Origin of the sequence: Pseudomonas sp. L13, assembly GCF_009935965.1 — a bacterium.
Classification (GTDB): domain Bacteria; phylum Pseudomonadota; class Gammaproteobacteria; order Pseudomonadales; family Pseudomonadaceae; genus Aquipseudomonas; species Aquipseudomonas lactis.
The window spans coordinates 1-48077 of sequence record NZ_QODJ01000050.1 but is presented as its reverse complement, the minus strand read 5'-3'; the positions used below and the strand labels follow the sequence as shown (position 1 = coordinate 48077).

39 protein-coding genes and 4 tRNA genes are annotated in these 48077 nt (G+C 60.2%); 22 read left to right on the top strand and 21 right to left on the bottom strand.

The annotated features are described in order from the left end of the window. Positions 1-305: 305 nt before the first annotated feature. Positions 306-1097, bottom strand: coding sequence for a DUF2242 domain-containing protein (locus DK871_RS21745; RefSeq protein WP_056787966.1), 792 nt, complete (start codon positions 1095-1097; stop codon positions 306-308). 282 nt (positions 1098-1379) lie between these two features. On the opposite strand from DK871_RS21745, the gene nhaA reads away from it, so the two are divergent. Beyond that, positions 1380-2723 (top strand): Na+/H+ antiporter NhaA, encoded by a 1344-nt coding sequence (gene nhaA, locus DK871_RS21740; protein WP_161906580.1) that lies wholly within the window; start codon positions 1380-1382, stop codon positions 2721-2723. Between the two features lie 81 nt (positions 2724-2804). On the opposite strand, the gene DK871_RS21735 is transcribed toward nhaA, so the two are convergent. The 10 genes from DK871_RS21735 to DK871_RS21690 all read right to left on the bottom strand — a co-directional run bounded on the left by DK871_RS21735 (position 2805) and on the right by DK871_RS21690 (position 12229). Next, entirely contained in the window at positions 2805-4679 is a 1875-nt protein-coding gene (locus DK871_RS21735; RefSeq protein WP_161906579.1) for a SurA N-terminal domain-containing protein, read from the bottom strand. A 228-nt stretch (positions 4680-4907) separates the two neighbouring features. After that, positions 4908-5180: an HU family DNA-binding protein gene (locus DK871_RS21730; protein ID WP_003174819.1), complete on the bottom strand. Its 273-nt coding sequence runs from the start codon at positions 5178-5180 to the stop codon at positions 4908-4910. A 149-nt stretch (positions 5181-5329) separates the two neighbouring features. Then, positions 5330-7726 (bottom strand): endopeptidase La, encoded by a 2397-nt coding sequence (lon, locus tag DK871_RS21725; protein ID WP_161906578.1) that lies wholly within the window; start codon positions 7724-7726, stop codon positions 5330-5332. 188 nt (positions 7727-7914) lie between these two features. Continuing rightward, the gene (gene clpX, locus DK871_RS21720; protein ID WP_003192254.1) at positions 7915-9198 is read right to left on the bottom strand and encodes an ATP-dependent Clp protease ATP-binding subunit ClpX; all 1284 of its coding nucleotides are present in this window, start codon (positions 9196-9198) and stop codon (positions 7915-7917) included. Between the two features lie 112 nt (positions 9199-9310). Continuing rightward, positions 9311-9946, bottom strand: coding sequence for an ATP-dependent Clp endopeptidase proteolytic subunit ClpP (clpP, locus tag DK871_RS21715; RefSeq protein WP_003192255.1), 636 nt, complete (start codon positions 9944-9946; stop codon positions 9311-9313). A 91-nt stretch (positions 9947-10037) separates the two neighbouring features. Beyond that, positions 10038-11348, bottom strand: a complete 1311-nt coding sequence (tig, locus tag DK871_RS21710) for a trigger factor (protein ID WP_014718988.1) — start codon at positions 11346-11348, stop codon at positions 10038-10040. A 401-nt stretch (positions 11349-11749) separates the two neighbouring features. Then, positions 11750-11825 (bottom strand) — tRNA-His (locus tag DK871_RS21705). A 77-nt stretch (positions 11826-11902) separates the two neighbouring features. Next, positions 11903-11987, bottom strand: a tRNA-Leu gene (locus DK871_RS21700). Positions 11988-12044: 57 nt separating this feature from the next. Continuing rightward, a tRNA-His gene (locus DK871_RS21695) sits at positions 12045-12120 on the bottom strand. A gap of 32 nt (positions 12121-12152) precedes the next feature. Then, positions 12153-12229: transfer RNA gene (locus DK871_RS21690), tRNA-Arg, on the bottom strand. 275 nt (positions 12230-12504) lie between these two features. Here DK871_RS21690 and folD point away from each other — a divergent pair. The 4 genes from folD (at position 12505) to pbpG (ending at position 15793) form a co-directional block, all read left to right on the top strand. Further along, entirely contained in the window at positions 12505-13359 is an 855-nt protein-coding gene (gene folD, locus DK871_RS21685) for a bifunctional methylenetetrahydrofolate dehydrogenase/methenyltetrahydrofolate cyclohydrolase FolD (protein ID WP_003192259.1), read from the top strand. A 127-nt stretch (positions 13360-13486) separates the two neighbouring features. Beyond that, the gene (locus DK871_RS21680) at positions 13487-14044 is read left to right on the top strand and encodes a helix-turn-helix transcriptional regulator (protein ID WP_161906577.1); all 558 of its coding nucleotides are present in this window, start codon (positions 13487-13489) and stop codon (positions 14042-14044) included. Positions 14045-14144: 100 nt separating this feature from the next. Continuing rightward, positions 14145-14714, top strand: coding sequence for an HD domain-containing protein (locus DK871_RS21675; protein ID WP_161906576.1), 570 nt, complete (start codon positions 14145-14147; stop codon positions 14712-14714). Between the two features lie 155 nt (positions 14715-14869). Next, positions 14870-15793: a D-alanyl-D-alanine endopeptidase gene (gene pbpG / locus DK871_RS21670; RefSeq protein ID WP_044274651.1), complete on the top strand. Its 924-nt coding sequence runs from the start codon at positions 14870-14872 to the stop codon at positions 15791-15793. 61 nt (positions 15794-15854) lie between these two features. Here pbpG and DK871_RS21665 read toward each other — a convergent pair whose 3' ends face one another. Next, positions 15855-16520, bottom strand: coding sequence for a cysteine peptidase family C39 domain-containing protein (locus tag DK871_RS21665; protein ID WP_161906582.1), 666 nt, complete (start codon positions 16518-16520; stop codon positions 15855-15857). A gap of 402 nt (positions 16521-16922) precedes the next feature. Here DK871_RS21665 and DK871_RS28675 point away from each other — a divergent pair, with 402 nt between their 5' ends. Further along, positions 16923-17084 (top strand): hypothetical protein, encoded by a 162-nt coding sequence (locus DK871_RS28675; protein ID WP_178116072.1) that lies wholly within the window; start codon positions 16923-16925, stop codon positions 17082-17084. Here DK871_RS28675 and DK871_RS21660 read toward each other — a convergent pair. Continuing rightward, complete coding sequence (locus tag DK871_RS21660; RefSeq protein WP_003192269.1) at positions 17081-17491, bottom strand: hypothetical protein; 411 nt, start codon at positions 17489-17491, stop codon at positions 17081-17083. The genes DK871_RS28675 and DK871_RS21660 overlap by 4 nt on opposite strands. A 206-nt stretch (positions 17492-17697) precedes the next feature. Between DK871_RS21660 and DK871_RS21655 the strand changes: the two genes are divergently transcribed. The 3 genes from DK871_RS21655 to DK871_RS21645 are packed head-to-tail and all read left to right on the top strand — an operon-like array spanning position 17698 to position 23477. Next, positions 17698-20919 (top strand): efflux RND transporter permease subunit, encoded by a 3222-nt coding sequence (locus tag DK871_RS21655; protein WP_161906575.1) that lies wholly within the window; start codon positions 17698-17700, stop codon positions 20917-20919. Next, positions 20909-22078: an efflux RND transporter periplasmic adaptor subunit gene (locus DK871_RS21650; protein ID WP_161906574.1), complete on the top strand. Its 1170-nt coding sequence runs from the start codon at positions 20909-20911 to the stop codon at positions 22076-22078. The genes DK871_RS21655 and DK871_RS21650 overlap by 11 nt, the downstream gene beginning before the upstream one ends. Continuing rightward, entirely contained in the window at positions 22062-23477 is a 1416-nt protein-coding gene (locus tag DK871_RS21645; protein WP_161906573.1) for an efflux transporter outer membrane subunit, read from the top strand. Before DK871_RS21650 ends, DK871_RS21645 begins: the two co-directional genes overlap by 17 nt. A 118-nt stretch (positions 23478-23595) precedes the next feature. Here the strand turns inward: DK871_RS21645 and DK871_RS21640 are convergent, their stop codons facing one another. Beyond that, positions 23596-24879, bottom strand: coding sequence for a Zn-dependent hydrolase (locus tag DK871_RS21640; protein WP_161906572.1), 1284 nt, complete (start codon positions 24877-24879; stop codon positions 23596-23598). Positions 24880-25024: 145 nt separating this feature from the next. After that, positions 25025-26512, bottom strand: coding sequence for an NCS1 family nucleobase:cation symporter-1 (locus tag DK871_RS21635; RefSeq protein ID WP_032896500.1), 1488 nt, complete (start codon positions 26510-26512; stop codon positions 25025-25027). A gap of 593 nt (positions 26513-27105) precedes the next feature. On the opposite strand from DK871_RS21635, the gene hydA reads away from it, so the two are divergent. The 3 genes from hydA (at position 27106) to preA (ending at position 31326) form a co-directional block, all read left to right on the top strand. Beyond that, entirely contained in the window at positions 27106-28545 is a 1440-nt protein-coding gene (gene hydA, locus DK871_RS21630) for a dihydropyrimidinase (protein WP_161906571.1), read from the top strand. A 139-nt stretch (positions 28546-28684) separates the two neighbouring features. Then, positions 28685-30052 carry an NAD(P)-dependent oxidoreductase gene (locus DK871_RS21625; protein ID WP_161906581.1) on the top strand — a complete coding sequence of 456 codons (1368 nt, stop codon included), beginning with the start codon at positions 28685-28687 and terminating at the stop codon, positions 30050-30052. After that, positions 30052-31326: an NAD-dependent dihydropyrimidine dehydrogenase subunit PreA gene (preA, locus tag DK871_RS21620; protein ID WP_161906570.1), complete on the top strand. Its 1275-nt coding sequence runs from the start codon at positions 30052-30054 to the stop codon at positions 31324-31326. Before DK871_RS21625 ends, preA begins: the two co-directional genes overlap by 1 nt. Before the next feature lie 579 nt (positions 31327-31905). On the opposite strand, the gene DK871_RS21615 is transcribed toward preA, so the two are convergent. Further along, positions 31906-32526 carry a TetR/AcrR family transcriptional regulator gene (locus tag DK871_RS21615; RefSeq protein ID WP_014719000.1) on the bottom strand — a complete coding sequence of 207 codons (621 nt, stop codon included), beginning with the start codon at positions 32524-32526 and terminating at the stop codon, positions 31906-31908. Between the two features lie 116 nt (positions 32527-32642). Between DK871_RS21615 and copC the strand changes: the two genes are divergently transcribed. The 9 genes from copC (at position 32643) to DK871_RS21570 (ending at position 41309) form a co-directional block, all read left to right on the top strand. Then, entirely contained in the window at positions 32643-33008 is a 366-nt protein-coding gene (gene copC, locus DK871_RS21610; RefSeq protein ID WP_161906569.1) for a copper homeostasis periplasmic binding protein CopC, read from the top strand. A 3-nt stretch (positions 33009-33011) separates the two neighbouring features. Then, complete coding sequence (copD, locus tag DK871_RS21605; protein WP_161906568.1) at positions 33012-33869, top strand: copper homeostasis membrane protein CopD; 858 nt, start codon at positions 33012-33014, stop codon at positions 33867-33869. 318 nt (positions 33870-34187) lie between these two features. Next, a complete protein-coding gene (locus tag DK871_RS21600) occupies positions 34188-35450 on the top strand; it encodes an OprD family porin (RefSeq protein WP_161906567.1) in 1263 nt (420 codons plus the stop codon). A 232-nt stretch (positions 35451-35682) separates the two neighbouring features. Further along, entirely contained in the window at positions 35683-36501 is an 819-nt protein-coding gene (locus DK871_RS21595) for an NAD(P)-dependent oxidoreductase (RefSeq protein ID WP_161906566.1), read from the top strand. A 26-nt stretch (positions 36502-36527) separates the two neighbouring features. Continuing rightward, positions 36528-37403, top strand: a complete 876-nt coding sequence (locus DK871_RS21590; protein WP_161906565.1) for an SMP-30/gluconolactonase/LRE family protein — start codon at positions 36528-36530, stop codon at positions 37401-37403. A gap of 45 nt (positions 37404-37448) precedes the next feature. Further along, positions 37449-38411 carry a TRAP transporter substrate-binding protein gene (locus DK871_RS21585; protein WP_161906564.1) on the top strand — a complete coding sequence of 321 codons (963 nt, stop codon included), beginning with the start codon at positions 37449-37451 and terminating at the stop codon, positions 38409-38411. Between the two features lie 64 nt (positions 38412-38475). After that, positions 38476-39003, top strand: coding sequence for a TRAP transporter small permease (locus tag DK871_RS21580; RefSeq protein ID WP_161906563.1), 528 nt, complete (start codon positions 38476-38478; stop codon positions 39001-39003). A 1-nt stretch (position 39004) separates the two neighbouring features. Then, on the top strand, positions 39005-40285 hold the full coding sequence (locus DK871_RS21575) for a TRAP transporter large permease (protein WP_161906562.1): 1281 nt from the start codon (positions 39005-39007) through the stop codon (positions 40283-40285). 163 nt (positions 40286-40448) lie between these two features. Continuing rightward, the gene (locus DK871_RS21570; RefSeq protein WP_161906561.1) at positions 40449-41309 is read left to right on the top strand and encodes an aldose 1-epimerase; all 861 of its coding nucleotides are present in this window, start codon (positions 40449-40451) and stop codon (positions 41307-41309) included. Between the two features lie 135 nt (positions 41310-41444). Here DK871_RS21570 and DK871_RS21565 read toward each other — a convergent pair whose 3' ends face one another. From DK871_RS21565 to DK871_RS21545, 5 genes are all read right to left on the bottom strand, one after another. After that, a complete protein-coding gene (locus DK871_RS21565; protein ID WP_003192298.1) occupies positions 41445-42590 on the bottom strand; it encodes an HlyD family secretion protein in 1146 nt (381 codons plus the stop codon). Then, complete coding sequence (locus tag DK871_RS21560) at positions 42587-44230, bottom strand: MFS transporter (RefSeq protein WP_161906560.1); 1644 nt, start codon at positions 44228-44230, stop codon at positions 42587-42589. Before DK871_RS21560 ends, DK871_RS21565 begins: the two co-directional genes overlap by 4 nt. Positions 44231-44460: 230 nt before the next feature. After that, positions 44461-45267, bottom strand: coding sequence for a sulfite exporter TauE/SafE family protein (locus tag DK871_RS21555; RefSeq protein ID WP_161906559.1), 807 nt, complete (start codon positions 45265-45267; stop codon positions 44461-44463). Next, complete coding sequence (locus DK871_RS21550) at positions 45268-46512, bottom strand: FAD/NAD(P)-binding oxidoreductase (protein WP_161906558.1); 1245 nt, start codon at positions 46510-46512, stop codon at positions 45268-45270. A 51-nt stretch (positions 46513-46563) separates the two neighbouring features. Beyond that, positions 46564-46899 (bottom strand): helix-turn-helix transcriptional regulator, encoded by a 336-nt coding sequence (locus tag DK871_RS21545; protein WP_003174875.1) that lies wholly within the window; start codon positions 46897-46899, stop codon positions 46564-46566. A gap of 107 nt (positions 46900-47006) precedes the next feature. On the opposite strand from DK871_RS21545, the gene DK871_RS21540 reads away from it, so the two are divergent. Beyond that, on the top strand, positions 47007-47870 hold the full coding sequence (locus tag DK871_RS21540; RefSeq protein ID WP_161906557.1) for an MBL fold metallo-hydrolase: 864 nt from the start codon (positions 47007-47009) through the stop codon (positions 47868-47870). Positions 47871-48077: the final 207 nt, after the last annotated feature.

The following is a 48077-nucleotide window of genomic DNA, read 5'->3' as shown; positions in this document are numbered from 1 at the left end:
TTTGCGCTTTTCAAAAGTGAGCCGCTGTCAGAGCGGAACCCTAAGTGGCCGTTACCGCAGGAATGGATATGTACACGATCCAACTGTGTTGACTGTCAGGCCGCCTTCGCAGGCAAGCCAGCTCCCACATTTGGACTGCGGCGCGTCAGGTAGATAAGCGTCGGCTGTCAGGCCGTCACGGGAGCAAGCTCCCTCGCCACAGGGTCAGCGTCGTACCGAAGTTGTGTAGATACCTATGCTGCGATAGCGACCTGTCAGCCGACGCTTCTCTACCTGACACCCCGCTCCCACATTCGAGCATTGCGTTATTGCGCAGGCATCGGCAGCGGTGGAATCGCTTCTGTCGGCGCAGGCAAGGCCGGATCAGTCGGCGCCGGTGCAACGGGAGCAGGCTCTGTCACCGGTGCAATCGGTGCAGCCTCAGGTGGCGGCGCGAGCGGCTCTGCAGCGGCGGGCGCTACAGGCACCTCCTTCGGCGCCTCGACCTTCTCGGCTGCCGGAGCGGCCTTGGGCTCGGGAACGCCCAGGTCGGCCTTGGGCTGCTCGGGGATATGCTCGGCCTGCTTCACTTCCTGCGGCAGGAACACGTCCACCAGCGCGAAGTAACGCTCGTAGAACTTGGGTGCCGAGACGGTCTCGCTGGCCACTTTCACCATCGAGTCGTCGGTGGAGCCAATCGGCATCGACACCGAACCCAGCACGCCCACACCGAGGCTCGCGGAGTTGTTGACCTTCTTCAGCGCATAACGGTCCTGCAAGGCGTTGGCAAACATCGTCGAGTGATTGCTGCCCTTGCCATCAGCGGCGCACACAACATTGAAACTGATCTGCAGGTGGGTCTCGCCGGTCTGCTGGAAGCTCTTGTTGCCGGCCACCAACTTCGGATCGCTACTGGTAATGATGTAGCCCTGACTCAGCAGGGCACGGCGCGCCGCTTCACAGGCCGCCACATCGCTGACCGGGTAATCGCGGGAAAACGTACCGGAGTCGTCGAAATTCTCATGTTCATAGATAGCGGTCTTGGGTGACGAGCAGCCCGCAGCGCCCGCCAGCACCAGCGCCAACCCGAGAGTGCGCAAGTGAAATGATGTCGACATTGAAAATCCTGAAGAAAACGGTCCGGACGGTATTGTGCAACAGAACGCGACATTGAAGCGCGATTCCCGTCGGTAAAACATCTCAGGCTTAGACAGCAGCGTCAGTAGGAAAAAGCCCGGCGCACATAGGATCGATAAAGATCCGCAATGTGCGCGGTTCTATGACAAGTTTGTTTACAACTTATTCCTCACCTTTCTATCATCGTCCCTGGGTGCGTTGCTGCATAAAGTACGGCGCAGGTTAAAGCCAAGCATTGGTCGGGCCGCCAATGGAGATTTGTCGTGCCTGATAAACACCCCGCCATCCCCCGCCCCCAGCGTTTGACTGAGGGCGCGCTGTCCGCCCTTGAGCGCTTTTCACATATCGAAGCCGTCAGCGGTATTGTGCTGCTGCTGGCTGCCATCGTTGCGCTGGTGTGGGCCAACAGCCCCGCCGCCGCGACCTACGAGCATTTCTGGAACACGCCCATCACCCTCGGGCTGGGCGACTACAGCGTGTCGCGCTCCCTGCATTTTCTGGTCAATGACGGGCTGATGACCATCTTCTTCCTGGTGGTGGGTGCCGAGATCCGCCAGGAAATCAAAGACGGCGCCCTCGCCAACCTGAAGCTGGCCACGCTGCCGCTGGGCGCGGCGTTGGGCGGTGTGCTGATGCCGGCACTCATCTACACCCTGCTCAACCACGGCACTGGCGCCGCGAGTGGCTGGGCGGTGCCCACCGCGACCGATATCGCCTTTGCCGTGGGCGTGCTCGCGCTGCTGGGCAAGTCGATCCCCAATGGCGTGCGTATCCTGCTGCTGGCCTTGGCGATCATCGATGACATCGTGGCGATCCTGATCATCGCGATCTTCTTCACCGCCAGCCTCGACTACATGGGCTTGGTGATTGCCGCCGGCGGGCTGGCCCTGGTGCTGGTGTTCCAACGCATGGGTATCAGCAAGGCGGCGATCTACCTGCTGCCAGGCGCTATCGTGTGGTTTGGCCTGCTCAAGACCGGCGTGCACCCAACGCTCGCCGGGGTGATCCTTGGCTTGATGACCCCGGTCAATTCCAAGCCCACCCGGGAGCGCCCGCTGGAAACCATCGAACGTACCTTCAACGAGCTGATGGACCGGTTCTCGCAGCCAGCCGAAGGAGCCCAGCAAGTCGCCACGCCCCTCAAGCAATTGCGCGAAGCCCAGCGGGAAATACTGCCGCCGGTGCAGCGGGTTCAATCGGCGCTGCACCCGTGGGTAGCCTTCGGCGTGATGCCACTGTTTGCCTTGGCCAACGCCGGTGTGAGCCTGGACGGCTTCAATCTGGATGACCCACTGGCCCACGGTGTATTCATGGGCGTCATCTTCGCCCTGGTGCTCGGCAAGCCTCTGGGCGTAATGCTGGCGAGCCTGGCGCTGGTCAAGCTGAACATCTGCAAGCTGCCGGACGGTGTGACGTGGACGGGCGTTGGCCTGGTCGGCCTGTTGGCGGGGATCGGTTTCACCATGTCGATCTTTATTTCGTCCCTGGCATTCTCTGACCCGGCCCTGTTGTCGGCTGCCAAGCTGAGCGTGTTGGCGGCTTCAACCCTGGCGGCGGTGATCGGGTTGACGTGGGGCAAGCTCAAGTTTGCAGCCAAGAGCGCCTAAAGCGCATTCAGCACTCACTTTATCAAGGGCAAAAAAAGACCCCGGCCTTTTCAGGTCGGGGTCTTTTGATTCAGGCCGGCATCAATACTTCTTGATGTCTGCCTGGGTTTCCAACTGCTTGCGGTAGGCCGCGAAATCCTGCTGGCCAATACGGGAAGCGAGGAAGCGGCGGTATTGCGCCTTTTCTTCGTCCGTAGGGGCCGCCGCTTCGTTCACGCCGTTCAAGCGCACGATCATCAGGCTGCCATCGCGCAGGGTCACGGTGGTGAAGGTCGGCTTGTCCTTGGCCGCAGGCTTGGGCATGCGGAACAAGGCTTGCAGCACGGCCGGGTCGATAGACTCCTGGCCACGGGTAGCCGCCTCAGTCACCTTCCAGGCCTGGCCGTCAACCGGCTGGTCCAGCGCGGTCTTGCCATCACGCAGGCTGGCGATCAACTCGTCGGCACGGGCTTTGGCGGCAGCGCTCGCGCGCTCTTTGGTCATCTGGGTGCGAATGGCCGCAGCGACGTTCTCCAGCGGCAATTGGGCCGGCTTGAGATGCTCTTTGGCACGCAGCACGATGATGGTTTCCGGGTCCAGCTCGATAGCGCTGCTGTTGGCACCTTCATCCAGCACTTCCGGGCTGAAGGCAGCAGTGACGACGGCACGGTTGGCCGCAACACCTTCGCCACCCTCACGGCCAAACGGCGCGGAGGTATGGACGGTCAGCTTCAGGTCAGACGCCGGCTGGGCTAGGTCAGAGGCTTCGAATGCCGCATCTTCCAATTGCTTGGTCGCTTCGACAAAACGCTGTTCAACCTGCTGGGCCTTGAGCTCGCGGGTCAGCTTGTCTTTCAGGCTGGCGAACGATGGCACTTCAGGCGCTTCAACGCCCAGCAACTTGATCAGGTGCCAACCGAAGGTGGTGCGCACCGGCGCCGACACCTGGTCTTGCTTCAAGCCGTACAAGGCGGTTTCGAAGTCCGGGTCGTAAACACCAGGGCCCGCAAAACCGAGGTCGCCGCCATTGTTGGCCGAACCTGGATCCTGGGAGAACTCCTTGGCCAGGGCTTCGAACTTCTCACCCTTGGCCAGGCGCGCCTGGATGTCTTCGATCTTGGCCTTGGCTTGCGCCTCGGTGACCTTGTCGTTGACTTCAATCAGGATGTGCGCGGCACGACGCTGTTCAGCGAGGTTGGCGGTTTCCTTCTCGTAGGCAGCCTGCAGCTCATCGTCCTTGACGGTAACCTGGTCGAAGAAGGACGACTTCTTCAATTCCAGATAGTCGATGACCACCTGGTCCGGGGTCATGAACTCTTTGGCGTGCTGGTCGTAGTAGGCCTTGACCTCATCGTCGGTGAGTTTCACCGCCGCAGGGTCAGCCTTGATGTTGACGGTGGCGAAATCGCGGGTCTGTTTTTCCAGGCGGGCGAATGCCAGCACCTCGGCGTCAGTCACGAAACCACTGCCAGCGATGCCCGCGCGAACCTGGCCGATCAGCATTTCCTGGGTCAGCATCTGACGGAATTGCATGCGGCTGTAGCCCAACTGACGGACCACCTGGTCAAAGCGTTCGGCGTTGAACTTGCCGTCCACCTGGAATTCCGGCGTTTGCAGGATCACCTGGTCCAGCGCAGCTTCCGAGAAGCCGAACTTGGAATCAGCAGCGCCTTGCAGCAGCAGCTTACGGTCGATCAGGCCCTTGAGGGCAGCATCGCGCAGCAGCTTTTCGTCCAGCAGGGAAGCGTCGAAATCCTTGCCCAACTGTTGCATCAGCTGGCGCCGTTGCATGTCGACAGCCTGGCTCAGTTCGGTCTGGGTGATTTCTTCACCGTTGACCTTGGCCACGTCCTGCTTGTTATTACCCGAAGCCTGGAAAATGGCTTCGATACCGGTGAACGCCATCAATGCGACGATGATCCCGATGATGGTCTTGGCAATCCAGCCTTGTGAATTGTCCCTGATATTTTGCAGCATGCGTCCCCCAGAAACGGTTGAACTTCAAAAATTAGGCAACCGTGGAGCGTGGGTAGAGTCCGGATAGAAGAAAGGCGCATCCGAGGATGCGCCTTCTCGTAACTGGCGGAGCGGACGGGGGTTCGAATCTGCACCCCCGGCGTGGCGACCCGATACGTGGGTCAGCTACCGCTCCGCTGCCAGGCCAGACCTGCGTCCGACCCGGGTAAGCAAAGGCTTGAACGAAGCTTAGTTAACGGCTTCTTTCAGGGCTTTACCGGCTTTGAAACCTGGTTTCTTGGCAGCAGCGATTTGCAGTGCTTTGCCGGTCTGTGGGTTACGGCCAGTGCGAGCTGGGCGGTCAGTCACAGAGAAAGTACCGAAGCCTACCAGTACCACGGAGTCGCCGGCCTTCAGAGCGCCAGTGACGGATTCGATTACTGCGTCCAGCGCACGGCCAGCAGCAGCTTTCGGGATATCAGCGGATGCAGCGATAGCATCAATCAGTTCCGACTTGTTCACTCTAAGTCCCCTTATATATCTATTGAGTATGATTCTAAGTTTTTTGGTAAAAAGCAAAAACCAGTGCTGAATGGCCTACAGACACTTAAGAGCCGCTTTATAACAAGGGCTCTAAAAAGCTGTCAAGGAAGCCCCCAGGCTCCAACACATTAATGCGTGCTAATTCTTTCCTTGGAATCGGACTCGCGTTTTTCGTCCTTCGCGACAATCTCCGGGGCCACATCCGGCAAGGGCTCCGGCGCGTATTGCAGCGCAATTTGCAGGACCTCGTCAATCCATTTAACCGGTTTAATCTGAAGATCCTGCTTGATGTTGTCAGGAATTTCCTTCAAGTCACGAACATTCTCTTCAGGAATGATCACGGTCTTGATTCCACCCCGGTGGGCGGCGAGCAATTTCTCTTTGAGACCACCGATCGCCAATACCTGGCCACGCAGGGTGATTTCCCCGGTCATCGCCACATCGGCGCGCACGGGAATGCCGGTCAAGGCCGACACGAGGGCCGTGCACATGCCTACGCCAGCGCTAGGGCCGTCTTTGGGGGTCGCCCCTTCCGGCATGTGGATATGGGTGTCGTGCTTCTCGTGGAAGTTCAGCGGGATGCCCAGGCTGCGGGCGCGGCTGCGAACCACGGTCTGCGCGGCGGTAATGGATTCGACCATCACGTCACCCAGGGAGCCGGTCTTGATCAACTGGCCTTTGCCCGGAATCACCGCAGCTTCGATGGTGAGCAATTCGCCACCCACCTGGGTCCACGCCAAACCAGTCACCTGGCCGACCTGATCCTGCTGCTCGGCCAGGCCGTAGCGGAATTTCTTCACGCCCAGGAAGTGTTCCAGGGAGTCGGCAACCACCTTCACCGAGAAGCGTTTTTCCAACGCGTGCTCCTTCACCGCCTTGCGGCAGATCTTCGCGATCTGGCGCTCAAGGCCCCGTACACCGGCCTCGCGGGTGTAGTAGCGCACGATGTCACGGATCGCCTCGACCTCGAATTCGATCTCGCCCTTCTTCAGGCCGTTGGCCGAAATCTGCTTGGGCGCCAGGTACTTGACCGCGATGTTGATCTTCTCGTCTTCGGTGTAACCCGGCAGACGAATCACCTCCATCCGATCCAGCAAGGCTGGCGGGATGTTCATGGAGTTGGAGGTGCACAGGAACATTACGTCAGACAAGTCGTAGTCGACTTCCAGGTAATGGTCGTTGAAATTATGGTTCTGCTCGGGATCAAGCACTTCGAGCAAGGCCGACGCCGGATCGCCACGCATGTCGCTGCCCATTTTGTCGATTTCATCGAGCAGGAACAGCGGGTTGCGTACACCCACCTTTGTCATCTTTTGAATCAATCTTCCCGGCATCGAACCGATGTAGGTACGGCGATGGCCGCGAATTTCCGCTTCGTCACGCACGCCACCCAAGGCCATGCGCACGAATTTGCGGTTGGTCGCGCTGGCAATCGATTCCGCCAGGGAGGTTTTACCCACACCCGGAGGCCCGACCAGGCACAACACCGGACCACGAATTTTCTTCACGCGTTTTTGCACGGCGAGGTACTCAAGGATGCGCTCCTTGACCTCTTCCAGGCCGTAATGGTCAGCGTCGAGGATCTCTTCAGCACGGGCCAGGTCCAGGCGCACCTTGGTCTGGGCCTTCCACGGCACTTGCACCAACCAGTCGATATACGAGCGCACCACGGTGGCTTCAGCCGACATCGGCGACATCTGCTTGAGCTTGTTCAGCTCGGCGGTGGCCTTGGTCAGGGCGTCTTTGGGCAGGCCAGCGGCATCGATGCGCTTTTTCAGCTCTTCGATTTCGTTGTGGCCTTCCTCGCCGTCGCCGAGTTCCTTCTGAATGGCCTTCATCTGCTCATTCAGGTAGTACTCGCGCTGACTACGCTCCATCTGCTTCTTCACGCGCCCACGGATGCGTTTCTCAACCTGCAACAGGTCGATTTCGCCATCCAGCATCGCCAATACGTGTTCGACACGGGCCGACAGGTCGATGATTTCGAGGATGTCTTGTTTCTGCTCGATCTTCAGCGCCATGTGCGCGGCCATGGTGTCGACCAGGCGGCTTGGCTCATCAATGCTGTTGAGGGACGACAGGACTTCAGCCGGGACTTTCTTGCCCAACTGCACATACTGCTCGAACTGCGACAGCAGGCTGCGTACGAACACCTCGGATTCACGCTCCGGGGCTTCAACTTCTTCGATCAGCGCCACTTCCGCGCGCAGGTGGCCGTCCACCTCCATGAAGCGCTCTACGGCACCGCGCTGCTCGCCTTCGACCAGCACCTTGACGGTGCCATCGGGCAGCTTGAGCAATTGCAGGACAGTGGCAATGGTGCCGACGCGATACAGGGCATCTTCGCCCGGATCATCATCAGCAGGATTCTTCTGGGCCAACAGCAGGATTTGCTTGTCGCCCGTCATCGCGGCCTCGAGGGCTTCGATAGACTTCTCGCGCCCCACGAACAGCGGGATAACCATGTGCGGATAGACGACGACATCACGCAACGGCAGGAGAGGCAATTCGATGGTTGTCTTCATGATTTCGCCTCTATGACAGTTCAAAAATAAGCTTGAAACCAAGATGGGGGTTGCATGCAAAAAAAACAAGCTCAATGCCAGCAGTTAAACGCATGAATACACGCGAATTTAACCACCGTCTCGAAAAAACGCCCAAAAAAACAAGGGGCCCCTAAAGGCCCCTTGCTTGTACCGCAACTGCTGAACGCTTACGCGTCGGGTGCAGCCTTGGCAGCCGGCTCACTGTTTTCATAGATATACAGTGGCTTGGACTTGCCTTCGATAACGCTTTCGTCAATCACTACTTTACTCACCTCAGACTGCGAGGGGATTTCGTACATGGTGTCGAGCAACACGCCTTCGAGGATAGAACGCAGGCCACGTGCACCGGTCTTGCGCTCCAGTGCCCGCTTGGCCACCGATTTCAGCGCGTCGGTACGGAACTCCAGGTCTACACCTTCCATCTCGAACAATTTGCCGTATTGCTTGGTCAGGGCGTTTTTCGGCTCGGTGAGGATCTGGATCAAAGCCGCCTCATCCAACTCGTCCAACGTGGCCAGGACCGGCAGACGGCCAACGAATTCCGGGATCAGACCAAACTTGACCAAATCGTCAGGCTCGACTTCACGCAGGGACTCGCCCACCTTCTTGCCTTCTTCCTTGCTACGCACTTCCGCACTGAAACCAATGCCGCCACGGGTGGAACGCTGCTGAATCACCTTCTCGAGACCCGAGAACGCACCGCCACAAATGAACAGGATGTTGCGTGTATCAACCTGAAGGAATTCCTGCTGCGGGTGCTTGCGACCACCTTGCGGCGGTACGGACGCGACCGTGCCTTCGATCAGTTTCAACAGGGCCTGCTGCACGCCTTCACCGGAAACGTCCCGAGTGATCGACGGGTTGTCCGACTTGCGCGAGATCTTGTCGATCTCGTCGATGTAGACAATACCCATCTGGGCTTTCTCTACGTCGTAGTCGCACTTCTGCAGCAGTTTCTGAATGATGTTCTCGACATCTTCACCCACGTAGCCAGCCTCGGTGAGGGTGGTGGCGTCGGCGATGGTGAACGGAACGTTCAGCAGGCGAGCGAGGGTTTCTGCAAGCAGGGTTTTACCCGAGCCTGTAGGACCGATCAGCAAGATGTTGCTCTTGCCCAGTTCAACCTCGTCACCTTTCTTGTCACGCTGGTTCAAGCGCTTGTAGTGGTTGTACACCGCTACGGCCAGAACCTTTTTTGCACGCTCTTGACCAATGACGTATTGGTCAAGGATGCCGCTGATTTCTTTAGGCGAAGGTAATTTATGCGCACTGCTCTCGGCCTGGGCTTCCTGCACCTCCTCACGGATGATGTCATTGCACAGGTCGACGCATTCGTCGCAGATAAACACCGAGGGGCCGGCAATCAATTTGCGTACTTCATGCTGGCTTTTGCCACAGAAGGAGCAATAGAGCAGCTTGCCGTTGTCCTCGCCGTTGCGGGTGTCAGTCATTCGTTCGATCCAAATCCGATAGGCTTGCAACACAAGATGAAGGCTTATGCGGGCTTTTTCAAGCCCGCCAGTGGTCGGACATGCCGACCAGCCCTATTTTGAGCGGCTTATATTATGCGGGGCGCTTGTCGATCACTGCGTCGATCAACCCGTATTCCTTGGCGGCTTCAGCGCTCATGAAATTGTCACGGTTGGTATCGCGCTCGATTTCTTCCAGGGTGCGCCCGCTGTGCTTGGCCATCAGCGTGTTGAGACGCTCACGAATGAAGAGGATTTCCTTGGCGTGGATTTCGATGTCCGACGCCTGGCCCTGGAAGCCGCCCAGTGGCTGGTGAATCATCACGCGCGAGTTCGGCAGGCAGAAACGCTTGCCCTCGGCACCCGCGGTCAGCAGGAAGGCGCCCATGCTGCACGCCTGGCCAATACAGGTGGTCGACACGTTTGGCTTGATGAACTGCATGGTGTCGTAGATCGACATACCCGCAGTCACCGAACCACCCGGCGAGTTGATGTAGAGATGGATGTCCTTGTCCGGGTTTTCCGCTTCAAGGAACAGCAGCTGCGCACAGATCAGGTTGGCCATGTAGTCCTCTACCGGGCCAACCAGAAAGATCACTCGCTCCTTGAGCAGGCGCGAGTAGATGTCGTAGGCGCGTTCGCCACGAGCGGACTGCTCGACAACCATCGGGACCAGGCCGCCTGCGGCCTGGATATCAGAGTTCTGCTGAATATAGGAATTACGGAACATGCTCTGCAGTTACTCCCAAATAGTCATGTCTTGAAAACGCATAAGCCAGCGCGAGGCTGGCTTATGGTTGAATTTCCAACGAGTTGGACAATCAGTCGGCTTGTGCTGCTTCCGCCGGTTTGACTGCTTCTTCGTAAGAGACCGCTTTATCGGTCACCTTAGCCTTCTGCAGAACAGTATCCACAACTTGTTCTTCCAGCACAACCGAACGTACTTCGTTCATCTGCTGCTCGTTCTTGTAGTACCAAGCCACGACCTGCTCAGGCTCCTGGTAGGCCGAAGCCATTTCCTGGATCATTTCGCGAACGCGGTCTTCGTCTGGCTTGAGGTCGAACTGCTTGACCACTTCAGCCACGATCAGGCCCAGCACAACGCGGCGCTTGGCTTGCTCTTCGAACAGCTCGGCCGGCAGTTGGTCAGGCTTGATGTTGCCACCAAACTGCTGAACCGCTTGAACGCGCAGGCGATCCACTTCGTTGGACAGCAGGGCCTTAGGCACTTCGATCGGGTTGGCAGCCAGCAGACCGTCCATGACCTGGTTCTTGACCTTGGACTTGATGGCCTGGCGCAGCTCACGCTCCATGTTCTTGCGAACTTCGGTGCGGAAGCCTTCGATGCCGGTTTCCTTGATGCCGAACTGGGCGAAGAACTCTTCGTTCAGCTCTGGCAGCTTAGGCTCGGAAACGCTGTTGACGGTCACGGTGAACTCGGCGGCTTTGCCAGCCAGGTCCAGGTTCTGGTAGTCAGCAGGGAACGTCAGGTTCAGAACGCGCTCTTCGCCGGCTTTGGCGCCAACCAGGCCGTCTTCGAAGCCAGGGATCATGCGGTTGGAACCCAGCACCAGCTGAGTGCCCTTGGCGGAGCCGCCAGCGAAGACTTCGCCGTCAACCTTGCCAACGAAATCGATGTTCAGTTGGTCTTCGTTCTGGGCGGCACGGTCGGCCACTTCGAAACGGGTGTTCTGCTTGCGCAGAATTTCCAGCATGTTGTCCAGGTCCGAATCAGCCACTTCGGCGCTCAGACGCTCGATTTCGATACCGTCGAAACCGGCCACTTCAAATTCCGGGAACACTTCGAATACGGCAACGTATTCCAGGTCCTTGCCCGCTTCCAGGGACTTGGGCTCGATCGAAGGCGAGCCAGCCGGGTTCAGCTTTTGCTCGACAACGGCTTCGTAGAAAGAAGCCTGGATCACGTCACCTACAGCTTCCTGGCGCGCATCGGCACCAAAACGACGCTTGATTTCGCTCATCGGCACTTTGCCTGGACGGAAACCAGCGATCTTGGCCTTTTGGGCAGTCTGCTGCAGACGCTTGTTGACCGCAGTCTCGATACGCTCTGCCGGCACGGTGATGCTCAGGCGGCGCTCGAGAGCAGTAGTATTTTCAACAGAAACTTGCATGGATATTCCTCGTTGCACAGACATTAGCCGGCCATTTCCGACCCCAATCAAGGGCATGCATTCTAGTGGGTCAAACTCAAGAAGTCACCCTACTGAAAACACAGCGGAAAACAGCCGGCAATTTATCGGTACGAAAGCACTGAAGTACCTCGCCCCGGTGACAAATACAGCCAAATTGCGCCAGGGCTCTGCGCCGCCCCTCTCTATATATAGAAGGAACAACCATTCATCTCCCTGACGGCCCGCCCTGCGAACAGAACAGGCAAGCAACGCAGCATCATCGAGACACACAAATACGACGACACGCCCTGCCGGGGCAGCCCAGCACCTGCGACCACCCAATCTCAAACCGCCAAAACCAAAAAAGGCGCCAGACTGTTAAATCTGGCGCCTTTCGAATATGGGGTGGACGAAGGGGATCGAACCCTCGACAACGGGAGTCACAATCCCGTGCTCTACCAACTGAGCTACGCCCACCATATTGCGTTAACAAAGAAACCAAACCACTTCTTTGTTGAGCCCTGCCCCGCCTGACGACCGGGAAAAGCTTTAATTGGTGCGGATGAAGAGACTCGAACTCTTACGCCTCGCGGCGCTGGAACCTAAATCCAGTGTGTCTACCAATTCCACCACATCCGCGCTTGAAGCTCTTAAAGCAAAGGCGCCAGACTGTTAAATCTGGCGCCTTTCAGAATATGGGGTGGACGAAGGGGATCGAACCCTCGACAACGGGAGTCACAATCCCGTGCTCTACCAACTGAGCTACGCCCACCATATAGCGCTACTTGTGCCAAAGCTGCCTAATGGCGCACCCGGCAGGACTCGAACCTGCGACCATCCGCTTAGAAGGCGGATGCTCTATCCAGCTGAGCTACGGGCGCCTTATTAATCTGTACTCTTGGAGGATTACAAACTAAGTGCTTCCAGCCTTGCAGTACAACTATTCTGCTCGACCTTCTTAACCAGTGCTAGGCTGTGCCCGACAAGTGCGACGAATAGTATAGATGCCCCGGAAACCCGTCAAATCTTTTTTGAAAAAAACTGATTTTATTTAAGGGGTTAGGGCAATTTGCAGACCAAGCGCCTTTGCCCTCGCGCCTTGGCATGCGAGAATGCGCGCACTTTTCTTCCCCCTCTCGATGGTTAATCACGCGTAATGACTGCACAACTTATCGACGGCAAATCAATCGCCGCCAGCCTGCGCCAGCAGATCGCCAAACGAGTCACCGAGCGCAGCCAGCAAGGCCTGCGCACGCCTGGCCTCGCGGTGATCCTGGTCGGCAGCGATCCTGCCTCTCAGGTTTATGTCTCGCACAAGCGTAAAGACTGTGAAGAGGTCGGCTTTATTTCCAAGGCCTACGACTTGCCTTCGGACACCACTCAACAGGCCCTGACCGACCTGATTGACAGCCTCAACGATGACCCGGGCATGGACGGCATCCTCCTGCAACTGCCGCTGCCCGAGCACCTGGACGCCTCCAAACTGCTGGAGCGCATCCGCCCGGACAAAGACGTCGACGGTTTCCACCCTTATAACGTTGGCCGCCTGGCCCAACGTATTCCCCTGCTGCGCCCATGCACCCCTAAAGGCATCATGACGCTGCTGGAAAGCACCGGTGTCGACCTGTACGGCCTCGACGCTGTCGTGGTGGGCGCATCGAATATCGTCGGTCGCCCGATGGCCATGGAGCTGCTGCTGGCCGGCTGCACCGTGACCGTCACCCATCGCTTCACCAAGGACCTCGCCGGCCACGTCGGCCGTGCCGACCTGGTGGTAGTCGCCGCCGGCAAGCCGGGCCTGGTCAAGGGTGAGTGGATCAAGGAGGGTGCCATCGTCATTGACGTGGGTATCAACCGCCAGGAAGACGGAAAGTTGGTGGGCGACGTGGTGTATGAAACCGCCCTGCCCCGCGCTGGCTGGATCACGCCGGTTCCAGGCGGTGTCGGGCCGATGACCCGGGCCTGCCTGTTGGAAAATACGCTGTATGCCGCAGAAACCCTGCACGGCTGATAACCAGGCATAATGAAAAAGCCCTGCTTTATCGCAGGGCTTTTTATTGCCCGTGAAAAACCCTTATTGCAGGCTGTTATTGCATTAAACAAACTAGCCAAAGGCCGTCACCCTTCCGGAATTCGAAATGCCTGGCATCTTCCCAAAGCCAACCTTGCCTGGCATCGCGCTCAGGCGGTGGCGCTTGTTGCACCGAGTCAAACAAGCCCACGCTGCGCAGTTGTTTAACGTCACCCAGTCCACTATTTCGCGCTGGGAAAGCGGCGTACAGGCAATTGACCCCCGCGCGCACCAACAACTCGAGCAATTGCTCGCCGCCCGCCTTGATGCGGCCGCCGATCAAGCCTTGGCTCGCCTGGTCAGGGAAAGCTCACGACCCGTTCATCTCATGTGCGACCTGACCCACCGTCTGCTGGCTTGCTCCCCTGCCCGCGCAGCCCAATTCGCAAGCCCCGTCAGCGAATTGCTGGGGCGTTCGCTATGGCGCTTTGCGACACCGCAGATCATCAGCAAGGAACTCTCCCTGGATGAAACCGGGTGGCGGGAAGTCAGTGCGCCACCGGCGATCGAGTTCGTTACCGGCCACAATGACTCGCTTGTTGTGCCTATCAGCCAGAGCGCCTGTCGGTGGACGCGCATCCCTCTTTCAGACGGTACATCGGCGCGTTTGGTGGAAACGCTTTGACTGCCCTGCGCTATGCATATTGTATGCGTGGACGTTCAGCCTACCCGGGCTTAATCTGACTCCAATAGCATAGCCTTCGCCACTGGAGACAGAGAACGTCATGAACATCGACAAAATCAAAGGGCGCCTCGAATTCCTGCGGGAAACGGAAAAACTCAAGGATGTACTTAGAAGTGCACACACTTCTTCCGGGCGCACCGAAAGCACGGCAGAACACAGTTGGCGTCTTTGCTTGATGGCCATTGTTTTCGAGGACCAACTGGCCGAACTCGACATGCTGAAGATTCTCAAGATGTGCGTCATTCACGATCTGGGAGAGGCCATCAACGGAGACATTCCAGCCGTCAGCCAGGCAGCGTTTCCCAACAAGGGCGAGCAAGAGAGAAACGATCTTGTGCTTCTGACCTCTGCGCTGGATGAGCCGCTGAAAGCTAAGATATTGGCGCTCTGGGATGACTATGAGCACGCACAGTCTGCGGAGGCAAAAGCCGTCAAGGCGCTGGACAAGCTGGAGACGCTGCTCCAGCACAATCAGGGCAAGAATCCACCGGGCTTCAATTACGAGTTCAATCTGGTTTACGGCAAGAAATACACCGATGCCGATCCCCTGTTTGAGCAACTTCGACAGCTTATCGATGAGGACACTCGGGAAAAAATAACAAAGCCATAGGTATAAAATCGGTACAGCCTAACCAATCATCGGCTTACAGCCTTTATTTAAAGGCTCTCTATCGCTTTCTGATCCATACTCCTAAAATGTAACGTCATTTGTCACAAGATCCGTTCTACAACGGCATTTCCTTACTTTTTAGCGAGTTCATCCGCGTGAAAATTCGTCTTTCTATTGTCAGCCTGTTTTTTGCTTTGACAGGCACCTTCGCCCACGCCGCCGAAACCACCCTGGCCCCGCGTGACGCCTCCAAGCTGCAGATCGCCTCCGGCAGCGCCATGCTGGTCGACTTGCAGACCAATAAGGTTATCTATTCCAGCAACCCCGACGTGGTGGTACCCATCGCCTCGGTGAGCAAGCTGATGACCGGCCTGATCGTCCTCGAAGCCAAGCAGAATATGGACGAGTACATCGACATCAACATCACCGACACGCCCGAGATGAAAGGCGTGTTCTCCCGGGTGAAGATCGGCAGCCAGATGCCGCGCAAGGAAATGCTGCTGATCGCGCTGATGTCTTCGGAAAACCGCGCCGCTGCGAGCCTGGCCCACCATTATCCTGGCGGTTACGCGGCCTTTATTGCGGCGATGAACGCCAAGGCCAAATCCCTGGGCATGACCAGCACCCACTATGTGGAGCCCACCGGCCTGTCGATCCATAACGTGTCGACCGCCCGCGACCTGAGCAAGCTGTTGGCCTATGCGCGTAAATTCCCGATGCTGAGCCAGTTGAGCACCACCAAGGAAAAGACTGTGTCGTTCCGCAAGCCCAACTACACCTTGGGTTTTTCCAACACCGACCACCTGATCAACCGCGCCAACTGGGATATCAAGCTGACCAAGACCGGCTTCACCAACCAGGCCGGCCATTGCCTGGTGCTGGTGACGAGCATGGGCAACCGCCCGGTGTCGCTGGTGATCCTGGATGCCTTTGGCAAGTTCACCCATTTTGCCGATGCCAGCCGTATTCGTAGCTGGGTCGAGACCGGCAAAGGCGGCGCAGTGCCGGATGTGGCGCTGCGTTACAAGGCCGATAAAAACCTCAAGAATCGAGCGACCGCTACGGAAGTACGTCGATAAACAGCGATTTTACTGTGGGAGCAAGCCCGCTCCCACAGCCTGCTCTCACATTATTTGAGCTTCACTTCTTTTCTGCCAGCACCTTGAGCGCCTGCGCAGCTGCCTGCTGCTGCCCCGCCTGCGCGGTGGCATTGGCCGCATCGCGCCAGCGTTGCGCGTCTACATTGGCCGGCAGTTGGCTCGGGCGCTGGGTCAGGATGGCCCAATAGCCCGCGCCCTTCCACGCCGACTCAAAGTCGCTGAAGCTCATGGTCAACCGGCGCTCCTTGCCTGAGCGCAACAACACCGTACTCTTCTGCTGGTTAAACCCCACCACCACGACATAGCGCGCTCCGGACCAATAGCTGGCGTTGATCCGCGCCATCACCGGGTAACCCGCCGCTACCTGGGCCAGCACGGCGGTCAGCTTGGTGTCCAATGGGTACACCATCAGCCCGTACTCACGCGCCAGCACCTGCATATTGCGCTCAAGGTCCGCCTCGGCACCGGGCAGGCGCAGCGGCTTATCAAGCAAACCCGGTGTCATGACAATGCCTTGTTGCGACAGCATGCTGGCAAGTGCCGTAGGACCGCTCTGATAAGCCTCGCTGCGAAAGGTCGGCACGCCATTGAGTTCGACGCGCTCGGGCAAGCCAGGCAGTTTCGATGGAGTGTTGCTGGAACAGGCCGCCACCCCAAGGGCAACGGCCAGTAGCAAGGAAGTTTTAAGGTTCGGCCGTAAGCGCAATTTTTTCACTCTCTTGATCAACTGCCGGTAAAGGCCCCGATCATAGCCCAATCGCGCTTTCTCTATCCCGTAGGAGCGAGCTTGCTCGCGAAAAACTTACAGGCGCCGGGTTTATTCAGGAAGCCTGCGTCATCGTTGACGTTTTTCGCGAGCAAGCTCGCTCCTACAGGGCGCCGGGTTTATTCAGGCAGCCCGCGTCATCGTTGACGTTTTTCGCGAGCAAGCTCGCTCCTACAGGTGACGGCGCAAGATATCTATAGCCGACGCGTGCAGTAAAGCGGTGACGATAGAGCAAACAAGTTGGACAGACTCGACCATTGGTCAATAGCAGGCAACCGCCAGCTGACTAGACTGTCCATTGAGAAGACTGTGTGTGCCCCAAGTGGGCGAAAGGAGGCCCGAATGAGCCTTGCGACAACGATTTTCCTGTTGATCTGTGGTTGGCTGGCCGTCGCCGCCGCCATGCTGTGGGGGGTCATGCGCGTGACGCGTCGGCATCATCACCCCCACGTCAAACCTGCTGAACCCGTCGAGCCGCGCAAGGCGACGGCGCATCACGCCTAGCCAGGCATGCAATTGAAGTCCTGGGTTGCGGCAATTTCCTTGCCGTGGCCGTCCTCAAGGGACGCGCGCACCGTGGTGCCCAGGCTCGACTCCACCAGGGTGTAGTGCTCACCTGCCTTGAAATGCTTGTACTCGATGCGGCCCTGGCAGTCCTGCTGGTTGTCGTCACCCGGCTCGTCTTCAAATAAGGTCACGTCCAGGCGGTGGTCCCCCGGGGTCACTTCAAAATAGCGCCCATCGTCCACGCGCTTGCCATCGACACGCTCGGCCATCAGGTCATTCGGCGCTTCTTCCTGCAAGCCGATCCAGGCTTGGCTGGGGTCCGCCTTGGGGATCGGGCCGGCGCAGGCCGACAGTAAACAGACAAAGCCAAGGACGGGAACTAACAACAGTGGTTTAAGTGACATGACAGGGCTCCAAAGGGCGTGAATGAAAAGGTCGTATCCGATGGCTGACAAGCTTGATCAGCCGCCCCTCCTGGAACAAATGAATCCCTATGAAAGGATCTTCAGCCGTTAACTAAAACTTCCTTCACCTGGCTGAAAGGTGCGTGTTAGGTGGGTCGGGCAAGACTGCCGGGGTTTGCAATCCTGCTCTTCTCGGAGACTCACGCATGCTCGGGCTGGTAAAGACCGCACTGCACAAGCCGTACACCTTCATCGTGCTGGCTATATTCATCTGCATCATCGGGCCGATGGCGGCCCTGCGCACGCCCACGGATGTTTTTCCCGATATCGGCATTCCCGTGGTCGCCGTGGTGTGGCAGTACAACGGCCTGTCCCCGGACGCCATGGCCGGCCGGGTGATCTACACCTACGAACGCTCCCTGAGCACCACCGTCAACGACATCGAACACATCGAGTCGCAATCGTTGCCCGGCATGGGCATCGTCAAGATCTTCTTCCAGCCTGGCGTCGATATCCGTACCGCCAATGCCCAGGTCACAGCCGTGTCACAAACCGTGCTCAAGCAAATGCCACCGGGCATCACCCCGCCGTTGATTCTCAACTACAGCGCCTCCACGGTGCCGATCCTGCAAATGGCGTTCTCCAGCCCCAGCCTTTCGGAAGCCAAAATTCGCGACCTGGTGCAGAACAATATCCGCCTGCCCTTGAGCGCCCTGCCCGGCCTGGCCATGCCCACGCCGATGGGCGGCAAGCAGCGGCAGATTACGCTGGACCTCGACCCCCAAGCTCTGGCCGCCAAAGGCTTGTCGGCCCAGGATGTGGGTAATGCCCTGGCGCTGCAGAACCAGATCATCCCGGTGGGCACCGCCAAGCTGGGGCCCAACGAATACACGATCCTGCTCAACAACAGCCCCAAGGCCATCGATGAGCTCAACGACCTGCCGATCAAGACCGTCGACGGTGCGCTGATCACCATCGGCCAAGTGGCGCATGTGCGCGACGGTTCACCACCGCAAACCAACATCGTGCGGGTCGACGGCCATCGCGCCGTGCTGATGCCGGCGCTGAAAAACGGCAGCATTTCCACCCTGTCGATCATCGACGGTATCCGCCAGATGCTGCCGCGCATCAACGAAACCCTGCCGCCGTCATTGAAAACCTCGCTGCTGGGCGATGCCTCGGTGTTCGTCAAACAGTCGGTGGGCAGCGTGGCCCAGGAAGGCATCATTGCCGCCCTGCTCACCAGTGCGATGATCCTGCTGTTTCTCGGCAGTTGGCGCTCGACCTTGATCATCGCCGCCTCGATTCCCCTGGCGGTGCTTTCGGCCATCGCGCTATTGGCTGTCAGTGGGCAAACCCTCAACGTGATGACGTTGGGCGGGCTGGCATTGGCCGTGGGCATCCTGGTGGATGACGCCACGGTGACCATCGAAAACATCAACTGGCACCTGGAGCAAGGCAAGGCGGTGAAGACTGCGATTCTCGACGGCGCCGCGCAAATCGTCGGCCCGGCGTTCGTCTCACTGCTGTGCATCTGCATCGTGTTCGTGCCGATGTTTTTGCTGCAGGGCATCGCCGGTTACCTGTTCCGGCCAATGGCATTGGCGGTGATCTTCGCCATGGCCAGTTCGTTCATTCTCTCGCGCACCCTGGTGCCGACGCTGGCGATGTTTTTGCTCAAGCCGCATAGGCCCGAGCCAGGCGCGGGGCATCATCCGGAAGATGCATTCATCAATCACCATGAAGGTGAACAGCACCCGAAACCGCGCAATGCGTTGCTGCAATCGGTGCTGAATTTTCAACAGGGATTCGAGCGGCACTTTTCCAAAATCCGTGACACCTACCATGGCCTGCTGACGCTGGCGCTGGGGGCACGCAAGCGCTTCATTGTCGGGTTCCTGGCGTGCGTATTGGCGTCGTTCCTGCTGTTGCCGAGCCTGGGCCAGGACTTTTTCCCGGCCACCGACGCGGGTGCCCTGGCCCTGCATGTGCGCTTGCCCCTGGGCACGCGCATCGAGGAAAGCGCCGCGGCGTTCGACCGCATCGAAGCGCGGATCCGCGAAGTCATCCCCGCCGAAGAACTGGACACCATCGTCGACAATATCGGCATCCCGCTCAGCGGCATCGACATGGCCTACAGCAGCAGCGGCACCATCGGCCCGCAGGATGGCGACATCCAGGTCAGCTTGAAAGCGCACCACGCGCCCACCGCCGACTATGTGAAGAAACTGCGCGAAGCCCTGCCGCAAAGTTTCCCCGGCAGCCACTTTGCGTTCCTGCCCGCGGACATCAGCAGCCAGATCCTCAACTTCGGCGCCCCGGCCCCGCTGGACGTCAAAATCTCCGGGCGCAGTGACGCAGACAACCGCGCCTATGCCGTCGAACTTGAACGGCGCCTGCAGCATGTACCGGGGATTGCCGACCTGCGCATCCAGCAATCCACCGGCTACCCCTCGCTGCAAGTAAACGTGGACCGTATGCGCGCCAATGGCCTGGGCATTACCGAGCGTGATGTCACCAACAGCATGGTCGCCTCCCTCGCCGGCAGCTCGCAAACCGCGCCGACCTTCTGGCTCAACCCGGCCAACGGCGTGTCTTATTCCATCGTCGCCGCCACCCCGCAATACCGCCTCGACAGCTTGCCGTCCCTGGAAGCGCTGCCGGTGACGGGGGCCAATGGGCAGGCGCAAATCCTCGGCGGCGTGGCGACCATCTCCCGGGTACAAAGCCCGGCCGTGGTGACCCACTACAACATCGAACCGACCCTGGACCTGTACGCCAACGTGCAAGGCCGCGACCTCGGCGGCGTCGCCCGCAATGTGCAAAAAGTGCTGGATGACACGGCGTCCATGCGTCCCAAAGGCGCGACCATCAGCCTGCACGGGCAGATCGATGCGCTGCATGAGGCATTCAGTGGTTTGAGCTTCGGGCTGCTCGGCGCGGTGGTGCTGATCTACTTGCTGATCGTGGTCAACTTCCAGTCATGGGCCGACCCCTTTGTGATCATCACGGCGTTACCGGCAGCACTGGCGGGCATCGTGTGGATGCTGTTTCTCAGCGGCACCTCGTTGTCGGTCCCGGCACTCACCGGCGCCATCTTGTGCATGGGCGTGGCGACCGCCAACTCGATCCTGGTGGTGAGCTTCTGCCGAGAGCGCCTGGCCGAACATGGCGATGCGCTGAAAGCCGCACTTGAAGCGGGCTACACACGCTTTCGCCCGGTGTGCATGACCGCCCTGGCGATGATCATCGGCATGCTGCCCCTGGCGATTTCCGAGGAGCAGAACGCCCCGCTCGGTCGGGCGGTCATCGGCGGCTTGATCTTCGCCACCATCGCCACTTTGTTGTTTGTTCCCGTGGTCTTCAGCCTGGTCCACGGCCGTCATCCTACTCGCGCAACTGCTGGAGAAACGCCCCATGTCGCCTGATCAAAAACCCTCGCGCAAGCGCCTGATGCTCCTGGGTGTGGGTGGCCTGACGTTGGCTGCCCTGTTAGTCGCCAGCGGCCTGCACGCGCGTACGCTGCACGAGCAATCGGTCACTGCCTGGACCGAAGCCGCCGCCGTCCCTCAGGTGATGGTGTTCCAACCCAAGCCAAACGTCGGCGGTGACACCCTGCGCCTGCCCGCCCACCTGGAGGCATGGAGTAAGGCGGCGATCCATGCACGGGTCAGCGGCTACTTGAAGGACTGGAAAGTCGACATCGGTACCCAGGTCAAGGCCGGGCAAATCCTCGCCGAAATCGACAGCCCCGACCTTGACCAACAACTGGCCCAGGCCCATGCCCGCCTGATCCTGCAACAAGCCAATGCACGCCTGGCAGCCACCACGGCGACCCGCTGGCAAAACCTGCTGGCCAGCCATTCGGTATCGCGCCAGGACGCCGATGAGAAAACCTCCAACGCCGCAGCCGCCAAGGCCAACACCGAAGCCGCCGCAGCAGACTATGCGCGACTGTGCGCCCTGGAAAGCTACAAGAGCCTGCGCGCGCCGTTCGCCGGCACCATCACCGCCCGCAACACGGACATCGGCCAGTTGATCAAAGCCGATAACGCCAGCGATCCGGAACTGTTCAACATTGCCGACACCCACCAATTGCGCTTGTACGTGCCGGTGCCGCAGAACTATGCAGCGGTCATTCATACAGGCCTTGAGGCCGAACTGACCGTCCCCGAGCACCCCGGTGAGCACTTCAAGGCACGCCTGATCGGTGACTCCACCGCCATCGACCGCCGCTCCGGCACCCTGCTCGCCCAGTTCGTCGCCGACAACCCCAACGGCGAACTGCTGCCGGGCGACTACGCCGAAGTCACCCTGCCGATTCCGGCTGACACCCATGGCGTAAGCATCCCGGCCAGCGCCTTGATCTTCCGCGCCCAGGGCACCCAGGTAGCGGTGCTGGACGGGCGCAACCATGTGCACCTGCAAGACATTCATATTGGCCTGGACCTCGGCGAGCGCCTGGTGATCGACCAGGGCTTGAAGCCTGCTGACCGCATCATCGACAACCCGCCCGACGCCCTGCGCGAAGGCGACCCGGTGCAACTGGCCGACGCCTCAGGAGGTGCCCATGCGCCCAAGGCTTAAGCCGCTGGCGGCACTGATGGTGCTGGCGTTGCAGGGTTGCTCGATGGCGCCCACCTATACGGTGCCGTCGATTGACCTGCCCGCCCACTACCGCGAACAAACCAGCGATGGCCCCTGGCACAGCGCGCAACCGTCGGACCAATTGGCGCCCCAGTGGTGGCAGCTTTACCACGACTCGCGCCTGAACGCGCTGCAACAGCAACTGCTCAAGGCCAACCCGGACCTGGCCGCGGCGCTGGCGCACTTCGATGCGTCCCAGGCCTATGCCAGTCAACTGCAAGCGGGCCTATTCCCGCAACTCACCGCCAGCGCGCAACCGCAGCGCCAGCGTCAATCGGATTCACGACCGTTGCGCGGCACTACACAGCCGTCGGTGTACAACAGCAATACCGCTGGGTTTTCCCTGGGTTACGACCTCGACCTGTGGGGCAGAATCCGCAACCAGGTCGCTGCAGGCGATGCCCAGGCACAAGCGTCCTTTGATGATCTGGCGGTGGTGCGCCTGAGCCTCCAACAGCAGTTGGCGAGCCTGTATGTGCAACTCAATGGGCTGGATGCGCAAAGCAGGATACTCAACAGCTCACTGGAGGAATTCAGCCAGGCGCTCCAACTGACCCGCAGCCGTTATGAAGGCCAGATTGCGTCGGAACTGGACCTGACCCGCGCACAAAACCAACTGGCCGAGGCCAAGGCACAGCTGGATGAAGTGCGTGATCAACGCAACCTCGCCGAGCATGCCATCGGCGAATTGGTGGGCGTGACGGCCAGTGATTTTTCATTGCCGCCCAGCCCGCAGTTAATGGCGTTGCCTGGCATTCCAGCGCAGTTGCCCAGCCACCTGCTGCAGCGTCGCCCGGACATTGCCGCCGCTGAACGCCGCGTGTTTGCAGCCAACGCAACTATCGGCGTGGCCAAGGCGGCGTGGTTTCCGGATTTCAGTTTGACCGGTGTGCTGGGCGGGCAGACCCAAGGGGTTGGCAACCTGCTGTCCGCCGGCAACCGGTATTGGGCACTGGGGCCGCTGATGAACCTGCCGATCTTCGACGGCGGGCGCTTGAGCGCCAATGAGCGCCAGGCCAAAGCCGAGTTCGAGGAGGCCTCGGCACAGTACCGTAGCCACGTATTGAAAGCCGTTCGCGAGGTGGAAGATAACCTCGCGCAACTGCGGGATCTGCAGCAGCAAGCCGAGGACGAGCAAGCAGCCGCAGACGCGGCGCAACATACCCAGGCCTTGGCGATGAACAGCTATCAGGCCGGGGCGGTGAGTTACCTGGACGTGGTCACCGCCCAAACCGCCGCCTTGCAGGCACAGAGAACATTGCAGGCGGTGCAGACCCGGCAATTGCAAGCAAGCGTGGGACTGTTGACCGCACTCGGCGGCGGCTGGCAGCCGAGTTAATACCCTGTAGGAGCGAGCTTGCTCGCGAAAAACTCACAGGCGCAGCGTTCTTCAGGAAGCACGCGTTATCGTTGGGGTTTTTCGCGAGCAAGCTCGCTCCTACATTTTTTAGCGCATTTCAGGCCGCGAGCTGGCCGCTGGCGATGGCCGCTGAAGCGGCTAGCATGGCGCGCAACAACACCGCGCACCCCGCCGCCAGGTCATCCGGCGCGGCATTTTCGATTTCGTTGTGGCTGATGCCGCCTTCACACGGCACAAAGATCATTCCCGCCGGGCCCAGCTCAGCCACGAAGATCGCGTCGTGCCCTGCCCCGCTGACGATGTCCAGGTTCGATAAGCCCAAGCCATTGGCGGCATCGCGCACCGCCTCCACACAGCCTTTGTCAAAGTAAAGCGGCGGGAAGTCCGCCGTGGGCTGCAGGTCGAAACTCAAGCCGTGTTTGGCGCAGGTGTCCTCGATCACCTGGCGCACCTGGGCGATCATCGAATCCAGCCGTGCCGGTTCCAAGTGACGAAAATCCAGGGTCATGCGCACTTCACCGGGAATCACGTTGCGCGATCCCGGGTACGCTTGCAGGCAACCCACCGTGCCGCATGCGTGGGGCTGGTGCGCCAACGCCGCCGCGTTCACGGCGGCCACCACCGCGGCCGCGCCGACCAGGGCGTCCTTGCGCAAGTGCATGGGTGTAGGGCCGGCATGGGCCTCAACACCGCGCAGCTTCAGGTCAAACCACTTTTGCCCGAGGGCGCCGAGCACCACGCCGATGGTTTTGTGTTCATCCTCCAGAATCGGCCCTTGTTCGATATGGGCCTCGAAATAAGCGCCGACCTTATGCCCGCTGACCGGCCGCGTTCCTGCATAGCCAATCGCGTTCAACGCCTCCCCCACGCTGACCCCATCGGCATCCACTTTGGCCAGGGTATCGGCCAGGGTGAACTTCTCGGCAAACACCCCTGAGCCCATCATGCACGGCGGGAAGCGCGAGCCTTCTTCGTTGGTCCATACCACCACTTCCAGCGGCGCCTCGGTTTCCACCTTCAGGTCGTTGAGGGTGCGCAGCACTTCCACACCGGCCAGCACGCCGAAGCAACCGTCGAACTTGCCGCCGGTGGGCTGGGTGTCGATATGGCTGCCGGTCATCACCGGTGGCAGGTCGGGATTGCGGCCGGGGCGGCGCGCAAAGATATTGCCGATGCCGTCGATGGTCACGGTGCAACCGGCCGCTTCGCACCACTGCACGAAGAGATCGCGAGCCTTGCGGTCGAGGTCGGTGAGGGCCAGGCGACACACACCGCCCTTGGGGGTGGCGCCGAGTTTGGCCAGGTCCATCAGCGACTGCCACAGACGGTCGCGGTTGATGTGCTGATGGGTCGATTGCAGAACGTCGAGGGCAGCGTTCATGGGGGTCTCCTCAGGCTGAGTTTCTTATGCATTGACGCGGTCAAGTGTGGGAGCTGGCTTGCCTGCGATGGCGGTGTGTCAGGCGACACGGCTTTAACTGATAGTCCGCTATCGCAGGCAAGCCAGCTCCCACCTCGACCGTGGTTTACAACGGCGCCTTGGCGGTGATCGGGCTCGCCCCGCGCTTGGCGTTCAAGCCGTAATACAACACCCCGCCCAACGCCGAACCGGTAAACCAGCCGTAGCTGTAGAACCAGCTGAACGCATCGCTGCCCAGCGACAGCAGCGTCAGCACCACCGGTACGCCAAAGGCGACAAAGCCGCTCCAGTTCCAGGCCGGGTACACGTCATCGCGGTACAGGCCGGCCAGGTCCAGCTGCTGTTTTCGAGTAATGAAGTAGTCCACCACCATGATCCCGGCAATCGGCCCCAGCAGGCTCGAATAGCCCAGCAGCCAATTGGAATACACGGTTTCAAGACTCACGTCCGAGACGATCAGCCCGAGTTTTTTCAGCAGTTCATGGGCCATCAGCGCCAGCCCTACCAGGCCGGTGAGGATCACCGCCGTGGTGCGGTTGATCAGCTTGGGCGCGATGTTCTGGAAGTCGTTGGTGGGCGAGACGATGTTCGCCGCGGTGTTGGTGGACAAGGTCGCGACGATGATCAGCGCCATGGCGATGGCCACCCACACCGGGCTCTGGATATGACCGATCAGGCTCACAGGGTCGGAGACGCTGACCCCCACCAGTTTCACCGAGGCGGCGGTCATGACCACGCCGAGGGCGGCGAACAAGAACATGGTCAGCGGCAAGCCGAAGATCTGCCCCAGAATCTGGTCTTTCTGGCTGTTGGCGTAGCGGCTGAAGTCGGGAATGTTCAGCGACAACGTGGCCCAGAACCCCACCATCGCCGTAAGCCCCGCCATGAAGTAACCGGTGAGGCTCGCGCCTTCGGGGCGCTTGGGTGGAATAGCCATCAGCTCGCTGAGGGACACGTTCGGCATCGCCCATACCAGCAGACCAACTCCTACGGCGACCAACAGCGGCGCCGACAAGGTTTCCAGGCGCTTGATCGACTCGGCGCCACGCAGCACCACCCACAGGTTCAAGCACCAAAACAGCATGAAACCGATCACCTCACCGGTACCGCCGAGGGCTTTCCAGCCATCGAAAATCGAGCCCAAAAACAGGTGGATCGCCAGCCCGCCGAACATCGTCTGGATACCAAACCAGCCGCAGGCCACCAGCGCTCGGATCAGGCACGGTACGTTGGAACCAAGGATGCCGAAGGACGAACGCAACAGTACCGGAAACGGAATGCCGTACTTGGTGCCGGGAAACGCGTTGAGGGTTAGTGGGATCAACACCACGATATTGGCCAGCAGGATCGCTACCAGCGCCTCCCCCACCGACAGCCCGAAATACGCCGTGAGCACCCCGCCCAAGGTGTAGGTGGGCACACAGATCGACATACCGACCCATAGCGCCGTGATGTGCCATTTGTTCCAGGTGCGCTCGTGCACTTTGGTAGGTGCCATGTCGTGGTTGTAGCGAGGGCTGTCGAGGACGTCGGGGCCGGCGTCGAGTTCGTACAGGCCGTTGCGCTCGATGACTTGCGATCTGTTCTGTTGCATGGCCGCTCCACGGTTTTTTTAAAATTATTGTTGCTCACCTGCACGCTAGGTTCAGGTGGCCGGAGTACCGCATCGACAACATGACATCCAGGGTTCCGGCCAACTGCCCGTGCACTCAATAACCGTGCCGACAACCGCCTCTGAACCCGCACCGCTTATATAACGTACTGATGTTTATCAGCTTTCCAATTGAACCTGCGGTACTTGCCGCATGCGTCAGGCTAAACAACTCACAAGTTGCTCGAACCCTCAGGTCTCAATCTGGTGCATCACAATTATTTTTATTTCTCGACGCCGTCAAGCGGCATATCTCAAGCGCCTGATTTGCAATAAGAAATATTGATCAGATCAAGAACCTGTCAAGTGCGTCAAAACAGGGTGGGCGTGCTTCATTTTGGTGAAAATAGGATTTTTCTTATGTATATCAACAAGATAAAAACTATAAAGGCTTGCGAAAAATCTTCTTGCTCATTCGAAAAACTCGGGCTAGTTTCTATTCCTGTCACCGATGACAGGAATTAACCCGTCATCGGTACGCACTATTAAAACACTTAGAACTGGCACAAGCCGGTCAAGCCTGTGAGGAACTCGACATGTCGCTGTTGATCCGTGGCGCCACCGTTGTTACCCATGATGAAAGTTACCGCGCCGACGTGTTATGCGCAGAGGGTCTAATTCGCGCCATTGGCACGAATCTGGATATTCCCGCAGGCTGCGAAATACTCGATGGCAGCGGCCAATACTTGATGCCGGGCGGCATCGACCCCCATACCCATATGCAACTGCCCTTCATGGGCACCGTGGCCAGTGAAGACTTTTTCAGTGGTACGGCGGCAGGCTTGGCCGGTGGTACCACCTCGATCATCGACTTCGTGATTCCCAACCCGCAGCAATCGCTGATGGAAGCTTTCCACCAATGGCGCGGCTGGGCCGATAAGTCTGCCGCCGACTACGGGTTTCATGTAGCGATCACCTGGTGGAGCGAGCAGGTACGCGAGGAGATGGCCGAGTTGGTCAGCCATCACGGCATCAACAGCTTCAAGCATTTCATGGCCTACAAGAACGCGATCATGGCGGCCGACGACACCCTGGTTGCCAGTTTCGAACGCTGCCTGGAACTCGGCGCGGTGCCCACCGTGCATGCCGAAAACGGCGAGCTGGTGTATCACCTGCAACGCAAACTGATGGCCCAGGGCATCACCGGGCCGGAAGCCCATCCGCTGTCGCGCCCCTCTCAAGTGGAAGGCGAAGCGGCCAGCCGTGCCATCCGGATTGCCGAAACAATCGGCACGCCGCTTTACCTGGTGCATGTGTCGACGAAGGAAGCCCTGGATGAAATCACCTACGCCCGAGGCAAGGGCCAGGCGGTGTACGGTGAAGTGCTCGCCGGCCACCTGTTGCTCGATGACAGTGTGTACCAGCACCCCGACTGGCAGACCGCCGCCGGCTATGTGATGAGCCCGCCGTTCCGCCCGCGCGGGCACCAAGAGGCACTGTGGCATGGCCTGCAAGCGGGCAACCTGCACACCACCGCCACCGACCACTGCTGCTTCTGCGCCGAGCAAAAAGCCGCCGGGCGTGATGACTTCAGCAAGATCCCCAACGGCACCGCCGGCATTGAAGACCGCATGGCGCTGCTGTGGCACGAAGGCGTCAATACCGGGCGTTTGTCGATGCAGGAGTTTGTCGCGCTGACCTCCACCAACACCGCAAAAATCTTCAACCTCTACCCACGCAAAGGCGCGATACGCGTAGGCGCCGATGCCGACCTGGTGCTATGGGACCCCGAGGGCGCGCGGACTATTTCCGCCAAGACCCACCATCAGCAGGTGGACTTCAACATCTTCGAAGGCAAGACCGTGCGCGGCGTGCCCAGCCACACCATCAGCCAGGGCAAGCTGGTGTGGGCCGATGGCGACCTGCGCGCCGAGCGGGGGGCCGGCCGGTATGTGGAGCGGCCGGCGTATCCGTCGGTGTTCGAGCAGTTGAGCAAGCGGGCAGCGCTTTCCAAGCCGGTGGCCGTGAACCGCTGAGACCGCTTTCGGGAGCCCCTCCCACATTTTTGACCTGTGTACACATTCAAATGTGGGAGCTGGCTTGCCTGCGATGAGGCCAGCCCAGGCCACAAATAACCAGTGCCCGGCAGAGGCACAGAACCGTGAGGCCAATACCGTGATCCAGACCCTGACCCACCTCCCCCACCCCCGCGAAGACGGGGCCACCCTCGCCAGCCAATTCACCGACCTGGCACCGCCGCTCAACGCCCGCCAGGCCCAACTGGAAGCTTCGCGCTGCCTGTACTGCTACGACGCGCCTTGTGTGAATGCGTGCCCCAGCGAGATCGACATCCCTTCGTTCATCCGCAATATCCACACCGAGAACGTGCAAGGGGCCGCGCAGAAGATCCTCTCGGCCAACATACTCGGTGGCAGTTGCGCACGGGTGTGCCCGACGGAAATCCTCTGCCAGCAAGCGTGCGTACGCAATAGCGCCGAAGAATGCGCCCCTGTGCTGATCGGCCTGTTGCAACGCTACGCCATCGACAACGCGCACTTCAGCGAACACCCGTTCCAACGCGCCGCCCCCACCGGCAAGCGCATCGCCGTGGTCGGCGCCGGGCCTGCCGGTTTGGCCTGCGCTCACCGCGCCGCCTTGCACGGCCATGACGTGGTGATTTTCGAAGCGCGGGAAAAAGCCGGCGGCCTGAATGAATACGGGATCGCCAAATACAAACTGGTGGACGACTTCGCCCAGAAGGAACTGGATTTCCTCCTGCAGATTGGCGGCATCGAGGTTCGCCACGGCCAGCGCCTGGGCGGCAACCTGACCTTGAGCGAACTGCACCAGCAATTCGATTCAGTGTTCCTCGGCCTCGGTCTCGCTGCCAGCAAACAGCTGGGCCTGCCCTTTGAGGACGCCCCCGGCCTGCTCGCCGCCACTGACTATATCCGCGAACTGCGCCAGACCGATGACCTCACCCAACTGCCCCTGGCCGACCGCTGCATCGTGCTCGGCGCCGGCAACACCGCCATCGACATGGCCGTGCAAATGGCCCGCCTCGGTGCCCGCGATGTCAACCTGGTGTACCGCCGTGGCCTGGCCGACATGGGCGCGACCCACCACGAACAGGACATCGCCAAAGCCAATCAAGTACGACTGTTGACCTGGGCCCAACCCGACGAAGTATTACTCGACGACCAAGGCCGTGTACGCGGCATGCGCTTTGCCCGGACCCGCCTGGAAAACGGTCGCCTGCTGCCGACCGGGGAAACCTTCGAACTGGCCGCCGATGCGATCTTCAAGGCGATCGGGCAAGGCTTTGACAACGACGCCCTGCACGATCCGCTGGCCCAACAACTGCACCGCGTCGGCGAGCGCATCTTCGTCGATGAGCAACTGCGCACCAGCATCCCAGGGGTGTATGCCGGCGGCGACTGCGTCAGCCTCGGCCAGGACCTCACCGTGCAGGCGGTACAACATGGCAAGCGGGCTGCCGAAGCCATGCACGCCCAACTCATGCTGACTGTGGAGGCTGCGTAATGGCCGATCTCTCGATTGTATTCGCCGGTATCAAAGCGCCCAACCCGTTCTGGCTGGCCTCCGCGCCGCCCACCGACAAAGCCTACAACGTGGTGCGCGCCTTCGAGGCCGGCTGGGGTGGCGTGGTGTGGAAAACCCTGGGGGAAGACCCGGCAGCGGTGAACGTGTCGTCGCGCTACTCCGCGCACTATGGCGCCAACCGCGAAGTGCTGGGCATCAACAATATCGAACTGATCACCGACCGTTCCCTGGAGATCAACCTGCGGGAAATCACCCAGGTGAAAAAGGACTGGCCGGACCGCGCCCTGATCGTCTCGCTGATGGTGCCTTGTGTCGAAGCGTCCTGGAAAAACATCCTGCCCTTGGTAGAGGCGACCGGCTGCGACGGTATCGAGCTGAACTTCGGCTGCCCTCACGGCATGCCCGAACGGGGCATGGGCGCCGCCGTCGGCCAAGTGCCTGAGTACGTGGAGCAGGTGACGCGCTGGTGCAAGACGTATTGCTCGCTGCCGGTGATCGTCAAACTCACGCCGAACATCACCGACATCCGCGTGGCGGCGCGGGCGGCCTATCGCGGCGGCGCGGATGCGGTGTCGCTGATCAACACCATCAACTCCATCACCAGCGTGGACTTGGAACGTATGGTCGCGCTGCCGGTGGTCGGCACTCAGAGCACCCATGGCGGTTACTGCGGCTCGGCGGTCAAGCCGATTGCGTTGAACATGGTCGCCGAAATCGCCCGTGACCCACAGACCCACGGCCTGCCGATTTGTGGCATCGGCGGTATCGGCACCTGGCGCGACGCCGCGGAGTTTGTCGCTCTCGGCTGCGGCGCCGTGCAGGTGTGCACGGCGGCGATGCTGCATGGGTTTCGCATCGTTGAAGAGATGAAGGATGGTTTGTCGCGCTGGATGGACAGCCAAGGCCATGCCAACTTGCAGGCGTTTTCCGGGCGGGCGGTGGGCAATACCACCGACTGGAAGTACCTGGACATCAACTACCAGGTTATCGCCAAGATAGACCAAGAGGCGTGCATTGGCTGTGGGCGTTGCCATATTGCCTGCGAGGACACCTCGCACCAGGCCATTGCGAGCTTGAAGCAGGCCGATGGCACGCATCTGTATGAGGTGATCGACGATGAGTGCGTGGGCTGCAACCTGTGCCAGATCACCTGCCCGGTGGCCGACTGCATCGACATGGTGCCGATCGATACCGGCAAGCCGTTTTTGAACTGGACGCAGGACCCGCGCAATCCTTACCGGGAGGCGGTGTAGTTCTTTAGGTCGCTATCGCAGGCAAGCTAGCTCCCACAGTTGGAATGCGTTCCAATGTGGGAGCTGGCTTGCCTGCGATAGGCATAGGTATCTACACAACTTTGGTGTGACGCTGGACCTGTGGCGAGGGAGCTTGCTCCCGTGACGGACTGACAGCCGGCGCTGATCTAACTGACACACCACGACCCAAATGTGGGAGCTGGCTTGCCTGCGAAGACGGCCTGACAGTCAACACAGTTGGACCGGGTACATATCCGTTATTTAGGTAACGGCCACTTAGGGTTACGCCCTGACGGCGTCTCACTTTTGAAAAGCGCAAAAGTAAGCAAAACGCTCTTGCCCCACCACTCGGCACCTCGCTTAGGCTCGGTGTGCCCGAACACAGGCTTGAATCCGTGGGCCGCGAATTCAAGCCTGCGTTCGGCCAGCGTGGTTTAACGGGGCGCCTAAGATCAAAAGCAGATCAAGAGCAAGATCAAGAGCGACTCGCTTCGCATCGTGTTTACCGTCTGCTGTTACAACCCACAAAGTTGTGTAGATACCTATGCTGCGATAGGGCCTTGAGCCTCGCTACAAGGCTCAAGGCTCCAAGCCAATCCCGCGCAAAATCACACCGGTCACGGTCTGAATGGCCTTCTCGAACTGCCTGTCCGACAACGGCTGGTGATCATTCAAGATCTTCACCTGGTGGTCGAAGTCGGCATAGTGCTGGGTCGAGGCCCAGATCATGTACAGCAGGCTCGACGGTTCCACCGGCAGGATGCGTTTGTCTTGCACCCATTGGCGAATCTTCGCTTCCTTCATTTTGGCCCAGTCGTACAGGCTTTCATCCAAGGCTTCACCAAGTGTAGGCGCGCCGTGGATGATTTCATTGGCCCAGACCTTGGAGCCATACGGCCGGGTGCGCGAGCGCTGCATCTTGGCGCGGATGTAGCTGCTGAGCACTACACGAGGGTCGTCAAAGGTTTCAAAGCTCAGGGCGTCCTGCTTCCACAACTCCAGCAGGTCGAACAGCACCGCGCTGTACAGCTCGCTTTTGGTGGTGAAGTAGTAATGCAGGTTGGAGCGCGGCAGTTGCGCTTCTTCGGCAATGTCGGCCATGGCGGTGCTGCCATAGCCCTTATTGGCGAAGACCTTCTCCGCCGCCAGCAGGATTTTTTCGACGTTGACCCGACGAATTCCGATCTTGTGATTGCCCATAAGGGCTCCCTGACAACAACACGGCCTAAAGACTACCACCGGCTCTAGATCGGGGCGACAGGCCAAGCCGAAACTTCGTACACTGCCGGCTCCTATCCTTTGATCGGTATTGAACAATGTTGCTCAAGAAGTCCCTGACCGCTGCTGTCCTGTTCACTGCCCTGCTGGGCGCCTCGGCGGCGTTTGCTCACGCCCACCTCAAGAGCGCGCAACCTGCGGCTGACAGCAACGTCGCCGCGCCGAAAGACCTGCGCCTGACCTTCAGCGAAGGCGTCGAAGCCACCTTCACCAAGGTGTCCCTGAGCAAGGACGGCACCGAAATTACGATCAAGGGCCTGGAAACCCCGGACGCCGACAAGAAAACCCTGGTGGTCACGCCTGCCGCTCCGCTGGCAAGCGGCACCTATAAAGTCGAATGGCATGCAGTGTCCGTCGACACTCACAAAAGCGAAGGCACTTACAGCTTCAAGATCGGCCAATAACCCATGGCAACCCTGCTGGTGCTGTGCCGCTTCCTGCATTTCATCGTCGTGCTGTTAATGTTCGGGGCCTGGGTGTTCAGGCCCTGGCTGCTCGGCGCTGATGTGCAACCGACACTGGACCGGCAACTGCTGCGCATCACCCGTGGCCTGGCCGGGTTGGGGCTCGTCACCGGTGTTGTGTGGTTGCTGTTGATCACCGCCAGCATGGCCGGCAGTTGGGACGCGGCGCTACAACCTGCCACCCTTCAGTTGGTGCTGGGCAAGACCTTTTTTGGCCAGGTATGGGCCTGGCATCTGCTGCTGAGCCTGCTGCTGGTGATCGTGCTGATCACGCCCTGGCCGGCCTTGCGCTTGCCGCTGCTCGCCCTGCTGCTGGCAACCCTGGCACCTGTAGGCCATGGCGCCATGCTCGACGGGCTGAGCGGGCAGTTGCTGATCCTTAACCAGGTGGTGCATCTGCTGTGCGTTGGGGCCTGGCTCGGTGGGTTGCTGGTGTTGGTGCTGATCCTCCGCCAGGCGCGAGACCACCGCCTGGAGCCGATTTTGCGCCGCTTCAGCGGCGTGGGATATGGCCTGGTCGCCGGCCTGTTGGTGACTGGCTTGATCAACGTGCGCGTACTCACTGGGCAACTGTGGCCCACGCCGCTCTTCCAAGGGTTTGCCTTGATTTTGCTGATCAAGGTGGGACTGGTGCTGGGTATGCTGGGGTTGGCGCTGTTGAACCGGTTGCGTATCAAGCGCTGCGAGCAACGCCTGGGCAGTTTGCGAGCCAGCGTGATGATGGAGTGGCTGCTGGGCCTTGCAGCCGTGGCGGCGGTTTCCCTGCTTGGCACCCTGCCGCCGATGGTCATGGCGGGCTGAAACCTGCGTGCAATGCAATCAATGGGGGATTTGGCTTGCCTTAATGCCAGTCAGTTAAGGTTTTGTAGGAGCGAGCTTGCTCGCGAAAAACTCACAGGCGCCGCGTTCATTCAGCAAGCACGCTTTATCGTTGACGTTTTTCGCGAGCAAGCTCGCTCCTACAGGGGGGGCGAACAGGCCGCTGCGTTGAATCGTTTCACCGAAGTCATCGTATAACTTCTGCTTGACACGCCCCGAAAACCTCGCAAATATCGCGCTCAATGTTGTACGACGACGTATGACAAATAATAAAAACAACAAAACAAAGGGAGCCTCACTGTGAGTCAATCCGCCCGTCATTCCTGCACGCGCCTGGGACTTTTAAGTCTCGGCAGCCTGGCCGTCACCCTGCCGCTGGGTGCCCATGCCGAAGGCTTTATCGACGACGCCAAGGCCACGCTCAATCTGCGTAATGCCTACTTCAACCGCAACTTCACCAACCCGACCAACCCCCAGGGCAAGGCCGAAGAGTGGACGCAGAATTTTATCCTCGATGCCAAGTCCGGCTTTACTCAGGGCACGGTCGGCTTCGGGATAGACGTGTTGGGCCTGTATTCGCAAAAGCTCGATGGCGGCAAAGGCACCGCCGGCACCCAACTGCTACCGGTACATGACGATGGCCGCCCCGCCGACAATTTCGGGCGCCTGGGTGTCGCGCTGAAAACCAGGCTGTCGAAGACCGAGTTGAAGGTTGGCGAATGGATGCCGGTGCTGCCGATCCTGCGCTCCGATGATGGCCGCTCCCTGCCGCAGACCTTTCGTGGCGGACAAATCACCTCCAATGAAATCGCCGGCCTGACGCTCTATGGGGGTCAGTTTCGCGGCAACAGCCCACGCAACGACGCGAGCATGGAAGACATGTTCATGAACGGCAAAGCTGCGTTCACTTCGGACCGCTTCAACTTCGGCGGCGGCGAATACACCTTCAATGACAAACGTACCCAGGTCGGCCTGTGGTACGCCGAACTGACTGATATCTACCAGCAGCAGTACCTCAACCTCACCCACAGCCAGCCGGTGGGCGACTGGACCCTGGGCGCCAACCTTGGCTTCTTCAATGGCAAGGAAGACGGTAGCGCCCTGGCCGGCGACCTCGATAACAAGACCCTGTTCGCCCTGCTATCGGCCAAATACAACGGCCACACTTTCTATGTTGGCCTGCAAAAACTCAGCGGCGACAGCGCCTGGATGCGCATCAACGGCACCAGCGGCGGCACCTTGGCCAACGACAGCTACAACGCCAGTTATGACAACGCCAAGGAAAAGTCCTGGCAGGTGCGCCACGACTTCAACTTTGTGGTACTCGGGGTTCCGGGGCTGACCCTGATGAACCGTTATATCAGCGGCAGCAACGTACACACCGGGGCGATCACCGACGGCAAGGAGTGGGGGCGTGAGTCGGAACTGGCCTACACGGTGCAGAGCGGTGCGCTGAAGAACCTGAATGTGAAGTGGCGCAACTCGACCATGCGCCGGGACTTCAGCAATAACGAGTTCGATGAGAACCGGATTTTTATCAGCTATCCGATTTCGCTGTTGTAGGTTCCAGGGTCGAACTCGATCTCAAAGGTGCCGCACATCCATGTGGGAGCTGGCTTGCCTGCGATAGCGGTGGGTCAGTTACCACACCCTTTTCTGACTCACCGCTATCGCAGGCAAGCCAGCTCCCACATTTGATCTCATGCGCCTGGAAGGAAGTTGACATCACCAGGAATCCCTAACACTATTTCCCTATAGTCATACGACAACCTACAACAAAAAATCTGGAAGGCCCATGACCACCACCACTCCCACTCCTTTCAACCGCCTGCTGCTTACCGGTGCCGCCGGTGGCCTGGGCAAAGTCCTGCGTGAACGCATGCGGCCTTATGCCCAGGTGCTACGCCTTTCGGATATCGCTGAAATGGCTCCCGCCACCGATGCTCGCGAAGAAGTGCAAACCTGCGACCTGGCCGACAAACACGCCGTGCATCAGTTGGTAGAGGGCGTCGACGCCATCCTGCACTTTGGCGGTGTGTCGGTGGAGCGCTCGTTCGAAGAGGTGCTGGGCGCGAACATCAGTGGCATTTTCCATATCTACGAAGCCGCCCGCCGCCACGGGGTCAAGCGGGTGATCTTCGCCAGTTCCAACCACGTGATCGGTTTCTACAAACAGGGCGAGCAACTCGACGCCCACTCCCCGCGCCGCCCGGACAGTTACTACGGCCTGTCCAAGTCCTACGGCGAAGACATGGCCAGTTTTTACTTCGACCGGTATGGCATCGAGACTGTGAGCATCCGTATCGGCTCATCGTTTCCGCAACCGCAGAACCGCCGGATGATGCACACCTGGCTGAGTTTCGACGACTTGACCCAACTGCTCGAACGCGCGCTGTACACGCCCAACGTCGGCCATACCGTGGTGTACGGCATGTCGGCCAACCTCGATACCTGGTGGGACAACCGCTACGCCGCGCACCTGGGCTTTGCGCCCAAGGACAGCTCCGAAGTGTTCCGCGCCGAGGTTGAAGCCCAACCGCCCGTGGCCACCGATGACCCGGCCAAGGTCTACCAGGGCGGTGCGTTCTGCGCGGCGGGGCCGTTCGGTGACTGAGTGCCCAGCAACCCAAGGGAATGACCATGCGTGCTGAATTGATTGTCGACGCCCGTAACGCCGTGGGCGAATGCCCGGTGTGGGTGCCTGAAGAAAACGCGCTGTATTGGGTGGATATCCCCAACGGCGGCCTGCAACGCTGGAACGCCGCCACCGGCCATCTGGCGGCGTGGAAAGCCCCGCAAATGCTCGCCTGTATTGCCCGCACCAACACGGGTAACTGGGTCGCCGGCATGGAAACTGGCTTCTTCCAGCTCACGCCCCACAACGACGGCAGCCTCGACACCACACCGCTGGCCAGCGTCGAGCATTCACGCCCGGACATGCGTTTGAACGACGGCCGCTGCGATCGCCAAGGCCGTTTCTGGGCCGGCAGCATGGTGCTGGACATGGGCTTGAACGCCGCGGACGGCATCCTTTATCGCTATGCGTCCGGGGCTGCACCCCACGCGCAACTGGACGGGTTCATCACCCTCAACGGCCTGGCCTTCAGCCCCGATGGCCGCACAATGTACGCTTCCGATTCGCACCCGAAGGTGCAACAGGTCTGGGCGTTCGACTACGACATCGAGACCGGCACACCGTCCAATCGCCGCGTATTCATTGATATGAACAACTTCCCCGGGCGTCCCGACGGTGCGGCCGTGGACGCCGAGGGCGGCTACTGGATCTGCGCGAACGACGCCGGGCTGATTCACCGCTTCACCCCCGACGGTCGCCTGGACCGCTCCCTGAGTGTGCCGGTGAAAAAACCCACCATGTGCGCCTTTGGTGGCAGTCGCCTGGACACCCTGTACGTCACTTCCATCCGTGATGACCCAAGTGGACAGTCGCTGTCCGGTGGCGTGTTCGCCCTCAACCCCGGCGTCCAAGGGCTGCCCGAACCCCGCTTCATCGTTTAATCGCTGTGCCTTGAATACAACAATAACAAGACAGGAGTGACTTCCATGGACTTCAAACGCACCTTGCTCGCCGCTGCAATCTTCACCCTCAGCAGCGCCGCCCACGCGCTGGAAATCAAGTTCGCTGACATCCACCCCGCCGGCTACCCCACCGTGGTCGCCGAAGAGAACATGGGCAAGGCCCTGACCAAGGCGAGCAACGGCGAGCTGACCTTCAAGTACTTCCCCGGCGGTGTGCTGGGCTCCGAGAAGGAAGTGGTCGAACAGGCCCAGGTCGGCGCCGTGCAGATGACTCGCGTCAGCCTCGGCATCGTCGGCCCGGTGGTGCCGGACGTGAACGTGTTCAACCTGCCGTTCGTGTTCCGCGACCAGGCGCATATGCGCAAGATCATCGATGGCGAGATCGGTGACGAGATCCTCGCCAAGATCACCGACTCCGAATTCGGCTTGGTGGCCCTGGCCTGGATGGATGGCGGCACGCGCAACCTCTATACCAAGAAACCGGTGCGCAAGATCGAAGACCTCAAGGGCATGAAGATCCGCGTGCAAGGCAACCCGATTTTCATCGAAGCCTTCAACGCCATGGGTGCCAACGGCATTGCCATGGACACCGGCGAGATCTTCAGCGCCCTGCAGACCGGGGTCATCGACGGCGCGGAAAACAACCCGCCGACCTTGCTGGAACACAATCATTTCCAGAACGCCAAGTACTACACCCTCACCGAACACCTGATCCTGCCTGAACCCATCGTGATGTCGAAAATCACCTGGAACAAGCTCAGCCCCGCCCAGCAGGGCATGGTCAAGGCCGCCGCCAAGGCCGCCCAGGCTGATGAGCGCGCGCTCTGGGACGCCAAGTCCGCCAGCAGTGAAGAGAAACTCAAGAAGGCCGGCGTGGAGTTCATCACCGTCGATAAAAAGCCCTTCTATGAGGCCACCGCCGCGGTGCGTGCCAAGTACGGTGCGCCGTATGCGGACATGATCAAGCGCATCGACGCGGTTCAATAACCTCCCCTGCCCTGCATAAGGCCCGGCGCGGTCGGCATCGACGCGCCCGGTCACGGTGAACGCCATGAAGACTTTACTGCTGCGCTTCAATGACCGCCTCTACATGACCTGCATCTGGGTCGCCGGCCTTTCGGTATTGGGGGTCGCCTTGATCATTCCCTGGGGTATCTTCACCCGCTACGCCCTCGGCACCGGTTCCAGCTGGCCGGAGCCCACCGCTATCCTGCTGATGCTGGTGTTCACCTTTATCGGCGCTGCTGCCAGTTACCGTGCCGGTGCGCACATGTCGGTGGCGATGGTTACTGACCGCTTGCCGCCAACCCAACGCCGCCTCGTCGGCATCCTCTCGCAACTGCTGATGGGCACCATCTGCGTGTTCATGACGATTTGGGGCGCCAAGCTGTGCCTGTCCACCTGGAACCAATTCATGAGCGCCATCCCTACCCTGCGCGTGGGCATTACCTATATGCCCATCCCGATTGGCGGCGTGCTGACCCTGGTGTTCGTGGTCGAAAAACTGCTGCTCGGTGACCAGAGCAACCGCAGGGTAGTGCGTTTCGACCTGGTTGAAGAAAACGAAGGGGCCGCCTGATATGGACGCATTGATTCTGTTGGGCAGCTTTGTTGCGTTGATCCTGATCGGCATGCCGGTGGCCTATGCGTTGGGGCTGTCGGCATTGATTGGCGCGTGGTGGATCGACATCCCGTTCCAGGCCCTGATGATTCAGATTGCCGGTGGGGTGAACAAGTTTTCGCTGATGGCGATTCCGTTCTTCGTGCTGGCCGGGGCGATCATGGCTGAGGGCGGCATGTCGCGGCGCCTGGTGGCCTTTGCCGGGGTGCTGGTGGGCTTTGTGCGCGGTGGGTTGTCCTTGGTCAACATCATGGCCTCGACGTTTTTCGGCGCGATTTCCGGTTCATCCGTGGCCGATACCGCGTCGGTCGGCTCGGTGCTGATTCCGGAAATGGAACGGCGTGGTTATCCGCGCGAATTCGCCACCGCAGTCACCGTCAGCGGTTCGGTGCAGGCGTTGCTGACGCCGCCCAGCCATAACTCGGTGCTGTACTCCCTGGCGGCTGGCGGCACGGTTTCCATCGCCTCGCTGTTCATGGCGGGCGTGGTGCCGGGCCTGTTGATGAGCGCGTGCCTGATGGTGCTGTGCCTGATTTTCGCGAAAAAGCGCGACTACCCCAAAGGCGAAGTCATCCCTCTGAAGCAGGCGTTGAAAATCGCCGCCGACGCGCTCTGGGGCTTGATGGCCATGGTGATCATCCTCGGCGGCTTCCTCTCGGGCGTCTTCACCGCCACCGAGTCGGCGGCGATTGCGGTGTTGTGGGCGTTCTTCGTGACCATGTTCATCTACCGCGACTACAAATGGCGCGAACTGCCCAAACTGATGCATCGCACGGTGCGCACCATTTCCATTGTGATGATCCTGATCGCCTTCGCCGCCAGCTTCGGCTACATCATGACCCTGATGCAGATCCCGGCGAAGATCACCACGCTGTTCCTGACCCTCTCGGACAACCGCTACGTGATCCTGATGTGCATCAACGTCATGCTGTTGTTGCTCGGCACGGTGATGGACATGGCGCCGCTCATTCTGATCCTCACGCCTATTCTGATGCCGGTGATCCTGGGCATCGGCGTCGACCCGGTACACTTCGGCATGATCATGCTGGTGAACCTCGGCATCGGCCTGATTACCCCGCCGGTGGGCGCGGTGCTGTTCGTCGGCGCGGCGGTGGGCAAGACCAGCATTGAAAAAACCGTGAAGGCCCTGCTGCCGTTTTATGCGGTGTTGTTTTTGGTGCTGATTGCGGTGACCTACATCCCGGCGTTGTCGCTGTGGTTACCCCATTTGGTGCTGTAAACCTTCTTTCAGAAACAAAGGTGAGCAACTGTGGGAGCTGGCTTGCCTGCGATAGCGGTGTATCAGTCACGGATGCATTGACTGACAGGTCGCTATCGCAGGCAAGCCAGCTCCCACACTTGAATCCTCGGTGTTTGTTTTGACTTCGTGAGGCAGGTCAATCGTGATTGAGCTTACTGATCAATTCACTCATCTGGTACTCGCCCCCGCCATCGGTGGCAGCCTCGTCAACTGGACGGTGCGCGCCACCGGCCAACCGCTGTTGCGGCACAGCGATGCGCAGGCGATCAATACCGGACTGCCGGGCAAGCTGGGCTGCTATCCCTTAGCGCCTTGGTCCAACCGAATCGCGCACGGCGGCTTCGACAACCCCGATGGCTGGCTGGCATTGGCAGCCAATAGCCTCACTGATCCCCTGCCGATTCACGGCTCGGCCTGGCAGCAGGCATGGCAGGTGGTGAGCCATACCACGCACGAAGTGGTGCTGGAATTGGAATGCGCCACACCCTTCGCCTATCACGCCCGCCAGCGGGTGCGCTTGAACAACGGTGAGTTGAATATCGACTTGTGCGTGACTCACCTGGCCGAGCAACCGGCGTGGCATGGGCTGGGCTTGCATCCGTACTTGCCGCGCCGGCCGGGTACGCGGCTGCAGGCCAGGGCTGGGCAGGTGTGGATGAGTGATGCAGCCAAGCTGCCCACAGCGTTGACACCGCTACCCGAGGATTGGGATTTCCGGCAACTGAAGGAACTGCCCCAGGGGCTGGTGGACAACGGCTTTTGCGGCTGGGATGGGCACTGCGTGATCGAACAACCGGAGCTTGGCTACCGCCTCGAATGCCAGGCCAGCGGCGCCGATTACTTGCTGCTGTACTGCCCGCCAGGGTTGGAATTTTTCTGCATCGAGCCGGTGAGTCATCCGGTGAATGCCCATCATCTGCCAGGCAGGCCTGGCCTTAAGCTGCTGGGGCAAGGCCAGTCAACCCACCTGGCTTTCAACCTGAAATACACGCCAAATGCCTGAACGGTAGGAGCGAGGGGGACGCCTAGTTCTTGCTCGCGAAAAACGTCAACGATTACGCGTGTTTTCTGAATGAACGCGGCGCCTGTGAGTTTTTCGCGAGCAAGCTCGCTCCTACAGTTAAAGGATGCGTCAGTGTCAGGGTGGGCTGTTTTTCAGGCGTCCGGCCGTGTCGATACTCACCACCACCGACAACCCCGGCCGCAAGCGTTCACTTTCGGCCTGGTCCGGGTCTACGGTGATGCGCACGGGCACCCGCTGGGCGATCTTGACGAAGTTGCCGGTGGCGTTGTCCGCCTGCAACAGGCTGAACTCGGAACCGGTCGCCGGGGAAATATGCTGCACCGTGCCATGGAATTTGCGGTGGTTCAGCGCATCCACGGTGAACGTCACCGGCTGGCCGACCTGCACATTGTCCATCTGGGTTTCTTTCATATTGGCAATCACCCACAACTGCTTGGGCACCAGTGCCATCAGTTGCGCGCCGGAATTGACGTAGGCGCCCAGGCGCACGCCGATCTGCCCAAGCTGACCATCCCGTGGCGCCGTGATGCGGGTATTGGACAGGTCGATGCGCGCCAGTTCCACCGCCGCCTCGGCACTCGCGACGGCTGCCTCCAGGGAGCCGCGATTGACGATCACTGTCTGCAAATCCTGGCGGGCGATTTCCAGGCTGGCCTGGGCCTGGGCCACGGCGGCAATGGTCTGCGCGTTGGCGGCACGGGTCACGTCCAGTTCGCGTTTGGAGACCGAACCATCGCTGATCAACTCTTCATTGCGGCGCAAATCCGCAGTGCTCTTGCGTGCCTGGGCCTGGCTGTCGACCAGCGCGGCCTGGCGCAGCTTGATGGTCGCTTCGGCACTGTTGCGTTGCTGCACCACATTGGCCAACGAGGCCTTTTGCACCGCCAGTTGTGCCAGGGCCTGGTCGAGGCGCTGCTTGTAGATGCGGTCGTCCAAGCGCACCAGCAGATCGCCGGTCTTGACGTACTGGAAGTCCTGCACCGGCACTTCGAACACATAGCCGCTGAGCTGCGGGCCGATAATCGTCACCTGCCCACGTACCAAGGCGTTTTCGGTGGTTTCCACTGCACTGCTGAACGGCGGCAGTTGCCAGGCGTACAGCACGATCAGCACACCGATGATGGCGATGGCGGCAAAGCCCAGGGACGAGATGATGCGCACGCGCAAGGGCCGCAATTGGGTCGGCACCGCGCCCGGTGGCGTGCTGCCTTCCGGCGTGGCGGCGATGGCGGTCGTGGTGGTGGTTGAAGGTTCAGTCATGAAGTCGCGCCGCTGGGTTGAACAGGAGGAGTTGCCTTGGTGGTGCTCATCAACCACAGGCTGCGGGTGAAGATCCACAGCATGGTCAGGATCGCGATAATCGCGATCAGCATGAAGACATCGTTGTAAGCCATTACGTTCGCCTCACGGGTAGCCGCCGTAGCCAGGCTGCGGATGCCCATGAGGTTGCGCAGTTCCGGGTCGGCGACGATCTTGCCGTAGGCCGCCCCACCACTCTGCACCCGCGCCGCCACAAGCGGGTCGATCAGGGTCAGGTGCTCGACGATCATGCTCGAATGGTACTTCTCGCGCACGATCTGGAAGGTGCCCAGCAACGCCGCGCCGATCAGGCCGCCGAGGTTCTGGCAGATGCCGAACATCACCGAGAAGCTCACCAGGTTGCGCGGGTTGGTCAGTACGTTCTTGGTACCCAGCACCATGGTCGGCCCCAGGAAGAACGTACCGCCAAAGCCTAGCAGGAACTGGCTGATATAGAGGTTCTGCGGGCGGGTCAGGTTGCTGGAAAAACTGTCCATCACCGAACCTGTCGCCATCAGCGCCAGGGAGATGATCAACGGCATCAGCAAGTGCGCCGGGTTAATCGTCAACGCGCTGACCACCAGCCCGGCAATCGCCCCGGCCAGCATCACCACGTACAGGGTGTGCATCTGCTGGTAGCTCATGTTCAACATCTGCATGAACCCCACCGCACCGGTGGACTGCTCGGACAGCACCATGCGAATCAGCACCACCGCCAACGCCAGGCGAATCATCGCGCCGCTGCCCAGCCAGCGCGTCATCAGCATCGGGTTGCTGCGGTTATGCTCGATGGCCAGCCCCGCCATGATCAGCACCAGGGAGCAGGCCGAGGCCACGCCGATCCACGGCGCTTCCAACCACCAGTCAATGCGCCCCAGGGACAGCACCGCGCAGAGCAAGGCCACACCGCTGGCGAGGATGGCGAAGGTCAGGAAGTCGAGCTTTTCAAAGGTCTTGAAGCGATCGCCCGGCGGCAGCTTGAGCAGGAACACACAACCCAGGCAGATCAGCGCCAGGCCCAGTTCGAACAAATACAGCCCGCGCCATTCAGCGATTTGCAGCAAATCTTCGGAGAACAGCCGCGCCAGGGGCAGCGCCAATTGCGCGGTACCCAGCCCCAACACCAAAGCTTTCAACCGCCACTTGGCCGGGAATGCCTGGATCATGTAGTACAAGCCCAACGAACTCAGCGCCGCACCCACCATGCCATGGGCGGCCCGTACCGCAATCGCCGAACTGAGGTCATTGACGAACAAATGCCCGAAGGTCACCAGCGCGTAGAGCACCAGGAACACCTCGGTAAACGCACGCAGGCCGAACTGCTGGCGAAACTTCACCAGCAGCAGGTTCATGCACACGTTGGTCATCACATAGGCGGCGGGCAGCCAGGCCATTTCCGCGGTGGTCGCGCCCAGGGCGCCTTGCAGGTATTGCAGGTTGGCGATAACCAGGGCGTTGCCCAGGCCACCGGTGATTGCCACCAGCACGCCCACCAACGCAAACAGCCAGCGCTTATGGGTAGGGTGCAGCGGCGTCGACGGCGAGCCAGGCAGGCTCGGCCGCTCGTGGGGTTGCCAGGTGTGGGGGGTGTATTTATCCATTGGTGACCTTGGTGAGCCGGGGTGCAAGGCCGGTGAATCCGTTACACAGAGGAACAGTAACCTGAGAGGTGTTCATGTTGCCATCTCGTGGACGCATTTGCCCCTCAGGCAGACACAGCTAAATGTGGGAGCGGGCTTGCTCGCGAATGCGGTAGATCAGTTGCTGATGCATTGACTGACACGATGCCTTCGCGAGCAAGCCGGCTCCCACACTGCGATCCATGCGTTTCTTAGAGAGAGGCTTTAAGCAACATACCGACTGCCACCACCCCACACAGGCTGGCGAACCCCACTTGCAACACCCGCGCGGGGATCACCGAACACAACCGCCTTCCCGCCAACATGCCGACGACACTCGCACCAATAAACACCCAGCCCACCGGCTCGATGCTCACCCCCGCATGAAACGCACCGGCCACGCCGATCAGCGACAGCAGGCTGACGACCATCAACGAGGTCGCGACGATCCCGCGCATCTGTACGTCGGTCAGTTGCTTGAACGCCGGTACGATCAAGAAGCCGCCACCCACGCCCAGCAAACCCGACACGGCGCCGGTCACCGCGCCCAACGCCGCCAGGGTGGCACTGCATTTGGCGGTCCAGGCCAGGCGCCCGGTCTGCTGGTTGAGCATGCAGTTCTTCTGGCCCCACGACGCCGCGCCATGGTCACTCGGCCCAGCCTCGCGTTTTTCCCGTTGCAGCATGCGCCAGGCCACCAGCACCATCAGCGCGCTGAACAGGCCCATCAGCACCGGTTCCGAGAGTTGGTGGGCGACGAACACGCCCAACGGCGAAAACAGCGCGCCGAGCAAGGCGATCAGCAACGCGGCGCGGTAACGCACCAGGCCATGGCGCAAACCATCGATGGCCCCGACCGCTGCCGCTGCGCCCACCGCGAGCAATGACACCGGCGCGGCCTGGGTCATGGTCAAGCCCAGCCCCAGCACCAGCGCCGGCACCCCGAGGATGCCGCCGCCCGCACCGGTCAGGCCCATGACCAGGCCCATCAATACGCCTAACAGACTGGCCAGCAGCATTCAGTCCACCTTGCTCAGACGGGTCAGCCACTCGCGGCCCTTGAGCATGCCGTTCCAGTAGAACCACGGCAGCAGCGTGGCCTTGAGGAACCACATCGAACGGCGTGCCTGCGTCGGGTCGAGAGGAAAAGTCGGCAGCAACTTGCCGCCATAGCCGAACTCGGCCAGCACCACCTTGCCCTTCTCCACCGTCAACGGGCAGGAGCCATAGCCGTCGTACTTGAGCGGCAGCGGCGCTTGCTTGCGCAGGGCCAGCAGGTTTTCGGCCACCACCACGATTTGCTTGCGCACCGCCGCCGCCGTCTTGGCGTTGGTGGTGCCGCACACATCGCCCAGGCCAAAGACATGCGGGTAGCGCAGGTGCTGCAGGCTGTGGGGGTTCACTTCGCACCAGCCGGCGGCATCGGCGAGCAGGCTTTCGCGGATAAAATCCGGAGCGACCTGCGGCGGTACGACGTGGAGCATGTCGAAGGTTTTCTCTTCGACCGTCGCGTTGCCTTGGGCGTCTTTGACTTCAAACCAGGCTTTGCGCGCCGGGCCATCGACTTTCACCAGGTTGGAATTGAACGCCAGGCGAGCGTTGTATTTTTCCACGTACTTCATCAGCGGCGGCACAAACGTTGGCACGCCAAACAGCGCAGCACCGGCCAGGTTGAATTCGACGTCGATGTGTTTGAGGTTGCCCTGCTTGAGCCAGTGGTCGCAGGACAGGTACATGGCTTTTTGCGGCGCGCCGGCACATTTGATCGGCATCGCCGGCTGGGTGAACAACGCCTTGCCGCCCTTGAGCTGCTGCACCAACTGCCAGGTGTAGGCGGCGTGCTCATAGCTGTAGTTGGAGGTGACGCCGTGTTGGCCCAGAGTGTCTTGCAGACCCTCGATTTTTTCCCAGGCCAGGCGCAGGCCGGGGCAGACGATGAGGCTCTTCCAGGTGACGCGCTGGCCGCTGTCGAGCACCAGGGTGTTGTCATCGGGCAGCAGTTCGCTGACGGCGGCCTGCACCCAGCTGACGCCATTGGGTAGCACATCGGCCAGGGGCCGGCGGGTCTTGTGCAGGTCGTAGGCGCCGCCGCCGACCAGGGTCCAGGCCGGCTGGTAGCAGTGGTAGTCGTTAGGTTCGATGAGGGTGATGTTCAGGTGCGGGTCGCGCTTGAGCAGGCTGGCCAGCAGGCCGATGCCTGCCGAGCCGCCGCCGATGACTACGATATCGCCACTGATGGTGGGTCCCCAGTGTTGTTCGGTCATTGTCTACTGCCTTTTTGAGTCAATGCACACAAGGGTCGCTGCCGGATGGCGTCACGCCCAGCTTTTTATGACCGCGCCGCAATACAGGCCGGACAGGGTCTTCATCACTTGAATCACTTCGTGACTGGCCAGCCCGTAGAAAATGTATTTGCCTTCCCGACGGGTGGCGACCAACCCTTCATCGCGCAAGATGCCCAACTGTTGTGACAGGGTGGGCTGGCGTACGCCGGTCAGGGCTTCCAGCTCACCGACGTTGCGCTCGCCCTGGGTCAACTGGCACAGGATCAACAAACGGTCTTCATTGGCCAGGGCCTTGAGCAAGGCACAGGCCTTGGACGCCGATGCACGCAACTGGGCGACCTCGCCCTCACTCAACGTAGATTCCATTTGCCTCGGGTCCTTTATGTCACTTAAGCTCAAAACATTATGTGTAAACGTAAACTGATTGTAACCACTTTTTTCTTCAGCACATTTTCCTAACAGAGGCGGCCGCCATGCCAGCGTTGATTCAAGCCTTTCTGGATGACGCATCGTCGACCTACACCTATATCGTCTATGAAGCCGATGGCGGCCCCTGCGCCATCGTCGACTCGGTGCTCAACTACGACCCGGCATCGGGGCGCACCGACACCGCCCAGGCCAACAAGGTCATTGCCTTTGTGCGTGAGCATGGCCTGCAGGTGCAGTGGCTGCTGGAAACCCACGCCCACGCCGACCACCTGTCCGCCGCGCCCTACCTGCGTCGCACCTTGGGCGGCAAGATCGCGATCGGCGAATCCATCAGCAAGGTGCAGGGTGTGTTCAAGAACCTGTTCAACCTGGAGCCGGAATTTCGAGTGGACGGCTCGCAGTTCGATCACCTGTTTGCGCCGGATGAAATCTTTCACATCGGCAACTTGAAGGCCCAGGCGCTGCACGTGCCCGGACACACCCCCGCCGACATGGCCTATCTGATCGATGGCCGCTTGATCCTGGTGGGCGACACCCTGTTCATGCCCGACGTCGGCACCGCTCGCTGCGATTTCCCCGGCGGTGATGCGCGGCAGTTGTACGCGTCGATGCGCAAGTTGCTGGCGTTCCCTTCAGACACCAAGCTGTACGTGTGCCATGACTACCCACCCGAGGGTCGAGAAGCCAAATGCCAGACCACCGTGGCGGAACAGCGGGCGGGCAATATCCATGTGCATGACGGCGTGGATGAAGCGGCGTTTGTACAGATGCGCACCCAGCGCGATGCTGGATTGGGCATGCCAACGTTGTTGCTGCCGGCGATCCAGGTAAATGTGCGAGCGGGGAATATGCCGCCGCCGGAAGAAAACGGCGTGACGTACCTGAAAATCCCTCTCAACCAACTTTAGAAGCGCCGATCCCCTGTGGGAGCTGGCTTGCCTGCGATAGCGGTGGGTCAGTTAGCCCAATTGCTCCTGATACAACGCTATAGCGCTCGACAGTAACTACGATGCGAAGCGAGCCGCTCTTGATCTGCTCTTGATCTTGATCTCAGGCGCCCCGTTAAACCACGCTGGCCGAACGCAGGCTTGAATTCGTGGGTAACCCGGCAGGAC

Excerpts from the sequence above, each read along its gene's own strand:
- DK871_RS21745 (WP_056787966.1), bottom strand. The coding sequence starts at position 1,097 with ATGTCGACATCATTTCACTTGCGCACTCTCGGGTTGGCGCTGGTGCTG.
- DK871_RS21735 (WP_161906579.1), bottom strand. The coding sequence starts at position 4,679 with ATGCTGCAAAATATCAGGGACAATTCACAAGGCTGGATTGCCAAGACC.
- lon (WP_161906578.1), bottom strand. The coding sequence starts at position 7,726 with ATGAAGACAACCATCGAATTGCCTCTCCTGCCGTTGCGTGATGTCGTC.
- clpX (WP_003192254.1), bottom strand. The coding sequence starts at position 9,198 with ATGACTGACACCCGCAACGGCGAGGACAACGGCAAGCTGCTCTATTGC.
- clpP (WP_003192255.1), bottom strand. The coding sequence starts at position 9,946 with ATGTTCCGTAATTCCTATATTCAGCAGAACTCTGATATCCAGGCCGCA.
- tig (WP_014718988.1), bottom strand. The coding sequence starts at position 11,348 with ATGCAAGTTTCTGTTGAAAATACTACTGCTCTCGAGCGCCGCCTGAGC.
- folD (WP_003192259.1), top strand. The coding sequence starts at position 12,505 with ATGACTGCACAACTTATCGACGGCAAATCAATCGCCGCCAGCCTGCGC.
- DK871_RS21680 (WP_161906577.1), top strand. The coding sequence starts at position 13,487 with ATGCCTGGCATCTTCCCAAAGCCAACCTTGCCTGGCATCGCGCTCAGG.
- DK871_RS21675 (WP_161906576.1), top strand. The coding sequence starts at position 14,145 with ATGAACATCGACAAAATCAAAGGGCGCCTCGAATTCCTGCGGGAAACG.
- DK871_RS28675 (WP_178116072.1), top strand. The coding sequence starts at position 16,923 with ATGAGCCTTGCGACAACGATTTTCCTGTTGATCTGTGGTTGGCTGGCC.
- DK871_RS21660 (WP_003192269.1), bottom strand. The coding sequence starts at position 17,491 with ATGTCACTTAAACCACTGTTGTTAGTTCCCGTCCTTGGCTTTGTCTGT.
- DK871_RS21655 (WP_161906575.1), top strand. The coding sequence starts at position 17,698 with ATGCTCGGGCTGGTAAAGACCGCACTGCACAAGCCGTACACCTTCATC.
- DK871_RS21650 (WP_161906574.1), top strand. The coding sequence starts at position 20,909 with ATGTCGCCTGATCAAAAACCCTCGCGCAAGCGCCTGATGCTCCTGGGT.
- DK871_RS21645 (WP_161906573.1), top strand. The coding sequence starts at position 22,062 with ATGCGCCCAAGGCTTAAGCCGCTGGCGGCACTGATGGTGCTGGCGTTG.
- DK871_RS21640 (WP_161906572.1), bottom strand. The coding sequence starts at position 24,879 with ATGAACGCTGCCCTCGACGTTCTGCAATCGACCCATCAGCACATCAAC.
- DK871_RS21635 (WP_032896500.1), bottom strand. The coding sequence starts at position 26,512 with ATGCAACAGAACAGATCGCAAGTCATCGAGCGCAACGGCCTGTACGAA.
- hydA (WP_161906571.1), top strand. The coding sequence starts at position 27,106 with ATGTCGCTGTTGATCCGTGGCGCCACCGTTGTTACCCATGATGAAAGT.
- preA (WP_161906570.1), top strand. The coding sequence starts at position 30,052 with ATGGCCGATCTCTCGATTGTATTCGCCGGTATCAAAGCGCCCAACCCG.
- DK871_RS21615 (WP_014719000.1), bottom strand. The coding sequence starts at position 32,526 with ATGGGCAATCACAAGATCGGAATTCGTCGGGTCAACGTCGAAAAAATC.
- copC (WP_161906569.1), top strand. The coding sequence starts at position 32,643 with ATGTTGCTCAAGAAGTCCCTGACCGCTGCTGTCCTGTTCACTGCCCTG.
- copD (WP_161906568.1), top strand. The coding sequence starts at position 33,012 with ATGGCAACCCTGCTGGTGCTGTGCCGCTTCCTGCATTTCATCGTCGTG.
- DK871_RS21595 (WP_161906566.1), top strand. The coding sequence starts at position 35,683 with ATGACCACCACCACTCCCACTCCTTTCAACCGCCTGCTGCTTACCGGT.
- DK871_RS21590 (WP_161906565.1), top strand. The coding sequence starts at position 36,528 with ATGCGTGCTGAATTGATTGTCGACGCCCGTAACGCCGTGGGCGAATGC.
- DK871_RS21585 (WP_161906564.1), top strand. The coding sequence starts at position 37,449 with ATGGACTTCAAACGCACCTTGCTCGCCGCTGCAATCTTCACCCTCAGC.
- DK871_RS21580 (WP_161906563.1), top strand. The coding sequence starts at position 38,476 with ATGAAGACTTTACTGCTGCGCTTCAATGACCGCCTCTACATGACCTGC.
- DK871_RS21575 (WP_161906562.1), top strand. The coding sequence starts at position 39,005 with ATGGACGCATTGATTCTGTTGGGCAGCTTTGTTGCGTTGATCCTGATC.
- DK871_RS21565 (WP_003192298.1), bottom strand. The coding sequence starts at position 42,590 with ATGACTGAACCTTCAACCACCACCACGACCGCCATCGCCGCCACGCCG.
- DK871_RS21560 (WP_161906560.1), bottom strand. The coding sequence starts at position 44,230 with ATGGATAAATACACCCCCCACACCTGGCAACCCCACGAGCGGCCGAGC.
- DK871_RS21555 (WP_161906559.1), bottom strand. The coding sequence starts at position 45,267 with ATGCTGCTGGCCAGTCTGTTAGGCGTATTGATGGGCCTGGTCATGGGC.
- DK871_RS21550 (WP_161906558.1), bottom strand. The coding sequence starts at position 46,512 with ATGACCGAACAACACTGGGGACCCACCATCAGTGGCGATATCGTAGTC.
- DK871_RS21545 (WP_003174875.1), bottom strand. The coding sequence starts at position 46,899 with ATGGAATCTACGTTGAGTGAGGGCGAGGTCGCCCAGTTGCGTGCATCG.
- DK871_RS21540 (WP_161906557.1), top strand. The coding sequence starts at position 47,007 with ATGCCAGCGTTGATTCAAGCCTTTCTGGATGACGCATCGTCGACCTAC.